Below are 49,416 nucleotides of genomic sequence, written 5' to 3' on the forward strand. Positions count from 1 at the left end.
ACCCCGATCTCGAGTGAGGAGTCGATCGGCTTGAAGCTCTGCGTGAGCCCCTATCAAAAAATCGGCGACGATATGTTGGCGTACTCGTAGAGATGCTCCGCATTGAGTGCAGGATACTTGTTGACCTCGGCCGCAGTTTGGACACATCATGGTAGTCTTCCGACGTCTCGTGTATGCCCCCCATGCTTGCCCCGCGCGCATCCAAACCTCGGAACCACCTGTTAAAAGTTCAAGCCCAGTATCTAAGAGAAAAGTTTGTAAGGTGGTCGTATCCGGAAAATGAGCAGCAAGTTCAGCTAGAACAACTTCGCTGATGATAACTTGGCCTTGTCTGGATACTTCGTCTAATTGACTCTGAGCTTTTTCACCATTCGCTGAATCCGGTAACAGGAGATCAAACAACACGTTGGTATCGACAGCGGTAATCATTGACCACGCATGTTGTCGATAAGTTCCTTGGAAGTTTGGCCTTTGAGGTGCTTTAAGTACCCTCGGTATTTGGCAAAGCGGGCAGGCGATACTTTTTTCTTCACACGAATACCATCTTTCATTTCCTTGAATTCAACCTGATCTCCTGGATGGAGACCGAGTCGGTTCCTCAAAAGCTTGGGAATCGTAATCTGGCCCTTTTCTGTCATTCGGCTTGTACTCATGACCTAGATCCCAGCCTGCCTTAAAAGTAATACCAATTCAGTATACCAAATAAATAATATATTACAATTCTCATTTCGTCAATTTGTCCCATCAGGGCATATGTGCCCCCAGTCCAGACAATGGGATAACAATCCGGCCGTGCGAAAGCCATGGCACACCGCATGACCGTGCCCAAGGGCACCGGTAATCCATAAGCCCTGCCTGCAATACCGTTGACGATAAAGAGTTTTGGTATCGGAGAGAAAGCGAGAGTTGCGAATTATTGGTGCCGAAGGCGGGACTTGAACCCGCACGGCTTTCGCCACACGCCCCTTAAACGTGCGTGTCTGCCATTCCACCACTTCGGCACCTACGCGCATTATGTATTCCTTTTTTTCCCTTGTCAACGAATGAGGCCGCAAGTAGAATTTGGAAAATTCCGTTATTTCAAGCTGATTCTTCCTGGACTATTTTCATGCCCCAACCCCCGGCACGACTCGACTCCCCGAACTACCAAGAAAACTGGATCGGCGCTTTTTTCGATGTGGACAACACCCTCATCCCGGGTCTTTCGATTGAGGTCCTCTTCTTCCGGCATTTATGGAAATTGGGGGTCGTCGGATTTTCACAGATGCGGGAAAGCGTCTGGTTTCTGACGCAACGCATCCCCCCGGTCTCGCTCGCGCCGCTCCGCCGTCATAAACTGTACCTGGTGGGGCAACAACCGGGGTTCATCGAACCGCTTGCCGATGAGTTTGTCCGTCAAGAAATCTGTGCCAAATTATCGATTCGCGGCGAAGGCATCCTGACCCGCCACCAGCAAGCCGGCCACCACGTCGCTTTGATCAGCGGTTCCCCTGATTTTTTGGTAAAGCCGATCGCCGAGGTCCTGGGAGTGACAATCGTGCAGGCGGCACGGCTGCAAACGACCGACGGCGGCTATACCGGTCGCGTGTATGCGCCGCTCCCTTATGGCGACGGCAAACGGCGGATCATCGAAAACCTCGCCGAACGCTATCACTTGGACCTCAAACGGAGTTACGCTTACGGTGATAGTCCCGGAGACTTTCAGGCCTTGAAAATCGTCGGCAACCCGCTTGTCGTGAATCCGATTCGGGGGATGACCCGTATGGCTCGCGAACAAGGCTGGCCGGTGACGGAATGGGTCTAGCTCACGAGTGGTCGTTCGTGTGCCGTATCCCGCATGACGGTACGCCCTCACACGCCGACCGTACCCCATTTCTCGAAAGACGAATGACGAGTGCCTGATGGATGTAACGGCTTCACACCTTCAAATCACTGAAATCTTCCATAGCATTCAGGGGGAATCTTCGTTTGCCGGGCAGCCATGCGTGTTTGTCCGGTTAACCGGCTGTCCCCTGCGCTGCACCTGGTGCGATACCGACTATGCCTTCTATGGCGGGCAACGCCTGAGCTTCGAGACCATTCTCGAACGCGTACGCTCCTATCGCTGCCGCGTCGTCGAAGTGACCGGAGGCGAACCCTTGTCCCAACCGGCTTGCGTCAAATTCCTATCAATGTTATGTGATCAAGAGTTTGATGTCTTGCTCGAAACGAGCGGCGCGATCGACACGATCGGCGTGGACCCCCGGGTCCACATTATTTTGGACGTGAAATGTCCCGGCAGCGGCATGGAGCAACAGATGCACTGGGCCAACCTGGAACGTTTGACCCCGAACGATGAAGCCAAGTTCGTCATCAAAGACCGGCAGGATTATGAGTGGGCAAAAGACGTGATTGCCCGCTATGGATTGACGGATAAGTGCACGGTCTTATTGAGCCCGGTCTTCGGGGAACTTGACCTGCAGCCTCTGGCGGGATGGATTCTCGATGATCGTCTGCCTGTTCGCTTCCAAGTGCAACTTCATAAATATATCTGGGCTCCGGATATGCGAGGCGTCTAGCGCCTCCCGGCCTTTTCACCTTTTACTTTTCACATTAACTTTCTCAAGAGGACGGCATGAAAATTACGGTAAAGCAAGGAACGCTCACGGGTCTTCCCACTGACGTGTTGGTCATCCCCGGCTATGAAGGCGAAACGGGACTAGGGAAGGCGCTACATCCGCTCGACCGGAATCTTGGCGGACAATTAACCGAATTGCGCAAAAGCGGTGAATTCCAAGGCAAAGTCAATCAAACCGCCTTGATCCATACCCGGGGGGCGATTCCTGCCAAACGGGTGCTCCTCGTGGGGTTGGGAAAACGCGAAGACCTGACCCTGGATCGTGTTCGCCAAGCCTTGGGCACTGTGGCGAAATACATTCGTCAAATCGAGGTCCTGTCCTTTGCCACCTCAATATTCGGCATCGATCGTTCGGGACTATGGCCGGATGATCTGGCTCAAGCCATGACTGAAGGCGTCATCTTGGGCGACTACCGTTTTCTTCACTATCGCACCGATTCCGCGGGAAAGCTGAAACCGCTGAACAGCATGACGTTGTTGGTGGATAAAACTTCATTGATCGAGACCGTGAAACGGGGGATCCAACGCGGGGAAGCCACGGGGGAAGCCACGTGTTTCGCTCGCGACCTTTGCAACCACCCGGCGAATGTCATGACGCCTCTCCGGATCGTCGAAGAAGCCAAGAAAATCTCGAAGGAGAAGAAAGTGCGGTTGACGGTCTTGAACCCGGCCAAGATGAAACAGCTTGGCATGGGAGGGGTCCTGGGGGTGGGGCAGGCGAGTCAACACCCTCCGCAGTTTGTCGTGCTGGAATATCATGGAGGGAAAAAAGGCGAAAAGCCGGTCGTCTTCGTGGGCAAAACGGTGACGTTCGATACCGGCGGTATTTCGCTCAAACCATCTGAAAATATGGAACACATGAAAGCCGATATGACCGGCGGGGCGGAAGTCCTGGCCACCGTCCGCGCCGCAGCCCGCCTGAAACTTCCCCTCAATGTCGTCGGTCTTTTGCCCGTGGCCGAGAACATGCCTGGCGGAAAGGCCACGAAACCAGGTGATATTTTAACCATGCTGTCGGGAAAGACGGTGGAAGTGCAAAACACCGACGCCGAAGGCCGGTTGATCCTGGCCGATGGCTTGGCCTACGCGGAACGGCTCAAACCCGCCTGCGTGATCGATATTGCCACGCTTACCGGCGCTTGTATCATCGCGCTCGGTCAATTTGCGATCGGCATGTTGGGGAACGACGAGACACTCAAGGAACAGCTCAAACAAGCCGGCGATCGCGCGGGAGAACGCGTGTGGGAAATGCCTCTATGGGATGAGTACTTCGAACAATTAAAGAGTGATGTCGCCGACATGCGGAATATCGGCGGACGGGGAGGCGGGATGATTACTGCCGCCATGTTCTTGAAGCAATTCGTCGGAAAATTCCCATGGGCGCATCTCGACATCGCGAGTACCGACTGGAGTGCAACCGATCGCCCCTGTATCGGCAAAGGACCAACCGCCACCGGTACACGCTTGCTGATTCAGTTTTTGTTGAATATGGTCAACAAACCTCACAAATAGCGATGCCACCTATGTCACTGCGTCAACAAGTCGGTCAGCTCTTCATGATCGGCTTTGACGGAACCGAGCTGTCTCCAGGTTTGATCTCTTGGATACAGGAGTATCAACCTGGAGGCATCATCTTATTCGCTCGCAACTTGGTCGATGCTCCACAAATCGCCCGGCTCACCAACGCCTTGCAAGCCCTTTCTGCCTCTTCCCCCTTGCTCATGGCCATCGATCAGGAAGGAGGAAAAGTCTCTCGCCTGCCTGAAGGATTTACGATTTTCCCGCCGGCGGCCACGGTGGCAGCCTGTGGCTCATCCGACTACGCGTACCACACAGCGGCCGTGACTGCGGAAGAATTACGTGCGGTCGGGTTCAATATGAATATGGCCCCCGTGTTGGATGTCAATACGAATCCGGCCAACCCCATCATCGGAGACCGGGCCTTTAGTTCCACGCCGGAACACGTGTGCACTTTTGGAAACGCAACCATATCCGGCCTTCATGATCATGGGGTGATCGCCTGCGGGAAGCATTTTCCCGGCCATGGCGAGACGACCAAAGACTCCCACAAGGAATTGCCTGTGGTCGCCCTCTCGAAAGAACGACTGGAACAGGTCGAACTCCAACCGTTCCGCTCGGCCATCGCCCATGGGCTCATGACGATGATGAGCGCCCATGTGCACTATCCAGCCCTGGACGATACCGTTCCGGCCACACTCTCATACGACATCATGACGAGACTGCTTCGTGAGGAATTGGGATTTTCAGGGGTGATCCTCAGCGATGATCTAGAGATGAACGCCATCGCGGAACATACGTCCATGGGGGACGCTGCCGTACGGTCCGTTCAAGCAGGCGTGGACGTGATTCTCATTTGCCATCAACAGAGCCGCCAAGCCGAGGCTATTGAAGCCATCGAACAGGCCGTCAGTCAAGGCGATATTTCAAAGGACAGACTGGACCAGAGCCTAGCGCGGATCTCAAGCCTGAAACAACGTTTTCTTCACCCCTACACTCCCGTGGACGAAACCAAGATTGCAGACATTGTCGGTCGGCTCAAACACCAAAACCTGCTCGCAGAAATCCAGTCTCTCTCATCATCTCAAAAGGGCCAAAAGGCCTGATCCTCCTTGGCTTGGCCTGTGGCCTTCTGTGTAGTGCCACGTCAATCTCCTGCTTACAGGTGGAACGGCTAGTCTGCAAGGTGCGATTCACTCTATTCTGGACTTTTGCGTCTCAGTTCTGATTAGGTAGAGACTTCATATCGATGATCATGTATGAAAGACTACGTCATAGGCCTACGCATCTCTATCTAAGGACAGCAACGAAAGGAACGTATTATGGCTCTGAAAAAAGGGGACATTATTGACGAACGGAAGCGCTACCCGGATTCGTGCGGCCTGTTAGTCAAAGTCATGGCCGGCGGCGAAGGGTTTGAAAAACTGATGTGTTGCGGACATGAGCTCACGGAAGAAGACGTGGTTGCCTCCCCTGTCGCCAGCAAAGGCCGAAAAAAAGGCCGCCTCGTCGTAGGCATGACGCTTGAGGAAAAAAAATTGTTTCCTGATTCTTGTGGACTGCGTTTGATGGTAATGGATGGTGGGGCAGGATTTCAGGAAATCTTGTGTTGCAATCACTCGGTGAACGACAAGGCCATGCAGGACCTGAATTTTGGGGGCGGTGTCCGCACGCCACCGGCAGAACCCTCCCCCAATACGTCACATACCGGAAACGCGTAGTTCAATGAGCGGTGAGGCGTAGCGTGATCGCCAGACGATCAGGAATTAATCTTCCTCGTGCGCTTCACGTTTTACACTTCACCAAAACTCTATCCAAAGACACGACCGTCAAACCGTTTTTCGCATGTTGAACCACCACTAGAACTCAGGACATAATGCACGGCTGGACACCGGAATCGATCAAACAATGGGTCAAGTGGATGCAGTGGCTTGACCGGTGGGGCTATATCACGGCCTGCTTAAGTTTTCTGGTCTTGGGCATGTTGATTTTTGTGTATAGCTGGGTGGAGTTTCTTCAGCATGCAGCCGGCGGGTTCCTGGAAGCCTCGATCACCCTGATCAACGACCTACTCCTCGTCATCATCCTGCTTGAACTGTTCAGAACAGTCTTGGGATTCTTACAGTCCGAACGCGTACGCCTTGAACCGTTCCTCCATGTCGGCGTCATTGCCTCGGTTCGAAAAATCCTCACCACGGGCGCCGAGCTCTCACACATCAAAGACATTCCCGAAGAAACCTTCTATCACTACCTCATGGACCTTGGCCTTCACGTCGTCATTATCCTGGTCCTCATGCTCGCCGTCTATTTAATCAAAAAAAGTGACAATGCCCCTCCCTCGACCGTGACGCTGTAATGTCTTACCCTTTTTGATCACAGAGCGACCTGCTGTTTGACCCTATAAATCCAGTACTAACTCCAATCACAAGCGCAATCGATCAGAGACAGTGGCAAAAATGCTGGCAGGCATAATTGGAGCATGATATCCTACTTAGTAGGAAATTTTTGCAAGAGGAGGGCCTACTCTATGGCGATGGTAAAAAAAAGTATTTCAGTCACAGACAAACAGGATGAATGGATCAAAGCCCAAATTGCGACCGGGCATTTTGGCAATGAAAGCGAAGTCGTGCGCGAGCTCATTCGTGAACGGCAACTTCGTGAAGAAGAAACCCCAGAACAGATCGAGGCTATCCGCGCTGCACTCATCGAAGCCGAAAAAAGCGGAATGAGTGGCCGCACACCCGATGAAATTATGGCGGCGGTCATGAAGCGGAAGCGGAAACATGGGAAAATATAGACTCTCCAAATCTGCTGACAAAGAGTTTGAAATGATCTTTGACTACGGGATTGACACCTTTGGGCAAGATCAGGCCTTGACATATCAAACAAAACTCAAAGAGCGGTTTTCTCTTATCGCCGAACAACCGTACTTATATCCTGCTGTGGAGCATATCCGGGCTGGGTATCGCCGGAGTGTTTGCGGGGTTCATTCCATTTACTACCGCATTGCTGAACAAGGAGTGGTAATCATGCACATACTCGGCAGGCAAAACCCTAAGAAACAGGAGTGGGAACAGTAGGCCAAGAAGGGGAAAAGAGCATATTACAAAATTCTCGTTGGACGAGGTCAAGAAAATGAAGGACCGGACGCTCTAAAGATGCGCCTGAGCACCTATCCTTGACGAGCTGAAACTAGAACGCCATCCGCCACTTGATTGGCTCTGACATGAACGAACCTTTCATGGGCCGTCACGTTGGTCTCCAGTATCGCATTCCTTCTTGTCTCTTCCCACCTTGTGGCACTATAATCCCTCTGCTTTAGGTAAGACGATGGAATCACTACCGGAATTCGTTGGAACTGTTCATATTTTTCTCGGCCCATATCGGGGAAATCCGATCGCGCTCTATATGCGAAAGGATGAGGCGCAATGTCATATCTCACCGAGAGTCTATCCATGGAATAAGACTGTGGGGAGTGGCGAAACGCCTAACAAAGCCGCGGCAGCGTTTGAAGCCAAATGGAAAGAAAATGAACTCGCGGATGAAATGTATTCAGGACCTCATTGGGAAGGCGGCATCAAACCGGAAAAACCCAAACCTCCCCCCAAGCCTGCCGCCACTTCCGAAGATCCCAAGGTTGCCGCGCCTGCGAAACCAGCAACTACAGCTCCTGTAAGCAACAAGACTACTGAACCTGTATCTCCGCCTGCGGGCGAAGTCAAAAAAGCTGAGGCAGCCCAAACGGCAAAAGCTCCTGCCGCCCACGCGAAAACTGCTGCTGCACCACCCGCAAGCCCAACCTCATCCACTCAGTCTTCTCCGAAACCCTCAACGCCTTCTGAGGGAGAATCACCTGCTCCACCCGGAGCTTCCTAACATCCATGTTCTAACGGTATTCGCTTTAGGCAGATTGAAGGACGCGCGTGCGCGCAAAAGCTTTTGCGGCTTTAATCAGCGCGAAAAACAGGCTTTTTTGGATGGGGTCGTTTTTGTAGAGGAATTCCGGGTGCCACTGGACCCCAAGCAAAAAGGCATGATGAGGAGACTCAATGGCCTCGATCACTCCATCGGGAGCCAGAGCGCTGGTGAGTAATCTAGACGGGACTTTTTTCACTGATTGGTGATGTGAACTGTTCACTCGAATCTTGAGTTTACCCACGATTCGGTGCAGCAGGGTTCGTGGAGTAATCGTAATACCATGAGCCTTCTTCGTGGCTGATCCAGGTGGCAAGTGAGCAATCTCTTTGGAATGTTGGACGGCAATGTCTTGGATGAGCGTCCCGCCCAACGCCACATTGATAGACTGCATGCCTCCGCAAATGCCTAGTGTCGGAACCTGCCCACGGTAAGCCAACCGACTGATCCCGATCTCCAGATCGCTTCGTTGCTTGCTCATCTGCCGAAACGGCACACATTGCCGTTCCCCGTATATTTCGGGGTCCAGATCCGATCCGCTCCCTGTGATGAGCAATCCGTCTACCTGCGACAAGAGCTGCTTTTGACGAGCTTGATCCCCGACGAGTGGAAGAAGAATGGGAAGCCCACCGGCATCTTCGATCGCTTGCGTATACCGGGCTCGAAGAAAATAGGTGGGCTCCTTTCCGCCCATATCTTCACGGTCACCCGGATTGTAGTCTGGTGTGATCCCGATAACCGGTTTCATCGCGGCATTCCTTTCATGCGCGGCAGTTCCGACAGGCCGTTCAAGTCGTCGTTGCCTGACTTATTGCTCATCTTCATACGGAGAAACGCCATAAAATCTGACAGCTTCGTCCCCTCTTAAGTGTGCCGGAGTAATGATGTATGTCCCGTAAAAACTCGGCTCCCATACCGTTTGGGCTGTTTCAAGATCGCCGCCCGTCAAGACATAGGTAAAGCCGCCGACAATCCCCCCTAATGTGGCGTAGACTAATTTTAATGGGAAATACACCAAACTCAGCAGACCACTCCCGATGCCTAAACCCGCTTCTTCTGCGGGACTAGACTCTTCTTCGGCTAGGGTCACTGCCGGCTGAACAATCATCAGAACAGACACTAAGAGAACGATCAACATCGGAACCCTACGTCGGCCATTCATTTGCCGGAGTGAAAGACAGTGCATGTTCATGGGGTATGCCCCTCCTTGCTAGGCATGAAAGATAAAATCAGTGAACGTGGATGATAAGGATATTCGTCAATCATAATACTCGGATACGGTACTAACAGTTGCTGAGGGTATTGGGAAGGCCATTCGCCTCGACCGCCGCATCTTGCGAGAAAATTGCCTGAATGTCGAGTTCTTCTAACACGTGTTGTTTAATAGATTCCGCTGTATGGCGTGATAATTCATCAAGCTCCTGAACGAGACGATCACGACCAACCGTGGTGTTTTCCTGGTGAATGCCCTGTTGAATGGCCAGTTGCAACTTCGTCAAACACACCTGCTGAGCGAACAAATCTTTTGCCCGCGTCTCACTTTCATGTCGGCTCTCTTCTGGCAGTTGAGCCAGCATATTCTCCAGCCATGTGGAAAACTGAAGAGATTGCTGAATTCGCTGGAACTGCGACTCCTCCACATCGACGACAACTTGAACTCCGCCCTTCCAGCTACGTTTTTTGACATTAAACACACATTGTATAACTTGGAGTGAGCCGTCCACATACTCAGGTCCATAAAAGAGCGTAATACGGTATGCTGGCACCCGTGAAGAAGGTTTAGACATCGATTTCGAATTTTATCATGAACACGAGGAAATACAATTGATAACTCTCCCTATTTCCATATAGGGTTGTCGACTTTGGTGCCTCCCTGAAATTCTTTCACTCATCACCGTAATCCCAATGTCGCTGATATATGCTTGTTCCTTCTTACATCCAGGATCTGTGACTGTAAGTCGGGTTGACACCCTGCGGGCACGAAAGATAGAGTTCTAAAGAAATCAAGAAGATGCGTACGAAGCCTTCATAAAAAGGATTACTTACCAAATGTTTGGAACTATGGGATTTTCAGAACTGATCATCATTCTGGTGATCGTTCTGATCATATTCGGGGCCGGTCGGCTCCCCCAGATTGGGGAAGGTGTCGGAAAGGCTTTAAAAGGATTTAAAAAAGAAGTGAACGACATTCCACCCCCAGTCGATCCATCTACAGAAAGTCCAGAAGCTGCTGCTCCTGCCGTTGATCCAAACATACAAGCGCAAACCCCGCCGGCGGGTCCTCCTTCTCCAACGCCACAGGCTCCGCAATCCAATCAGCCCTATCAACCCGGGCCTGAACTCACTCCAGGGACAACCGCGGCTCTGTTGTACAAAGGCGCTGGGCCGGAAGCCGTGCAACCCAAAGGTGCGCCGCAAGCTCAAAGTGCAGCCTCTCATGTGCCTCCCCCGGTCACGATGGAACAGAGAGCCACGGCACCTCCGACAATGTCAGCGCCTCAATATCCTCCACTACCGGCATCGGCTCAAGCAAAACCCATGGCCAAACGACCATCCGCGATCGTCAATAAGAAAGCGGTGGCTCGGGTCCAGGCTCAGCAAGCCGCCCTGAAAGCCAAGGCCAAACCCGCGGTCGCTCCGGCCCCGCAAGACATGCAAACACTCGGGGAGGGGTTGGGTAGTGCTATACGAACGTTTAGAGACGCGGCATCGGATATTAAGAACTCCATCGACCCTGAAATGCGAACGATTCAAGCTGAACTGGAAGCTGCTGAGAAGGAAATGCAAGAGACGATCGAGACAGCCAAGCAGCCCGTTCTCCCCAAAGAACCTCCCTCAACGACTTAATTTCTACGAGATCAGGGTGCCCCCTTTTCCACTCTTCTCCTTATGGCTTTCTACGGTTCTATTGACAGCGATAACCATGAGCTGCTCTAGCGAGCCTACCTCGCATGATAGCGACTCCGTGGTTCCGATCCTAATGGAGTTGTTGGAACATGATCCTGATACCGACATGAGACGGACCGCGGCTTTATCACTTGGGAAAGTAGCCGACTCCGATGGCATTCCTGCATTACGTTCAGGGCTAAAAGATTCAGACTCCCTGGTTCGAGAATACAGCGCCTGGGCGCTGGGACAGTTGGAAGAGGAACTTCCTCAAGATGCCGCCCTCGACCTCATCATGGCTCTTGGCGATCCGGCAGTAAACGTGAAACAGACGGCAGCAGCCTCTCTGAGAAATGCCGTACCCCAAAAATCACTTTCGAACCTTCTCAAACAAGTTCTTGCTGTATCGGAAGTTTCAACCAGGCGAGCCGCCGTGCAGGCCATGGGGGAGCTTGAACTTCACTCGGCCTATGGCGCCTTTCTTCTAGCCGTGGAAGACCCGGACCCTCAAGTCCGTCAATACGCCATCGCGGGGCTCGGAGAACTCTCCGATGATCGCGCACTCGTCATCTTTAGAAAGGTCTTACTGAATGATCCTGATGAGGGTGTCCGCTCGGAAGCCGCCTATCGCTTAGGCATTCTCGGAAACAAGAATGACGTTCCCGTACTGAAACAAGCCATGACGAACGACCCCACTCCAAACGTCCATCTATGGGCAACCTGGGCACTTAAAGAACTTACCGCAAGCCCAGATACTTGAAACACGTTCCAGCTCTCCATAATTCATTTTCTCTCAATTCCTCTGAGGCTGAGCCAGGAATATCGCAATGGTTCAAGCCGACAACGATCAAAAAACGTGTTGGATTATGATGAGATCGGATGGGATAACGGTATGGTTTTTTTGATGGCTTGTAATTGAGGGACGATTTCTTTTTCAAAGCAATGGGGACAAACGCCATGACTAAATTGCACTTCGGCACGGTCTGAAAAATATTCTTCCAACTGTTGCCAGTAATTTTGATCATCCCTGATCTTTTTGCAATAACTACAGATTGGCAGAAGGCCTTGAAGTTGCTTGACTTCGGACAGAGCTTCCTCAAGGCGATGAACTCGATCGTCCAGCTTTTCCTGAAGGGACAGAACCCGGAGGCCAACGCCAACCCGAGCTCGTAATTCTTGCAAGTCGAACGGTTTGGTCATGTAGTCATCGGCTCCCGCTTCAAGCCCCTGGACAATATCATCTCGATTTCCCTTCGTGGTCACTAATACTAGGTATAGAGGACGAGCATCTCTGTTGACATCCTTGAGGGCGCGACAGATCTCAGGACCATTCAATCCCGGCATGACCCAATCGAGGATTCCGATCGTGGGTTGTGTGGCGTTTTCAAGAAATGCCATAGCCTCACAGCCATTGTCATATTGAACGACATTTTGGCCAAACCCAGTCAGCGAGCGGACTAACAGGGCTTGTGTCACCGGATCATCATCGGCCACGAGTATGGTCATTTGGTAAATTTCCAGCCTGAAATTTGATATACTGACTTGATGATTCGCTCCCCGAATTAAGTAAACATCGTAAAACGATTTTCCTTATTTATCGGCGATTTTTGGCATCACTAAAACTCATGAACCGCGTACAGCTACTGAGATACGGGTTAGAAATAGCGCTTTGAATGTTGAACCACAATGATCACTGGCGTAGAATTGGGCACTTCAAAGCTCCCAAACAACAGACGGAAGCCCTTAAACTCGTGACTCTAAAAGATTTCATATATTGGATAGTGACCTTGGGCGTGATCACGTTTCTGACGAGCTGTGCGTCAAGCCCAAGCCAGTGGTATCGAATTGGAGCGACAGCCCAGGACTTCGAACATGATCAGCAGGCCTGCAATGAAGCTGTACTCAGTACCGGAACGACCAGTTTAAATGCTAGCGTCTACTCATTTGAAGAATGTATGGAGAGAAAGGGTTGGACTATTCTTAAACCCTGAAATGCCCTGTTCGTTCAGATCCCCCAAAAGGGGGATAGATAATACCGCTCACGGTTGTTCATGATAGTGCTGAGAATTATGAAGAAGCATGATTGATTGTGATGGGGATGATGAAACGAGTCCTATTAGTAGATGACAATAATGATTCCCGTCGAGCCCTTCGACTGGTACTAGAATCTCAAGGACTTGAATGCATAGAATCTGTGAATGGTGCAGCCGCGTTAGAATGGCTAGATGCGGATAATGCAGATTTGATCGTTACAGACAACCAAATGCCTGTATTAACAGGGCTGGAGTTCATTGAACGCCTTTCCGCCAAACCTTCATCAACCCTTCCTCCCATCATTTTCCTGAGCGGAAATTTAGATGAATCCGACAAGGCTAGAGCACGTCACGCTGGAGCCTATGCTATTTTGAATAAGCCCTGCAATTTCAGCGAATTTCTTTCTGTCGTTTCTCTCGCTCTCGACCAGTCTTCCTCCTCATAACATCTAAGTTTTACTACCGCGCCTTCAACACTGGGTACCTCGTCTGAGGTATTTCTACATTCAAGTCCTCCAATGTAGTCTACCTAAAGACGGGATGACGGTTTTTCACCGCATACACTCCGTTCTAATCATCAACCATCTGTTCTCATTCGAAAGAGGGTACCACCATGATTAAAATATTTTGCGGCATGATTCTCGGATCACTTTCCACGATGATGTTATTAGGCGGTGCACCGGTCGCTGAAAAAGTACTCCAGAATGCACAGGCGACATTCGGGACACCAACCTCACAAATGAGTCCCGCCCTGACAATATATCTTCTTGCGTTTCTCGCCATCTACATCATTTATTTTGCAAACTCCATGTTGAGACAACATCAACAAACCGACTTAATCATAAAAAAGTTGCGTCGGATCAGTTCGAACACTGCCTCCACTTGAGCTCTTTTCATCAAGCTTGAAATGGGAGACAGGCAGAGGGTTCTTCGACCCGGCATGAGGTTATCGAACTCTGGCAAGTTTCTCTTTATCAAGAATCTGGATAGAGCGGCGCGCTTGCTTGAGCAATCCGCGTTGGGCAAATTGCGTCATGAGTATACTGACTGTTTCTCGGGAAGTCCCGATCAAATTCGCTAAGTTTTGATGAGTCAAGCGAACCTGCAACCAGACAGCACCGTTCTCCATTACCCCCATAGTCTCGCTTAACTCCAAGAGAAGCGAGGCAAGACGAGCAGGCGCGCTTTTAAAAACCAAATCGCCGACGCGCGTTTCCAGCTGCCGCAAACGACCACTCATAAACTTGATCACTTTCCCTCCCACTTCCGGATACGTCTTGAGGTATCGATCGAAATCACTTCGCTGGATTTCACAGACCATGACTGGCTCGAGCGCTTCCACTATCGACTCCCTTGGGGTCGCATTCAGCACTTCGACCTCTCCAAATATTTCACCCGGTACCAGTATAGCGATCGTAACCTGACGCCCCTCATGACTCATCTTGGAGAGTTTCACTCGACCTTTTTTTAACATGTAAACCTGTTCGCTCGGTTCTCCGGGAAGGTAAATAGGCTCGTTTTTCCGATAGTCAACCATCCGAGTAACACGCTTCAGCTCTCGGAGTTCCTGCCAAGATAACCCAGAAAATACGTTGATATTTTTCAGGTACCAGAGCTTTTTAGATTGGGAGGTATTAGTCGCGATTTGCATAAGGATTACAAGACGAGAGTATATCAACGCACCACAAATGCCCGCCAGCTCTAACCATCGCAAAATAGCCGTATCAATAGACTGAACAAGCCGTCAAGGAATGTGACGGAACAGAACGAAAATCTCCACCATTTCTGATGCACCCCGCCAGAAGCATTGAGTTTTTCAGACAAAAATCCGATGAGATACGCAGTAAGGGATTCTTACGCCATGGATATTTCGCCCATTGCCCTAACCATTGATTCAATTCCTCAGCTTGCTGAGACTCGCTTCAGCCGAACCACGGCTGACCATAGATCGACCTCTTCTTCCTCATCTGAGGAGGAAACGGCCGAGCTCGACAAACTTCGAGCCCGAGACAGGGAAGTTCGCACCCATGAACAGGCCCATGCTGCAGCCGCGGGAGGACATGCTAAAGGTGGTCCTAACTTCACCTTTCAACGAGGATCCGATGGAAGGTTATACGCGGTAGGAGGTGAAGTGAATATCGATACCTCGCCAATCGAGGGGAATCCGCAAGCGACGATTCGGAAAGCTCAGCAAATCCGATCCGCCGCATTAGCGCCTGCCGACCCATCGCCACAAGACCGTTCAGTGGCAGCCTCGGCTTCTGCACTTGAGGCACAAGCACGACGAGAGTTGCGTGAAGAAAAGGAAGAAAAAGAGCAAGATCAACAAACACACGACCCTGCTAATTTGACAAGACTCCGGATCGATCTGTTCGTCTAAATACTTTCCATTAGCCTTCTTTCAATAGACAGTCTCAATTTATTCCACGTTCCCTGCCTGAGTGAATTTTCGCACTGATCTTTCTGTCAGTCGACTGACTCTTTTCAGCTCGCTCAACTTAACCACTGACGTCGCCATTTCCCTTACCATTCTACTGTTAATTCATTGTCATGATTTACCTAGTTACAATTCTCGATGTTCTCGGTCCATACCAAAATTGTCATCTGAACGGACTAGGAATAGCTTGCCCACCATAGGGCATCACTTGACGAAAAACGTACCGATTCTTTTTGTAGAAAATGTCATCGTCAGAACCCCCATTCGTTCCGGAGCTTGGGAGACAAGCCGATTCTTTGGGAATATTTCTACAGCCTTCTGGCAAACGTTTTGCTTATCAAAATAAAACTATAGCCGTTAAAAAAGCTCCCTGACGTTTGAGCTGTAGGATCGCGAAGAGTGAATTGATTTCCACCTACTGGAACGTATTTAGATTCGTGATAGTTTTTCCAATTTCAACTTCGCCCCCCCAAAAGCTATCTGTTTTGTCTCGCCTCATTCACGTAAATTGTTTTTTCACCACTTTGAACCATTCCAGGAATGATCTATGAACATCGTCGCAAAGATGAAACAGGATTGGGATCGCCGCGCCAAACATCATACTCGCTTTTGGATCGCCACCGAGGACTTTCAGAACGAAGAGGTCTTCGCGCAGTCGGGACTCAGGACTGCTGAAGCAATCTTGGCAACGCTCGGTTCATACACGAGCACAACGTGGAGGGTGTTGGACATTGGATGCGGGATCGGAAGGGTATTAAAACCCTTATCGCCTCACTTTCGACATCTCACTGGAGTAGATGTTTCAGCGGAAATGATCGCGAAAAGCAAGACATGGCTTACAGACATCAAGAATGTTTCAACGTTTGAGACGTCCGGCGTTGATCTGAGCCTTTTTCCATCAAGAAATTTTCATCTCGTCTATTCATACGTCGCATTCCAACACATGCCCCGACCTGTGTTTGATCGGTATGTAGAAGAAATTAATCGCGTGCTTACGCCAAGAGGCTTTCTGGTCTTTCAACTACCGATCGGCCGACATCAAGACGCGCCGCTTGAAGATACGATCGCGGTCCGCTCTTATGAATATGAGGAACTCGAGCAAAAACTCAAAAAAAATGGATTTGAGTTGATTGAAGCGACTGAGCGGGATCGATCGTCTTTACCTAGCATGGCACGACAGAATAACTTTCATGGATTCTTCCTGGCTCAAAAAACCTCAACCATTCGTCCCGACATCAACGTGAGTTGGATTCAATCGGAATGTCGAGAACATGCGTCCTTTCTTGACACGCATATGTACCTGTCTTTCGCGGAAAGATGCCTCGATACGGGTGATACCGAGGAAGCCATCCAAACGTATGAACAGTTACTCAACCACAACCCTTCCAGTTTGGAAGGCTGGCTGCAGCTCACACGAGTCTTTATCCATCTTGGGAAACTCGACCGGGCCGTTTCCACTTTAACCGCCTTGACCCAAATCCATCCCACCTATGACGCCGGACATCGCACCTTGCAAGAGCTCCAAAGAAAATGCCGTCAGATCGAAGGTGCCGTGCGCCCCATTAGTTAAACCGGTTCAGGAAACATCGACCGATTCAATGACACAGCACCATTTGCTCTTTCTCGTTTTTTGTCTTTTCATAGGGAAAACTTCTGCTATAATCAGGATCATCCCAGGCCCATGAAGGGCTGAATTCATGATAACCATTAACGGAGGAGGGCGCGTATGAGTAAAAAGTTATCGATGATGTGCTTGACATGTGTGCTATCGCTTGGAATCACGGGGCTCGCGTTCGGGAACCCACCTAACAGTGGTCCCGGATGTGGGTTAGGACACTTAGCTTGGTCAGGTAGCAGCGCCAACCAGAATGCCATAGGCATTCAAGTACTCATGGCTACCACGAATGGTACCTTTGGAAGTCAAACTTTCGGAATAAGTACGGGGACCTCGGGCTGTACGAACGACGGCACCATCGTCATGAAAGAAAAAGTTAACGTCTTCGCGGCTGTCAACTTCGAGAATCTGTCACAAGAAATGGCGCAGGGCAAGGGCGAGCACTTAGCGTCGATGGCCACACTAATGGGAATCCCTGAAGAACATCATGCCGAGTTCTTTTCCCTGACTCAGGAGAAATATTCGACATTGATCAAAGGTGGTGAAACAAGCCCGAAAGCCGTGGTAAAAGCCTTACATGATTCGATGGTTGCCCATCCGGTTCTGGCAAAGGTCTCAACTCCATAATCCTTTCAGGGCCCGGGTTTCTATGCTTGGGCCCTTTTTTCTCCTCTCTGTCATCTTCCTGACTTTCTTGGTGTTCCATCCGAGCGACTCCCTGGCAACAAGCAAGTCCTCATACCTTCAAGAACTCCAACAACGCGCCATCGACACTCGCTTGTATGACCAACGCTACTGGCATCTCCTCTTACACTATCGACCGAACGTATTTGGCGGTTTTACCAGTGAAGTCGATGACCCTGACTTTTTCATGTCCCAAGAGGGCAAAACCGACCCCAAGGCGGAGTTATTGGCGACGCTCCATCAGTTCTTTTCGCCTGAGGCGGTAGGGAGATCGCAACAACCCGCACAATGTGCGTTTATTGCCCGCTATTCTTGGTTGAAGAAAATATTAGAGTTTAACGACGAAAGGCTTCCGCCTCTCGAATGCCCACGTTTTACATCTTGGCTCACTGAACTGAACCCGGAAAAAATATCGCTTATTTTTCCGTCAGCATTCATGAACAATCCAGCTTCGATGTTTGGGCACACATTTTTGAGAATTGATCAAAAAGGCCAGACCGAACATACGCGCATTCTGGCCTACACGATAAACTATTCGGCTGAGGTCCCACCAGATGCAGGGGTCGAATATGCCTGGAAAGGGATTTTTGGAGGTTATAAAGGGTTTTTTTCGACCTTCCCGTATTACATGAAAGTGAAAGAATACGGAGACATTGAAAATCGGGATATCTGGGAATATACGTTGTCGTTCACTGATGACCAAATCCACGCTTTACTGATGCATGCCTGGGAACTCGGCAACGCGTATTTCGACTATTATTTTTTCAAGGAAAATTGCGCTTATCACATCCTGTCTTTACTCGAAATAGCCGATCCCTCTTTGCACCTCCTGGACCAATATGTTTTCTGGACCGTTCCAGCGGATACCATCAGAGCCCTCACCAAATACGAAGGCTTGATCGAAGACATCACCTATCGTCCCGCGAAAAGCACGCAAATACAGCGTAAACGAGAAACGTTAACCGACGGCGAACGAACCTGGCTCGAACGAATCACTGAAGACCCAACGCGAGTTCACGAACCGGAATTTCACGCGCTGCCGCAGAAACAACAAGTTTTTCTCATGGATCTTGCGTCAGACTACTTGCAATTCAAAAGTCTGGGGCGCAATGAAGACCAGCAACATTACAGGCTCCTCAATCAGTCCATATTGTCAGAGAGAAGTACCGTGAGGATCCCTTCACCACCCTTCATCGTACAACCATTCACGACTGCTCCCGAAACAGGACACGGTACCTCAAGAGCAGGCATTGGAATGGGGTGGAGAGAAGACGAATTTTTTGAAGAATTTACTCTACGGGCAGGATATCATGACCTGCTTGATCCAGACGCAGGATACACCCGGGATGCGCAAATCGAACTACTGGCGGCTTCATTTCGTCACTACGAAAAACGCAACCAATTTCGACTGGAACAATTTACCTTTGCCAATGTTGTTTCACTCTCCCCCATCGATGCATTCTTTCATTCCCCTTCCTGGAAATTGAATATCGGGATGGAAACGATCCGCTTTAAAGAATGCAAGCTTTGTAGCAATGGGAATTTGAGCGGGGGAATCGGGGCTGCGGCCGAGACCCAACTGCTCAATCGAGAGGTCTATTTTATATTCGCCGATATTGACGCGAACGTCAGCAAGGCATTCGACGATGATTATCGCATCGGCCCCGGCACAACCGCTGGCGTTGTGGTTCATTTAACTGACGATTGGAAAACATTGCTTTCTACCGGATATTTTTATTATCCGCTGGGGGACCAATCTGATGATTTCAGAGTGTCAGTTGGGCAGCGTTATACGCTTCGTCAGAATTGGGCAGTACGCGCCGAATATAACCACCGAGATCACGACAATGAAGTCATGTTATCACTCCAGGCATTCTTCTAATATGGATACCCCCGCCCCATCGGTTCTCACAGGACAAACCCGTTCTCTTTGGAGTAAACCTTGATAGGGATCGGAAGCACGAATGGGGAACGCTTAAAACTGAATCCCAATTCCTCCGATTACATATTGAGAACGAAAATCGACTGAAAGTTGCTTCCAATGATAGTCAGCATGCACGAATTTATATTCTCCAAAGAAAAATATTTTCTCGCTGACATCGACGTGAAGCCCTGCCAAAAATTGATACCCCATTGTGATGGCGCCTTCAAAGCTTTTATCGTTTCTATCCTGGATTTTGGCGTTCACCAGTATGCCGCTCGACGACCCTCCTCCTATCCCAACATAGGGCCGTACCTTCTCGCCGGGATAGCGGAGAACAAGGTTTACCATAGAATGAAGGACGATCAGATCGGCCTTCGACCGGCTCATGTTTCCTGGCGATTGGAAACGGATATCGCCATTGTTTCCACTATACTCCAGTTCGATTCCGAGCATTCTTCTCGTAAAATCAGGGAACACTCCGATTTTCAATCCTCCTCCAAGTCCATTGCCGAGAGATGAGTTCAGTCCTCGCGTTCCATCTATCCGTATATCATGCCCTGATTCTTTAGGAATACTGACCAAAGCATAGACCCCCAAATACATATCAACCTCATCGAGCGCCATCAGTTCTGCTGGAGAACAAACGACCAAGATTCCAAGCACAAACAAAAGTATTTTTTTTACAAACATGTAAGAAGGAAGAGACTGTAAAACATCTTAGCCTTCCAGGGGAACACCCTGGTAGGTTTCCCCCCAAAACATCCTCGACTAACTTAACAAAAAAGGCCCCACCGATATTGGATCGGTGAGGCCCTTTCTAGCCTTCCAAAGAAAGGCTCTTATGAGATACATAAAAACTCGAAACTTAATTCCCTCTGGCGACGGTACACAGTTGAGTATAAACTCCCCAGACAACGTGCTTGAGTTCATAGTTGATATACACAAGCTTGCTGATGCCTCCGTCAGCCATAGCTGATTCTACCGTATTATCGCCATGCGCAATAATTCCGAGGATCTGGTGGCTACACGATTTTCCTGTTTTTGATGGGGCAACTCCATTGTCTAAAACCTGAGTTCCACCTTTTACATCTGAATAGATACCAGCCATGGCAAATGAAGCACTTGGCTGATTAAGCGAACCAATACCACATCCGGTCAATGTGAGCGCATACAAAGCAACAGCTAAAAGAGCGAGTCCTCTTTTCATAAAACCTCCTCATTGCTAACGGTTGTACATGATGAAATCTTCCTGGCTTAGCCCCATACACCTACCGTACTTCCTCTAACATGTCAAGAAAATAAGGATGGCTCAGTTTTTTGAATAGCTCAATAGAGCGCTCATCATTCCGGAATGCAAACGGCAATCAGGACACGACACTCTTTGACATCATATGCGTACCCTCTTAGACGCTTTCATTTCGGTATTGCGCCCTGACCATGCTAACATACGACTCTTATTTTGCTTGAATGACGTAATAGCTCACTCGCTATTCCGATCTGTTCCATGAATCTGCATATTGAGATCATTCAAGGCAGCATTCTCGACGTCACGGCTCAAGTCATCGTGAATGCGGCTAATAGTCATGGCTTGATGGGTGGGGGAGTCGCTGGCGTGATTCGTCGAGCCGCCGGACAGATTGTCGAAGAAGAAGCCAGAGAGCAATCCCCAATCCCGGTCGGGACGGCAGTGCTCACTTCCGGAGGCCAGACGGCTTTTCAGGGAATCATTCACGCTCCGACCATGGCGGAGCCCGCCATGCGAATCCCGAAAGAAAACGTAGGATATGCAACTCGAGCCGCCCTCAGCCTCGCGGATCAGTGGGGATTTGCTTCGCTGGCATTCCCGGGGATGGGCACTGGAGTTGGTCATGTTTTATTCTCTGATGCCGCCAGTCAGATGCTGAACGAGATTCAGTCATTCTCCCCAGAAACGTTAGTTAGGATTATCCTAGTCGATGTCGATCCTGCTATGGTTGAAGCATGGCGCAATCGATTAGCATAAATGGGAGCCGTCATCTTCAGCAGGAAAGCGCAGCCTGTGTCATGACTCTAGAGGATGATTTTTGCGATATCATAAAAAAATCCCGACATGGCCAACATCTGTCCCCTTCTTTCGTCGCCTCTCAATGTCACATATCCCGAAGTGACCTAGACCACCTGGAAAAAGCAACTCGCCTTCCGACTCAAGAAGAAGTAGCGCTTCTTTCCCAAACCTTGAACCTTCGAAGCGAGCCGTTGCAACGTATTGCGCAGAAAGGATGGTTACCGAACGACATGCCTGACTGGGTCATGCAGGGCGGACTGCTCACGACTATCCTTGGAAACATTGGAGGTTACGAGGTGAAAGGATATATCCTGACCGATCCTATCACCAACGACTCAATCATGATTGACACGGGATACAATGCCACGCAGATGTTGGAGACATTGGCAATGCGCGCACTCAACCTACGGGGGATCTGTCTGACCCACGGACATGCCGATCATGCTGGAGGTCTCGATGCACTGTTGTCCAAGTGGAAAGTACCGGTATACATCGGAAAGGAAGACCTCGCGCTACTGGACTGGAGGCCGCCCAAGCATGTTCTTCAATTCCTTGACGACAAGCACACTATTTCGTTTGGCTCTTTAACCCTGGAATGCCTTTCGACGCCGGGACATACTCCGGGAGGATATTGCTATCGACTCTGGAAAAACGGGCATTCCCTGTGTTTCGTCGGAGATACGCTTTTTGCCGGGTCGGTCGGTCGATCCAACCCCTTTTCCCTCTACCAGACCCATTTGCATTCAGTTCGGCAAATAGTATTAACCCTTTCGGGAGAGACGGTGTTATTGCCAGGCCATGGGCCGCCAACAACGGTGCAAGAGGAACGGGATTCCAATCCGTTCGCCTAAAGCGAGGCTGATCAGGACTTCAGAGCATTTGAGTATCAAGGAGAAAATGAAACACAGTGGAGCGGAGCCCACAAGATTCTGACCCTTTTGAAGATAAGACTTCCCATTCGTTGCTATCGTCTCCAGACACAAACACCGATCAACGAGAAACAGAAGTACACACACCTCAGACCAATCCGTCAGCCCACACACCTATCCCGGCAGAACAGGAAGAAGTCATGGCTTATCAGCCAACGGCCATGGCTCCGACAAATTCCTTTTCGCATTGGGGTCTTCCTCTCATGCTATTTGTCTTTACTGTTTTTACCACATTGTGGGCTGGAGCACTTCATCTGAATACGAAACCGGTGAGTGGTGCCTGGGACTTTCTTATGAAATACCCGGACACGTTACTACGTGGGATTCCATTCGCCGGAACACTACTCGGTATCCTTGTGACTCACGAATTGGGCCACTATGTGCTCTCTCGTATTCATCGCGTGCCCGCTTCATTCCCGTTGTTTATTCCCGGTCCCCCGCACTTCATCGGAACCTTTGGAGCGGTCATACGTATGCGATCGCCGATCATGAAGAAACGCGCGTTGTTTGATATCGGAGTCGCCGGACCCATTACTGGATTTATCGCCGCAGTCTTTGCCCTGATTGTCGGCCTGTCGCTTTCAGAAATCGTCCCGCGTTACCAAACGTTCGGCCTCCAACTCGGAGAACCTCTGTTGCTGCAGTTTATTGCCTGGATGATCTTTGGACCCATTCCGGAAACCCATGACATTGTCCTGCACCCGATCGCGTTTGCGGCGTGGTTCGGGTTTTTTGTGACAGCGTTGAACCTGATCCCCATCGGTCAATTGGACGGAGGGCACGTGGCCTTTGCCGTATTCGGGAGACGACAACGAACACTTGCACTTATCGCAATTCCGACATTACTCGTTCTCGGGGTGATTGGCTGGCGGGGATGGATCTTGTGGGCCTGCCTGGCCGGCTTCGTCGGCCTTTCTCATCCTCCTGTCATCGATCCTAACGTCAGCTTAGGGCAGACGCGTATAAAAATCGCCTGGCTCGCTCTCGCTATTTTTCTGCTCTCGTTTTCACCAATCCCGTTCTACTTTTGATCACACCTGTTCTCCCTTTCTCGGCCACGCAAAGCTTTTTTCTTCATAGAGAAACGCCACATTCGTAATTATGACAGGGCATGTTATAATTCTGGCCACCCCACTGACCGGAGGCCCGCCAGATGCAAAAGCACGATCCCCATCTTGAATCGTACATCAAGCATTCCCGCCCATCCTATGAAGACCTTCTCGCTCAAATGGTCGAAATTCCTTCCGTCAGCTCGGATCCTGCACACCAATCCGACATGCGACATATGGGAACGACTGCTTCAAACATACTGAAAAGCTTCGGGGCCGAAGCCCGCCTCGTGAAAACCTCTGGGTATCCTGCAGTTTCCGGTGGATGGTTTGTCGGCAATCACTATCCGACGGTCACGATATACAATCATCTCGATGTTCAACCGGCCGACGAGCCAGAGTGGCGACATCCCCCATTCGCTTTCCACAAGGAATCGGATCGATATCACGGCCGGGGAACGACCGACGACAAAGGCCCCGCATTGACGGCCCTCTTTGCCGCCCGGTATGCCATTGAAGAGAAACTTCACCTCAACATTCGTTTTCTCTGGGAATTGGAAGAAGAAATTGGCAGTCCCCATTTCGGCGAAGTGCTTCGTCAACAGGAGCTCGTTCCCCGTTCTGACTCCGTTCTTGTCTCCGATACCATCTGGGTTTCCAAGCAACGTCCAGCCATTCCCTATGGGCTGCGGGGACTTCTTTCAGCACGACTCGTGTTGCAAACCGGCAGTACTGATGTCCATTCGGGGCTAACGGGAGGCGGAGCGCGAAATCCACTAGCTGAACTATGTGACATCGCGCACGCTTGCGTTGACGCAAAATCAGGCCATGTCAAAATCCCAGGGTTTTACGATAAGGTCGTCGAACCGACACCGGAAGAAAGCAAGGAATTCGTGGCTTCGGGATTTCAAGTGACCCGATTCAAACAAGCCTATCGATTGCGATCTCTACGCACCGACGATCGAACCGAATTGCTCAATCGCATCTGGGCCGCTCCAACGTTTGAAATTCATGGGTTATCAGGAGGCTATATCGGCCCTGGCGTCAAAACCGTGGTCCCGGCTTCCGGAGAGCTTAAGGTCAGCATGCGGTTGGTTCCGAATCAACGGCCCGATAAAGTCCTGACTCTGCTCAGACGCTATGTGAAGGGTCTCAACCCCAATGTTCGAGTCTACAGTGACGGAAAGCTGGAGCCGTTTCGCGGCCCTTCGACTGGGCCTTACGCCGATGCGCTTCGTCGTTCCGTTCAGGTGGGGTTCGGAAAAACTCCTGTCATGGTAAGGGAAGGCGGGTCGATCGGAGCGATTGACCACCTGGACCGTGCGTGGAATGTTCCGATTCTGTTCATGGGATTGAGCCTGCCGGAACATGGATACCATGCCCCCAATGAGTATTTTGATTGGGGGCAGGCTTCTGGTGGCATTCGAACATTCGTTCAGTACTTTCGCGAACTGGCCCGCATGGGCCGCCAAGCGGCGATGAAGAAAAAGCCCAAGCGATCGGCCCGGTAGCATGAAGACCGCGAGCCATCAATGACAATCTCGATGCTTTTCCGTTGAGATCGTTTTCCCTTTCACTTCCTGCTCTTCTTGCTCTTCGCCGTTTTCGATACCTTGCGCAGACTTTTTCTCCCTGTAGTTGGACTCTTATTACGGACGAGAACTTTGATCGGCGTTCCGATAAAACCAAAGCTTTCCCGTAAGGCATTCTCCAGGTACCGTTGATATGAATTATTCACATCTCCGGAATGTCGAACAAAGAGCGCAAACGTCGGGGGCTTCGTCGCGACCTGGGTGATATAGACAGATTTGACAGGATTCCCCGCTCGAAGCGGTAAAGGATTTTTCTCGAGGGCTTGCTGCAGGAATTGATTGAGCTTTCCCGTTGGTATTCGTTTGACGAACTCCGACATCACCCGGCCCACTTCAGGGAAGACCCGGGAAACCGTCTTCGGGTTTAACGCCGAAGCAAAAACCACTGGCACAAACCCAAAAAACGGGAAACGCCGGCGTAGTTCCTGTTCGTAGTTCGCCCGCGCTTCATGATCATGTTCACGCAAGTCCCACTTATTCACCATTAACACGCATCCACGGCCTTGCCGTTGAATCAATCCCGCAATCTTCGTGTCTTGTTCGGTCACGCCTTCAGACCCGTCAAGTAACAGGATCGCGACATCCGACCGACCAAGAGCGCGAATGGCCCGAATGACACTATACCCTTCGACGCCACGCTCTATCCGCCCGCGTCGTCTGATACCGGCGGTATCCGTAAGGACGTAGGATGATCCCTGATAGGTCACTTCGCTATCAACGGGATCTCTCGTCGTGCCAGGCTGATGGCTGACGACCACTCGATCTTCTCCTAGGATGAGATTGACGAATGTTGACTTCCCGACGTTTGGCCGGCCTACAACAGCCACTCTCGGGACCAAAGAGGGATCATCGTCTTCCCGGGCACGAGGGCAATAAGGCAAAAGCGCTTCGAGTAACTCATCCACTCCCAACCCGTGCTCGGCCGATAGCGGAAAGATTTCCGTCAGACCCAGTCGGTAAAAGTCAGCGAGTAACGGCTCGGACTTCGGGGTATCGACCTTATTCACCACCCAAAACACGGGTTTCTGTATACCTCGAACAAGCGAGACAATTTCTTGGTCGAGAGGAGTTAGCCCACTTCTCCCGTCCATCGCCACGATCAGAAGATCCGCTTCGGCTATGGCGAGCTCCGATTGCCGTTTGATGTGAACGATCATTCCTTCAGTGGCGGATGGGTCCAGACCACCTGTATCGATAAGCTGGAACACCCGTCCCTGGTAGGTGCCTCGAGCCTCATGCCGGTCCCGTGTAACCCCAGGATGATCATCAACGATAGCTTTTCGCAGTCCCACGATGCGATTGAATAGCGTTGATTTGCCCACATTGGGTCTGCCGATAATCACGATTCTTGGAATGGCCTCGCCAACGTTCGCCTCTGGGTTCGTCTCTGGTTCAGGCGTAAAAAGAGGCGTATCGAGTCTCTTTTCTGAACGTTTTCTCGCCATTGCTAAAATTATCCTTTGTTGGGCTTTTCCCATGCGGTGCTTACGCACACAATATGGGATGAGATTTATGGGACCCTATCACAGGAGCTTTCAAGGGAACAATCAAACGCGCATAAACCGAACGGGTCGGTGTAGATCCTAATACGTGACCTGGAAGCAAAAATTTAGCGAAGAGGAGTGAGGAGTAAGGAAGAGCATGGGCAGAGAAACGGTCTAGCCGTGCAAATTTTTCATCGCAGCCGCACAAAGAATGATAAAGAGTCCCATCCACAGGGTTCCGCGTTGAAATGGAACAACCTCATAATCTTGTTCGTCCGTCGCTTCTTCGGTTTGATCATTCTTAAAGATAACCGTATACAGAAAGATCGTGAGAACCCCGAGCACTAAGCTGAGCTTGATAAAGAAAACCGTCAGATATTTTGCGTTATGTGAGATGCCCTCACCGGTCAATAGCTCCATGGCTTTGCTGACATAGTGAAGATTGATCCCGCCCGTGAATAAGGCAACGACGAGAATAACCCCCACTACTCGCTTGTATTGGTGATAGAACGTATCCGTGATGGGGCGTATATATTCCTTGGGAACAGCCGTTCGTAACCCAGGCGTCACAGCCATGACCAAAAACGCCAACCCCCCAATCCAGATAACGGCTGAAACCAGGTGCAGCCAATGAATCATGATAGGGACAACTTGATTAAGATCAGTCAATACGATTTGCAGATCTTCCATGAGAAGGAGAATCCTGTGAAATTATCGAAAATTACGTGTTTTCAGGAAATCCACCATAGCCATAGTGTACGCGATGAGACAACACAAGGCATCAGTCGCATGTTTGTTGAGGAGCGTCGAATGTAGGAGTCTTGGCGATTTACATCAAAACTTAAACACGGGAGTTTCGTTCCCAAACCGTTTCTTGCGAAGCTCTTCCATTAACTCTGTCGTGACGACGGAAAGACCGCGTTCGATGGCATGTCGTTCAACACCTTTTTTTACCATGGCCCGAAGAAAATAGGGGATACGATCCAATCGAGTTTGAGCGGCTTCATCCCAGACAACCGAGGTCGTCTCGGGAACATTGAAGGCGACTTCTACTTTGTCTCCACCCTTTGGCGTATACAAGCACCATTGGTCCTCATCCAGCCAATCGCCATGGTCTACATAAGGCCGGGCTCGGCATCCTCCGCAAATTTCGCTGTATTCACAGTCTCCACACTTTCCCTTGAGGTGCGGATAGCGAAAAGAGTCAAAAATATCGGAACGTTCCCAGAGATCGACAAAACTCTTGTCGCGGACATTCCCTGCTGAGAGCGGCATGTACGGACAGGGAGTCAAATCACCGTTTGGCGTGACTCGCGCGTAATTGGTACCGGCCAGACATCCACCACCCATGTACCCTTGAGCTTTGGTGATGGGGGAATTAGGGTCCTTTTCAAAAGCCAACCGTTTAAAATGCGGGGCGCAGCGGGCACGGACCAGCATATCCTTGTATTTATCTTGACAGTCAACTAGATACCCAAGAACTTCCTCATACTGAGTAGGAGTGATATCGGACAATTCTTCTCCCCGTCCGGTGCAAACCATAAAGAATACGTTTAGCACCTTCGCACCGAGATTGTGCGCCCAATCGATGACCTCTGGTAACTCCTGGTAATTGATGGGTTGCGCACTAAAGTGAATCTGAAATTGCAGGCCATTTCTCTTACAGGCTTCAATCCCAGCGACTGCCCCCTCCCAGGCCTTTGGTAATCCACGAAACCGGTTGTGCTTTTCGGGGTCGAGTGAATCGATACTAATGCCGACTCCCATGACTCCGATTTCGACCAACGTCTTGGCCATGTCATCGTCGATTAGCATGCCATTCGTTCCGAATACCACCATAAATCCACAAGAAACGGCATGTCGGGCAATATCCAGGATATCCGGGCGAACCAACGGCTCTCCCCCGGTAATGACAAGAAGACAGCCACGATTTACTTCCGCGATTTGGTCTATCAGTTGATAACATTCCTGGGTCGTCAGTTCATCATGGCCGCCCCCCAGTTTTGTCGTCGCATCCAAATAACAGTGGTCACATTTCAAGTTGCAGCGCTTCGTAAGGTTCAGCGCGATCAGATAGGGCTTGAAATCGTCAACCGTACGGCCATCATAGGGATTGTCCTGGCCGGAGGGTAGAGAATCGAAACGGGTCACATTCGCCGGGAACGCCGATTCTGCAGAGGAGGGACCGGGAAATTGAACGATGGGAAGGGACTTACCCATGTTGCCCAGCTCCCGATGGAGCCTGAGACTGTTCTCCTGAACCAGTCAAATTCGCGATGATGTCTTTCACGTTGCCGGTTTTCATCGCTTCTTCCATCGTCTGTTTGGCCTGCTCGATTCCCTCATTGGCCACATCAATAGTAATGACCGTCGTGCCGAGCTTTTCGGCGTGTTTGATAATGAGGGCGCGAGTACAGTCTCGCATAAAGCCGGCAGGCGCACGCTCCAAACGTTCAGTGGCAGCCGGCTCCCACGTATACGGGGAGGAATCCGATGGTTGATCGTTCGTCCCACTTTCTTGTGTCATGGTCGATTCCCCACTGTTTGGTGTTTTATTAGCAAAAATTGGCGTATAGTCTTCTGCCGCAGCTTCTTGAATCGTGGGAGCCGCATATTCCAAGGTAATCGTGGTCATACCCAGCTTTCTCGCAGATTTTTCAATCCTCGCTTTAGCCCGTCGTCGCTGAAATCCCGCGGGAACAGCGCGAATGGCTTCTTTCGCGTCCTTTGTCCACTGCATCGGGACATCATCATAGGCCAGATGAGTTTCAAGCTCCCCTTCAGCCTTGGCCGCTGCGTCAAAAATCGCTTTGTCAACCTCTTTAAATTGGGCCCCATCCGCAGCACAGACAGGACATTTGACCGGAGCCGGATCACCCTTTCCGATGTATCCACACCCATTGCACACATAGTAGGTTCGAGACATCCGATCGAGGTAATTCTGGTTAGGATTGCTGGCCGCTTTGCTTGAACCGTTATCAACGGGTTTTTCCTCGACGATTTGAGTCATCATCCCGCTGAGAGTTGATCCCATCAGGTCGTTGGCAACGGAATCATCCGCTTGCATTTTGTCTCGATCAATTCCCGCAGCGTCAAGATTCCCACCGAGAGCTCTCATCGCATCCATCGCGCCCTTAGGAAGAATATCACCGACCGCAGCATCAATAACCGAATCGCTGATGATGGTATGGCCTTTCTCGATGGCATACCGGTGAATAGCGGTTTTCGCTACGCCCCTGGCAAAAACAGGAATTTTCTCCATCCGTTTGAGAGCCTCTTCTGTCCACGCAATCGTATATTCTGCCTGGGTGTCGATCGGAGGCACGAATTTTTTATTGGAAATCAAAATATTGCACGGAGCCGATCGAAGCAGGTTTTCGGCATTGCTCCCGATGTCCATATCATCGTCACTGTGGACACCGATGCGCCCCACGATGAGCAACCACGGCTGTTCTTTCCGAACATACTGAATGACCTTTTCAAAGGCTTTTCCATCGAGTAACGTCGTCTTAATATCCGCCCCTTCTTCTTGCGCCACATCGCGTGAAACATCAAGATGAGACTGATAAATCTTTGCCAAGCCACTATCAATGACTTCTTCATGGAGTTTTTCTTGCTCCTTGAACCTGAAGACTTTTCCCGCTTCTTCGTTCAACACACCCGATATGCTGTGGAAAGCAGCATAATGAAAGTACGGATCAAAGGCCGAGATAGCTTCGACCGGCTTGTTTAAGGCCTTGCCCAATGCTAAAGCGGTCTTGAGTCCTCCGAAAGAATAGTGACTACCATCAACGGCCACGACAATTTTTCCGTTCTCTGATTCTTTCAGGTCTTTAATAATCAACATGTCGGAGTTACGGACACGACGAACAACACGTTCGGTATTGCTGCCAACGACAGAATCTTTAACAGCGCCAACTCCCAAAGCTCCCATAATGGTCAAATCATAACCATTCGTCCCTATGTCTTCAGCCAAAACCTTCCAGTTGCGACCTTCCAGAGAGCGGCGTTCTAGAGGTATATTGGCCTCACCACATTGTTGATCAACATAGTCCAAGTAGGAATCCGTGATAATCTGGAGACCACGAGTGATCAACGAATCATGGATTTGTCGCTGACGGTCAAGTTCTTTTTCATCATGATATTCTTCAGGAAGGCCAGCCTCCATCTGCTTAAAACGTTTATCATGCATTTTCGCCGCATACACATGACTCCCGACAATTTTAGAGCCAAACGTTTTAGCCAGCTTGACGCCTAAATCGACTGCCTTATTCGAATGGTCAGAATTATCAACAGGAATATATATGGTTTTATACATCTAGAAACTTACCTCCTTGGGCACCGCCACTAGGAATCAACTGATTTACACACACTACTATTCTTACTCTCGATAAGACATGAGAGTGATCCTGAATACATGATTCAGGAGATTTTTATAGGACTGGCGGCTGATCTTACCACTCGATATTTCGCTAATGCAAGCCGAACACACACGACATAAGCTCTTTAGGATCACGCTCTTAGGTTGGTTTTCCCAGAAAATTTAGTGAATTTCGAATTAAGATTTTTCACCTAATAATTCGTGCAGCATTCTTGCTCATGAGCCTTATTCCGGCATTCTGCTATGTAGGCTGAATCGATATTCTGAGATATGACCTCTCGTTATTTGTTTTTCTATCTTGCTCTCCATCGAACTTCTTAAAGTTGCTCCTATCAATCAACGGACGGTTTAAATCCTTCTTCAGTTTGAATGGCCTACAGAATTTGACTGTTCCGTCTAAAAGACTCATTTTTTTCTTTAAAATTCCGATAGTTGTAAGACGAGCCATTCCTTATTTTGTTGACATATCAAGGTATGGTTTTATTATAGTAGTGACTTTGCCCACCGCTTATCCATTTCAAAGGGACCCTTAATGAGGATATTCGTACAATCTAATATCGCCACGTCCCTGAAACCCAGAGGAAACCTAAGCACATGAGACGATCTAACTATCTATTTACTTCTGAGTCTGTCACAGAAGGACATCCCGATAAGATTGCCGATCAAATTTCTGATGGCATCTTGGACGCGATTATTAAAAAGGATAAAAATTGTCGAGTCGCCTGTGAAACGATTCTGACCACCGGATTGGCTTTCGTCGCTGGAGAAATTTCAACCAAGGCCTATGTGGAGATTCCAGATATCATACGAGAAACCATTAAAGGTGTCGGGTACTCTGATGCCACCTGGGGGTTTGATCATCGAACATGCTCTGTCCTGACAGCCATCGACGCCCAATCCGGGGATATCGCGATGGGAGTGGATACGGGAGGAGCCGGAGACCAAGGGTTGATGTTCGGGTACGCCACCAATGAGACGTCTGAACTCATGCCCATGCCTATCGTATTGGCCCATCGCCTTACGCGTCGACTGGCTGAAGTCCGGAAGAAAAATATTCTTCCTTGGGTGAGGCCTGACGGGAAAGCCCAGGTCACTGTTGAATACAAAAACGGGAAGCCCGTTAGAATCGATACAATCGTGGTATCGACCCAGCACAGCGACTCTGTCACATCCAAAAAGATTGAGAAGGATATTCGGGAGAAAGTGATTGCCCCGGTCATGCCAAAAAAGCTCTTTAACCCCAGGGCCGTAACCTTTCACATCAACCCGACTGGACGTTTTGTGACCGGCGGTCCGATGGGTGATACGGGACTGACGGGCCGCAAGATCATCGTCGACACTTACGGAGGTGTCGGCAGCCATGGGGGAGGAGCTTTTTCTGGAAAAGATCCGAGTAAAGTCGATCGATCAGCCTCCTATATGGCGCGGTATATCGCCAAGAACATCATCGCCGCCAAACTGGCCGATAAGTGTGAAGTGCAACTCGCCTATGCTATCGGCGTCCCTGACCCAGTTTCCGTGTTGGTCGATACAAAGGGAACCGAAAAGACTGGGGTTGAGCGCATCGAAAAACTCGTCCGCAAACATTTCCCGCTTAATCCCCGTGGGATCATTGATCATTTGAAATTACGTCGTCCGATTTACAAGCCCACAGCCGCCTATGGGCATTTCGGTCGCAACGAGCCAGGGTTTACCTGGGAGAAAACCGACAAAGCTACCTTGCTGCGGCGAGAGGCTGGAATATAGACCGGCAAAATCATCTCTAAAGATCATGATAGGGGTTGTGATCTTCTCTCTTGATTAGTGAGCCCCAAAGATTTTGAATCACAGAAAGGAATTGGAAGTATATGAGTACTGCAGCCACACTGGACCAAAAAGTTACGGATTATAAAGTTGCCGATATCACCCTCGCAGACTGGGGGCGTAAAGAGCTCGAAATTGCCGAAACTGAAATGCCTGCATTGATGGCATTACGAGAAAAGTATCGAGGGTCCCAACCCTTAAAGGGCGCCAAAATCCTTGGCTGTATCCATATGACGATCCAAACTGGCGTATTGATTGAAACACTGATCGAACTTGGTGCAGAAGTTCGGTGGTCCTCGTGTAATATCTTTTCAACCCAAGATCATGCCGCTGCCGCTATCGCCGCACGCGGTATTCCCGTCTACGCATGGAAGGGTGAGACGGCAGAAGAGTATGACTGGTGCATCGAGCAAACCATCTTAAAAGATGGGCAGCCCTGGGATGCCAATATGGTACTGGACGATGGCGGAGACTTAACGCTCATGCTCCATGAAAAATATCCGGCCATGCTCGATCGCATTCATGGCATCACGGAAGAAACCACCACCGGAGTCCATCGCCTTCAAGACATGTTGAAGAAAGGCACCTTGAAAGTCCCAGCCATTAACGTGAACGACTCTGTAACCAAGTCAAAAAATGACAATAAATACGGTTGTCGTCACAGTTTAAACGATGCCATCAAACGGGGAACCGATCACTTGCTGGCTGGCAAGAAAGCACTCGTCATCGGCTATGGAGACGTGGGAAAGGGTTCCGCTCTCTCTCTTCGACAGGAAGGCATGATCGTCAAAATTTCAGAAATTGACCCCATCTGTGCGATGCAGGCCTGTATGGATGGGTTCGAGGTCGTCTCTCCTTACGTGGACGGAATCAATACCGGCAAAGTCGAGAATATCAATACCATTCTACTCAGCAATACGGACCTGGTCGTCACCACGACAGGAAACTTTAATGTCTGTGATTCGGCCATGCTTCAGATGCTTAAGGGTGGAGCCGTTGTCTGTAATATTGGCCACTTTGATAATGAAATCGATACCGCCTACATGCGAAAACATTGGGAATGGGAAGAAGTGAAACCTCAAGTGCACAAAGTCTACCGCAATCGAGCGACCAACGATTATGTCATTCTCCTCTCGGAAGGTCGGCTCGTCAATCTGGGGAACGCGACGGGTCATCCGTCACGCATCATGGACGGCTCGTTTTCCAATCAGGTCCTCGCCCAAATTTACCTGTACGAAAGAAAATACGCCGACCACGTTGAGCCTGAAACTCCGACCGTTCAAGTACTCCCCAAGATTTTAGACGAAGAGGTGGCAGCGCATATGGTGCGTGGGTTTGGAGGCGTCATCACCAAACTGACCCAAACTCAGGCGGACTACATCAATGTACCAGTAGAAGGACCCTATAAAGAAGATACCTACAAATACTAAACGGCAAAACCAATACTCGCGTACGGATATTTCAATAAACCCCGGAACTGTACTTCCTCTTGGCGACCACGTGACCAGGAGGAAGTTCCGAAAATCCGTGAGTTGAGTTAGGTGGTCCTATTGGCCTGAGTCCAACTCGCCTTCTCCAAACTCCCTATTTACGAGTTCGAGCGGCTAAAATACGGAATCCCTTCCCCTGGAGAACAAAAGCTAGTTAAAACCAAGAGCTTTGACAACATTGGAACCAAACGGTATTCTAAGTACAATTGTCGGGCATCTAACATTAAACGCGAACTCTTCATTGCCCTTCTACCGGCACCTTCGATAACACATCAATAACCAAATAGTTCATGTAACGCCATGAGAACGATGCTTGTTCCCTTGTCTTTATTAAAGAAAGGGCATCTTCCCATCTAAGGCCTGTAGCATATGAATACAGAAACGAGAGAATTCGACTACCTCACGACTATACTGTTCTCATCTATTGTCCTCATGACGATCATCGGACTACCAGTCTTTATCTATTACTACGATTTTTCCTGGGTGGACTGGACGATGTTTGTGATCTTGTACATATTTACGGGACTCGGCATTACGGTGGGTTACCATCGGCTCTTCTCTCACCGAAGCTTTAAATGTACGAAATTCGTGGAGATGATGATGTTGATTGCGGGCGGAATGGCCTTGCAAAATTCCGCATTAAAGTGGGCATCCGACCACATCCGTCACCATGCCCGATGCGATGAAGATGACGATCCCTACAATGCCAAACTTGGATTCTGGTGGAGTCATTGCGGATGGCTGTTCTGGAAGGATAAGGATCCGTCGCGGTTTGAAAAATATAAGACAAGACTGAGAAACAACCCTCTCGTCATGTGGCAACACAACAATTACATCGCGATTGTCCTTGCCGGACTGGTCTTACCGTTTATCGTTGGATTTCTCTACAACGGATGGATTGGCGGGCTGAGCTGTTTTCTCCTTGCCGGAGTGGCACGCACGTTTTTCGTGTTGAACTCGACGTTTTTCATCAACTCGATCTGTCACCTTTGGGGGAGTCAAACGCATGGGACTTCAGACTCGAGCCGCGATAGCTGGATCGTCTCGCTCCTCACATTCGGAGAAGGCTACCATAATTATCATCACATGTATCAGAGTGACTATCGAAACGGCCCGCAATGGTACAATTTTGACCCTTCCAAGTGGCTCATCTGGCTCTTGAGCAAACTCGGCCTGGCCTACGACCTCAGACGGCAGTCAGCTTCGTCCTGAGCCTTTTCATCGGATTCGTCGTCCGACCGGACTATCCTTCTGCAAGCAGCCCCACGGTCTTCCAGGAAGGTCAGAGTACTTGCTCGTGCTTCAGGCTGATGGTTTTCACTCCTACCCCCTAGATCATATTGCACACGTGAGAATCCATGTGCTAGATTCGCCTGTATTCACGCGGGTTTTCTCACGACATAGCGAATCTAGACAAGTCCTATTCGGACTAGCATGACAAACCCTGAGTACTGATTCACTTGGAACAAGTGAAAGGGTATACCCGCTTGGATGCACTGACAACCGTTGGCGCGTATACCAGCAGTGGATATTACGATTCAGCAACTTGGCATTTTATCGATTCGGTATGACTGAAACGGCTAGACATGCTTACTGAAGAAATTCAACAGATCACCAACCAGTACGTGATGAACACGTATGACCGGCTTCCGTTATCGATCGTTCGAGGACAGGGAAGTCAGGTGTACGATGCAGAGGGACGCGCGTATTTGGATTGCGTAGGAGGCATCGCCGTCAATTCCTTAGGATATGGCCACCCTGACTTGATTAACAGCTTAGAACGACAAATTCGTCGCCTGCTTCACACCTCCAATCTTTTTTACACAGAACCACAGGCCCAACTCGCACGCAGACTGGTCAACCATTCATTCGCCGAAAAAGTATTCTTCGCGAACAGCGGCGCAGAAGCGAATGAAGCTGCGATAAAATTGGCCAGAAAATACTCGCACGATCATTTTGGACCTGAACGCTCAGAAATAGTGACCATGGTCAACTCCTTTCATGGTCGTACGTTAGCCACATTGAGCGCAACGGGACAGACCAAAGTCCAACAAGGATTTTGGCCACTTCTTGAGGGTTTCACATCGATCCCATTCAATGACCTTTCAGCCCTTGAGGCCGCCATTTCGGAACGGACCGCCGCCGTCATGCTGGAGCCTGTGTTGGGGGAAGGTGGAGTCGTCGTGGCCGAGGCGGAGTATCTCAAGGCTGTGCGAGAACTCTGTACGTCGCGAAATATTCTCTTGATTTTCGACGAGATTCAAACCGGAATTGGACGTACGGGCTCGCTTTTCGCCTATGAACACTTTGACATACAGCCCGATATCATGACATTGGCCAAAGGATTAGGCGGCGGACTCCCGATCGGAGCCTGTTTGGCCACCCAGGATGTTTCACAGGCTTTCAGTCACGGAACTCACGGCTCGACTTTCGGCGGAAACCCCCTGGCCTGTTCAGCCGCGCTGCAAGTACTCAACATTCTCCTTGAAGGCGGAGAGCTGAACCGCTGTCGAGAACGCGGGGAATATCTTCATAACGGATTACGAGCCTTAATGGACCAGTTTCCTGTCATCAATGAAGTTCGAGGGCTTGGACTGTTACAGGGGATTGAACTCTCGATCGAGGGCAAGCCCATTGTCATGGATTGTCTGGCACGCCGTGTCATCATCAATTGCACGATGGGCCGCGTGCTTCGATTCGTTCCACCGCTGGTCATTACGCAATCGGAGATCGACTCCTTGCTGTCCACACTGTCGGATGTGCTCGCAAAATATTCGTAAGGTCTCAGAGTTAAGACTCAATCGCGTTCATAACATATGAGCCCAACAACCAAAACACGGCCGTCTCAACGATCAGTGAAAGATCTTCTCACCATCGCAAGTCTTTCCGCACAGCATATCTCCACTCTGATCAAACATGCCCGGACATTGCAAAAAAAACGCCGCGCCGGACGTATGCCGCGCCCGCTGCTTGGCAAGACCCTTGGGTTAATCTTTGAAAAGCCCTCGACCCGAACACGTGTGTCGTTTGAAGCGGGAATGAATCAGTTGGGCGGCCAGTCTTTGTTCTTAGAGTCGGAAAAAATTCAACTCAGCCGGGGAGAAAGCTTGGCGGACACCGCCCAAGTCCTGTCGCGATATGTTCATGGCCTGGTAGTCCGGACATTCGATCAAGCCACGCTTGAAGAGTGGGCCACACATGCCACCATCCCGGTGATTAACGGGCTAACCGACCAGTGCCATCCCTGTCAGATCCTGGCTGATTTATTCACGATCATCGAGAAAAAGAAACGCTTAAAGGGGTTAAAGCTCGCGTATGTTGGCGATGGGAATAATGTCACCCATTCGCTGCTAGAGGCTGGCGCCCTTGTAGGCATGCACGTAAGCGTTGGATGTCCGTCGGGCTATGAACCCGATCAAAAAATCGTGGAATGGTCCATGCGAGAAGCGGCAAAACATCATGCCACGATCGACGTTACTCCAGACCCGATCGAAGCGGTCAAAAATGCGGATGTTCTCTACACCGATGTCTGGATCAGCATGGGGCAGGAACGCGAACAGAAACGACGGCTCAAAGCTCTTTCCCCCTACCAGTTAAATGAGCGGCTCTTGAACCAAGCCAAGCCCGATGCCATCGTCATGCACTGCCTTCCTGCACACCGTGGAGAGGAAATTTCCACCGAGGTACTCGACGGTCCGCAATCTGTGGTCTTAGAACAAGCCGAAAACCGGCTCGATATGCAGAATGCCATCCTGATCGATTGGCTTGCGAGGTGACCGTTGATGCGACTCGCCTACCATGCCCCATTCTCAAGAATGCCTTTAGCATAACTTGGTCAGTCATACACATATCATGTAGGACAAACATACGCTCTTAATTACTTATGAAGAAATCTACAAAACAATCAAAACCGCGTTCTTCTGTGCCACAGAACACACAAAAAGTTGTCCTGGCCTACTCGGGCGGACTGGACACATCCGCTATTCTCCACTGGCTAAAAAATTCCCATAGGTTCGAGGTTATCGCGTTCTGTGCTGATCTTGGCCAAGGAGAAGACTTACAAGCCATTAAACAAAAGGCCTTGGCTGTCGGGGCATCCAAAGTCTACGTAGAAGATCTCCGTCATGAATTCGTCAAATATTATGTCTTTCCCATGCTACGAGCGAATGCGGTATACGAAGGTAGCTATTTGCTCGGAACCTCGATTGCCCGGCCTCTCATCGGCAAACGACAAATCGAAATCGCTAAAAAAGAGGGGGCCACGTCCGTCAGTCATGGATCCACGGGAAAAGGGAACGATCAGGTACGATTTGAGTTAGCCTATGCGGCCCATGACCCCTCTATCAGGGTGATTGCTCCATGGCGTGAATGGACCTACACATCCAGAGAAGACTTGATCGCCTACGCCAAAAAACATCGTATCCCCATTACCGTGACAAAGGCGAAACCTTACAGCATGGACCTGAATCTTCTCCACATCAGCTATGAAGGGGGAATACTCGAGGATCCTTGGGTCGAGCCACCAGAGGATATGTTTAAAATGACGGTCTCACCTGAACGCGCTCCCAACAAGTCGCAATCTCTTGAAATTCAATTCCATCGAGGAGATCCGGTCGCCATCGACGGACAACGCTTGAAACCCGCTGACCTCTTGGCACACGTCAACCAACTTGGAGGGAAGCACGGCATAGGTCGAGTCGATCTTGTCGAAAACCGCTATGTCGGCATGAAGGCTCGCGGGGTGTACGAAACTCCGGGCGGGACGATTTTACATGTGGCGCATCGAGGTCTTGAGTCCATTACGATGGACCGAGAGGTCCTGCACCTCCGTGATAGCCTGATTTCTCGTTATGCGGAGCTGATCTACAATGGCTATTGGTTTTCCCCGGAACGCGTGATGCTTCAAACTGCCATCGACCAAGCTCAGCAAGAAGTCACGGGAACCGTGCGAGTTAAGCTCTACAAGGGAAACTGTATCCTGACAGGTCGAAAATCTTCACATTCTTTATACCGAAAAAATCTGGCGACGTTTGAAGAAGGCCGAGGCTACGACCAACGTGACGCCACCGGGTTTATCCGGATTAATGCGTTACGGCTCGCGATGCAAAATAGCCGGAACAAGAAGCATGATGCCAACTAAGAAGTCCACGACTCATACCCCTGATAAACGTCCGGCCTCTCGTACACGAGCAAACCCAGTCGCTCGGAATGCTGCCAGACTGAAACGATCGTCTACCTCAACCACGAAAAAGGCCTGGGGAGGGCGATTCAAGGGACAGACACATCACCTGGTTGAACAGTTCACATCATCCCTACCATTTGATCGACGACTCTATCAATACGATATCCAAGGCAGTATCGCGCACTGCAAGACACTGTATCGAGCCAAAGTCCTCACCAAAAGGGAATGCCAAACCATTACCCGTGGCCTGGAAAAGGTTTTGGACGAATTACAACGTGGACGCTTTGAGTTTCGAAATGAAGACGAAGACATCCACATGAGCATCGAACGCCGACTCACTCAACTCATCGGACCGCTTGGCGGCAAACTCCATACGGGACGAAGCCGGAATGATCAAGTTGCCCTTGATCTTCGTATGTTCGTGAAGGACGCCATAAGCTCGTTGACCTCGGCTATCGCCCGGCTACAAAAAGCCTTAACGGTCAAAGCCCGACAGCATATTCATGTGATGATGCCTGGTTATACCCATCTCCAGCGCGCCCAGCCCGTGTTGCTCGCGCACCATTTTTTAGCATACGTAGAGATGTTCGATCGAGATGCGGGCCGACTGCATGATGCTTTTCATCGGCTCAATGTACTTCCGCTTGGGGTGGGAGCGTTGGCCGGGACGAATTATCCCGTTGACCGGACATACACGGCTAAACTGCTGGGATTTCCTGCTGTCACGACGAACAGTCTCGATACCGTTTCCGACCGTGACTTTGTCGTCGAGGTCCTGAATGCCTGTGCTATTCTCATGATGCATCTCTCGCGATTAAGTGAGGAATTGATTCTTTGGTCTTCCCAAGAGTTTCAATTCATTGAAATGTCGGACGCGTTTTGTACGGGCAGCAGCATGATGCCGCAGAAAAAAAACCCGGATGTCGCAGAATTGGTTCGAGGGAAAACGGGGCGGGTGTATGGGCATCTTATGTCGTTGTTAACCACCTTGAAGGGCCTGCCATTGAGCTACAATCGGGACTTACAGGAGGATAAAGAACCTCTGTTTGACGCTCTAGACACCGTGAATCAGAGTGTTACCCTGTACGCTGAGCTCATCGACCATCTCACCGTTCGAGAAGAGGTAATGAACCAAGCCGTCCAATCCGGCCTGCTGTACGCCACAGAACTCGCGGATTATCTCGTACGAAAAGGCGTTCCGTTTCGTGAGGCCCACGCGATCATAGGGAATCTCGTAAGACACTGTGAAGAACGCAATCTTGATCTCGCCGCTCTTTCACTCGGAGAACTGAAAGCCCACTCGTCTCATTTCTCAAGAGAGGCCCTTCAATTACTTACCCCAGTTGGAGCCACGCGACGAAAAAGCCAAATTGGGGGGACGGCCAGACGACAAGTGGAGGGCAGGTTGCGCAGGCTGGAGAAACGCCTGTTATAATGCCCCAACTTTCCTCAAGAGAAATTTAGTTTTTATGGACTTGTTGCGACTGTCACGATAGCTTATGCCAACCCTTCTTAGATATGTGTTGTGCCTTCTTGTAATGATGAGCTCGGGATGTGGGGCCTCCGGTCCACCTATCGCTCCGGAAGAAGTGGGGTTAGAAGCCAAAATCCGGGCGCAACAGAAACAAGCGAGGGATGGTTCACTGGACAACGAGGACGGTGTGGTTCCATTGGAAGAGGAGGCGGTGCAACTCCCAGCCATGTATCCTGTCGGCACACGATGAGAGCGTTAAGGTGAATCCAGGCGGTCAAGCTGGACTGAATGTTTATCACGATCCCATGATTTACTGATCCATTCGTAGAGATTCAGCGATGCATGATTTTCATTACCAGAACAACCAACTCTATTGCGAGAACGTGTCGATTGCGGAGATTGCGCACAAAGTCGGGACCCCCTGTTACATCTATAGCCATCGGACGCTCATTCGCCATATCCGGGCCTTCGCTCAAGCCTTTCAATCGATTCCCCATACCATTGCCTACGCGATGAAGGCCAATTCGAACCTGGCCATTCTTCGTCTCATGGCGAAAGAAGGGAGCGGGGTCGATATTGTGTCCGGCGGAGAACTCTTTCGCGCCCTGCGTGCGGGAGTTCCATCAACAAAGATTGTCTTTGCTGGTGTGGGAAAATCAGGTGATGAGATTGAACAGGCTCTCAAAGCCGATATTCTGATGTTTAACGTGGAATCAGCCGCAGAGCTGCAGCTGATCAATAGCGTGGCGGGCAAACTCGGGGTTCATGCCAGAGTCGCGTTGCGTATCAACCCAGACATTGACCCGAAAACCCATCCGTACATCTCCACTGGCCTCAAGAAAAGCAAATTTGGCATCGGAGCAGATCGAGCCCTTGAAGAATTCAAAACTGCCGAGGCTTTGCCCCATATCCAAGTTGTGGGCGTACATTGCCACATCGGATCCCAATTAACCGAACTCACGCCGTTTATCGACGCGCTGAAAAAAATCTTAGCGTTGATTGAAGCCCTTAAGGTGCAAGGAACTGATATTCGTTACCTCAATATTGGTGGAGGGCTTGGGATCACGTATTCGGATGAGATGCCTCCTCACCCCAAAGACCTCGCTGAGGCAATCTCACCATTACTAGCCAACCTTAAATGTCAGTTGATCATGGAGCCTGGTCGCTCGATCGTCGGAAATGCTGGTATTATGATCACTCGGGTTCTCTACAATAAAGCGACTGAAGCCAAACAATTTGTCGTGGTGGATGCTGCGATGAACGATTTGCTTCGCCCAAGCCTGTATGAAGCCTACCATGAAATTCAGCATGTTCAAAAACCTGCTGAAGAGCGCGTCAAAACTGTGGACATTGTCGGTCCGATTTGCGAATCAGGAGATTTTCTGGCTAAAGAACGAGCCATCTCAGAGACCAAGGCAGGCGACCTCCTTGCTGTCATGAGCGCGGGAGCCTATGGGTTCACGATGGCATCCAACTATAATTCAAGACCGCGTACCCCCGAAGTCTTGGTCAAGGATGATGAAATCCATATTATTCGTGAACGCGAGCGCTATGACGATCTCATCCGCGGCGAAATCATTCCCGACTTCTTAGACAGTCCGGCATGATTCATCAAAAAACTCCTCTCATGGATGTACCATCTCATACTATTTGCGAACGCTATTGAGGTCTTATCATGTTTTCTGGTTCTCTTGTTGCCATTGTAACCCCGTTAAAGAACGGAAAAATAGACGAAACGGCTTTTGCCGATCTTATTGAGTTTCAGGTCGCAAATGGAACTCATGGCATCGTTCCCTGTGGCACGACGGGGGAATCCGCCACCCTCACCCACCAGGAACACGAACGAGTCGTGGCCTTGACAGTCGAAATTGTCAATAGACGCGTGACCGTCATTGCTGGAACCGGTTCCAATTCTACCGATGAAGCCATTACGTTTACCAAACACGCCCAAAGAGTGGGAGCGGATGGCGCGCTTCTTATCACACCTTACTACAATAAACCGGTCCAGGAAGGACTCATTCAGCACTACTCCACCATCGCCAAGTCTGTCGATATCCCATTAGTGTTGTACAACATCCCTGGTCGCACCGGTGTTAACATGACGCCAGACACCGTGGCAACACTATCTGAAATCACGAATATTGTCGCGATCAAGGAGGGGAGCGGATCACTACAACAGGTTTCTTCGATCATCGAACGATGCGGAGACAAGATGGTCGTCTTGGCAGGAGATGATCCGTTAACGTTGCCAATGATGGCGATTGGAGCGAAGGGGGTTATTACTGTCACGGCCAACGTCCTTCCCGCCGACATGGCCAACATGGTCAATCTCGCGTCACAAGGAAACTTTAAAGAAGCGAGCACCCTGCATTATAAACTCTCTCCTCTCTTTTCTGCGCTGTTTTACGAGACAAACCCGATTCCAGTTAAAGCGGCCTTGGCCAAGATGGGAAAAATTCAACACGAACTTCGATTGCCATTGACCCAACTTTCGGCGCAATATCAAGACAAATTATTTACCGTCATGAAATCCTATGGGATATAGAATTCGAACAATCCTTTATCGACGATGATCAACACGATTATTATGGGAGCGGCCGGACGGATGGGCCAACGTCTTGTGGCCTTGGTTCAAGAATCCGCAACCTTGCAATTATCCGGAGCGATCGAGAATCCCAGCCATCCAACGTTAGGAAAGGATGCAGGTGAAGTTGCGGGAAACGGACTGGCAGGAGTGCTCATACAAAATACGCTTGGCGATGTACTGGAACATGCGAACGTGATCATTGACTTCACCGCTCCACAAGCCACCCTGCTCAATTTGCAACTCGCAGCTACGCAACAGAAGGCGATGGTGATCGGCACAACAGGATTTGAAGCCGATGAGCTTGAACGATTAAAGGAATTGGCCCAAACCATACCATGCGTCTTCGCGCCCAACATGAGCGTCGGCATCAATGTTCTGCTCAACATGGTGGGAAAGGTCGCACGCGCACTTGGTGAAACGTATAATATTGAAGTGATCGAAGCCCATCACAATCAAAAAAGAGACGCCCCGAGTGGCACAGCTTTAAAAATTGCAGAAGTGCTCGCGACCGGGATGGATTGGAATCTTGAGGATGTCGGTGTATATGAACGACATGGCATGATCGACCAACGCAAGATACGTGAGATTGGCATCCAAACGGTTCGTGCAGGAGACATTATCGGGGATCATACAGTTCTTTTTGCTGGCCCAGGAGAACGTATCGAAATTACCCACCGTGCTCACACTCGTGACACATTCGCCCGTGGCGCGATACGTGCCGCAGAATGGGTTGTGAAGCAGCCACCTGGCCTTTATTCGATGGGAGATGTTCTCGATCTAGGATAATCAGGCACCACTATTCCTAGATCTCACATCTCAGGGAGTTCACTTATCCTATTTTTCATTGACAAAGTTAAAGAACCCATGTTTTATTTTGGCTTGCCTTTTGACAGAGTGAACTTATTTCAGGTCAATATTCGACCTGCTTGGTAAGGAGATAAATCTTATGGATATGTTTGGTAAGGTCCCACTTGTTGAGATCCCACTTCATATTACCCCAGACCAAAAACAATGGCTGGACAGAATGGTAGAAGAAGGACGTATCGCGGTTCCACCTGGTGGGAGCTTAGAAAAAGGCTCTGTCATCTCAATGTTCCTTCGCATGCTCATCCATAATGCCATGGAAGAACAAATGCGTCAGGCCGCTCTCGAAGCCGAGGATGACGATGATGATGACGACGACGATTAACGGTCCCGCAGACCGTTATTTTAATGACTGCATAACTTTTCCCACCGCTTTGATGGTTTTTCGAATGTCTGACCTAGAATGGGTAGTTGAAAGAAAGGCCGCCTCAAATTGAGAAGGCGCAAAATAGACTTCCTGTTCCAGCAAGCCATGAAAGAACTTTGCATAGCGTCGGGTATCTGACTTTTTAGCACTTGTGTAGTCTATCACCGGTCCTTTCGTAAAAAATCCCCCAACCATTGATCCAACACGAGTCTGATAGTAGGGAATCTTCGCTCGCTCAGCCGCCAATCCAATCCCGTCTGCCAATTTCTGAGCGTTCTTTTCAAGAATATCATAAATCCCAGGCTTACGAAGGATTTTAAGCGTTTCGATGCCAGCCGTAACGGCCACGGGATTGCCGGAAAGCGTGCCGGCCTGATAGACCGGCCCGGCAGGAGCCACCATCTGCATGATATCTTTCTTTCCCCCATATGCGCCGATTGGCAAGCCACCCCCGATAATTTTTCCTAAACAGGTAAGATCCGGCTTAACCTTGTACAGGGCCTGTGCGCCACCAGGATGAACACGAAATCCTGTCATCACTTCGTCAAAGATAAGCACAATACCAAACTTGTTTGTTATTGCTCGAAGAAACGGCAAAAACTCTGGGTTGGGCGGCACTACACCCATGTTTCCCGCAATCGGCTCAACGATAATGCACCCAATTTTATTGGCATGTTTTTGAACAAGTCTCTCTAGCCCATTTATATCGTTATAGCGAGCCGTCAACGTATGCTCTGCAAAAGCCTTCGGAACGCCTGGGCTATCTGGAATACCGAGCGTTGCGACCCCCGAACCCGCTTTAACCAATAAGTGATCGGCATGGCCATGATAACAACCTTCAAATTTGATGATGGTCTCCCGTTTGGTGTATGCCCGAGCCAGACGAATAGCGCTCATCGTCGCTTCTGTGCCAGAGTTCACCAGGCGAACTTGCTCCACACTAGGCATCATCTTCATAACGAGGTTGGCCAAGATATATTCTTGTTCAGATGGTGCTCCAAAGCTTGTACCGTGCTTGACTGTTTTGACGACTGCCCTCACGACCTTGGGGTGTGCATGCCCGACGATCATTGGCCCCCAAGAAAGGACATAATCCACGTATCGATTACCATCGATATCGAACAGGTGAGAACCCTTTCCTTTTTTCATCGCGAGAGGAATTCCTCCAACTGACTGAAATGCCCGAACCGGGCTATTTACGCCACCTGGAATGACTCGTTTTGTTTTGTTGAATAGTTTCTTCGACTGTTCTGTTTTCAATGGTGCTGACCTCCTTACAAAAAATGTATCGAATGTTTTCCATTAGGTGTCTAAACACGATAGAGCTGTCTTCCACTACCGCCCACGTTCTGACTATTCTCATCTGCGACGTGCTTCTGATATTTGGATTAGAGGTGTTCAAGTTAAGGTTTTGGTCGTTATCACCGATTTAATAGGCATACGGTGACATTGTCACTCGTTTCAGAAAGGAGATAATTATGTACGTTGACCAACGACACCTAGGTGATGTGGTAATTCTAGACTGTTGTGGCCGGTTTGATGAGACAGACCATTCAAACTTCATGAATCAAATCGAAAATCTTCAAGGTCAAGGCCTTACAACTGTTGTCCTGAATCTCACTTCATTGTACTTTCTCGACCCCAAAGTAATTAGTCTATTGCATTTTGCCCATGAATTTCTTCAATCCAGTGGCGGGTCTCTTTCCTTAGTTAGTCCATTAAGCGCAGTCCAGAATGAATTGAACCTTGCCAATATCCCGGATAGTATACCGACATACCCGACTCTTTATGATGCTCTTCACCGTCCCTATACCTTCGACAAGAAAAACACCCCGGTAGCTGAAACTGCTTTAGCATGAGTCCAACAGGATACTCTCCTACTTAGCCAATGCGCCTTATCAGTCAAGAATTGACAAAAAAGAAAGCCTACCACCCAAAGGATGATAGGCTTTCAAAATAATCTCGGCAACGACCTACTTTCCCACAGCTTCGCGGCTGCAGTATCATGGGCCCAGGAGGGCTTAACTTCCGTGTTCGGGATGGGAACGGGTGGGACCCCTCCGGTATGGTCACCGAGAATTCTTTACCGTGATAGCGTCAAAGGATAAGCAAAGGTTAAACCGTTTACAAGTTACCCTTTCACGTTTTCGGTTACACGTTTTATGGTTTTTTTGACCATGTCTATCAAGAGCAAAATGCTGTTAAGCCTCACGGCCGATTAGTACTGGTTAGCTTCGAGCCTTTCAACTCTTCCACACCCAGCCTATCAAACTCATAGTCTTTGAGTGGCCTTTAGGGAGGTTACCCTCCAGGGTGATCTTATCTTGAGGCTAGCTTCCCGCTTAGATGCTTTCAGCGGTTATCTAAACCGGACATAGCTACCCGGCACTGCCGCTGGCGCGACAACCGGCACACTAGCGGTCCGTCCATCTCAGTCCTCTCGTACTAGAGACAGGCCCTCTCAAATCACCTCCGCCCACAACAGATAGGGACCGAACTGTCTCACGACGTTCTGAACCCAACTCTCGTACCGCTTTAACGGGCGAACAGCCCGACCCTTGGGACCGGCTTCAGCCCCAGGATGCGATGAGTCGACATCGAGGTGCCAAACTTCCCCGTCGATGTGAACTCTTGGGGGAAATCAGCCTGTTATCCCCGGCGTACCTTTTATCCGTTGAGCGATGGCCCTTCCACACAGAACCACCGGATCACTAAGCCCGACTTTCGTCCCTGCTCGACGTGTCCGTCTTACAGTCAAGCTCCCTTTTGCCTTTACACTCGACGGCTGATTGCCGACCAGCCTGAGGGAACCTTTGGGCGCCTCCGTTACCTTTTGGGAGGCGACCGCCCCAGTCAAACTACCCACCAGACAATGTCCCTGCCCTGGATGACAGAGCCAGGTTAGAATGTCAGAAAACTAAGGGTGGTATTTCAAGGTTGGCTCCACGAAAGCTAGCGCTCCCGCTTCAAAGCCTCCCACCTATCCTACACATACTCGCCCAACACACAATGTCAAGTTGTAGTAAAGGTGCACAGGGTCTTTCCGTCTAGTTGCGGGCACCCGGCTTCTTCACCGGAACAACAAGTTCGCTGAGTCTCTCCCCGAGACAGCGCTCCAGTCGTTATGCCATTCATGCAGGTCGGAACTTACCCGACAAGGAATTTCGCTACCTTAGGACCGTTATAGTTACGGCCGCCGTTTACTGGGGCTTCCCTTCGGAGCTTCGCCTTACGGCTAACACCTCCAGTTAACCTTCCAGCACCGGGCAGGCATCAGACCCTATACTTCCACTTACGTGTTAGCAGAGTCCTGTGTTTTTGGTAAACAGTCGCTAGAGCCTTGTTACTGCGACCTTGTTCAGCTTGAGGAGTAAATCCTCTCACCTAATCAAGGCACCCCTTCTTCCGAAGTTACGGGGCTAATTTGCAGAGTTCCTTAGGGAGAGTTCTCTCACGCCCCTGGGTGTACTCCACCCACCTACCTGTGTCGGTTTGCGGTACGGTCACTATGATTACTCACTACGAGGCTTTTCTCGGCAGTATGGGATTAGCCCGTTTGTGGCCTTACGGCCTCCCCATCACGTCTCAGCATTAACAAGCCCGTGGATTTGCCTGCGGACTCTGCCTACACGCTTAGACCGGGTATTCCAGGAACCCGGCGGTGCCTACCCTTCTGCGTCCCCCCTTCGTTGATAACGCAATCACAGCGGTACAGGAATGTTGACCTGTTTTCCATCGGCTACGCCTTTCGGCCTCACCTTAGGATCCGACTAACCCTGACCTGACGAACATTGGCCAGGAAACCTTAGGCTTACGGGGACGATGATTCTCACATCGTTTATCGCTACTTATGCCGGCATAATCTCTTCTCTAGAATCCAGCTGTCCTTGTCGGTCAACCTTCAACTCCTAGAGAATGCTCCCCTACCACTTATTTCCGAAGAAACAAATCCGCAGCTTCGGTTGTAAGCTTGAGCCCCGTTAAATTTTCGGCGCAGGCGCACTCGACCAGTGAGCTGTTACGCACTCTTTAAAGGATGGCTGCTTCTAAGCCAACCTCCTGGCTGTCTGAGTATTCCCACAACCTTTCCCACTTAGCTTACTATTCGGGACCTTAGCTGGCGGTCTGGGCTGTTTCCCTCTCGACCACGGACCTTAGCACCCATAGTCTGACTCCCGTGCATCCAGTAACGGCATTCGGAGTTTGGTTGGGTTCAGTAGTGTGGTAACACCCCTAGCCCATCCAGTACTCTACCTCCGCCACGGTTCACACGAGGCTAGCCCGAGAGCTATTTCGGGGAGAACCAGCTATTACGAGGTTTGATTAGCCTTTCACTCCTACCCACAGCTCATCCGAGCATTTTGCAACATACAACGGTTCGGGCCTTCTCCGCCTGTTACGGCGGATTCACCCTGGCCATGGGTAGATCACCTCGCTTCGGGTCTATTCTACGTAACTCAATCGCCCTATTCAGACTCGCTTTCGCTACGGCTCCGTCTTTGCAACTTAACCTAGCTACGCAGAATAACTCGCCGGCTCAT

At 50.0% G+C, this 49,416-nt stretch carries 47 protein-coding genes, 1 tRNA gene, 2 rRNA genes and 1 pseudogene (2 of these 51 cut by a window edge); 34 read left to right on the top strand and 17 right to left on the bottom strand.

Features of this window, described 5'->3' with window-relative positions:
- From MRJ96_04780 to MRJ96_04790, 3 genes are all read right to left on the bottom strand, one after another.
- Positions 1-429, bottom strand: the 5' portion of a protein-coding gene (locus tag MRJ96_04780; GenBank protein MDR4500756.1) for a PIN domain-containing protein. Its footprint begins 42 nt before the window's first position; only the first 429 of its 471 coding nucleotides appear in the window; the start codon lies at positions 427-429; its stop codon lies off the left edge, out of view.
- Complete coding sequence (locus MRJ96_04785) at positions 426-653, bottom strand: AbrB/MazE/SpoVT family DNA-binding domain-containing protein (GenBank protein ID MDR4500757.1); 228 nt, start codon at positions 651-653, stop codon at positions 426-428. The genes MRJ96_04780 and MRJ96_04785 overlap by 4 nt, the downstream gene beginning before the upstream one ends.
- Positions 654-917: 264 nt before the next feature.
- Positions 918-1,001: transfer RNA gene (locus tag MRJ96_04790), tRNA-Leu, on the bottom strand.
- Between the two features lie 107 nt (positions 1,002-1,108).
- Here MRJ96_04790 and MRJ96_04795 point away from each other — a divergent pair.
- The 9 genes from MRJ96_04795 to MRJ96_04835 all read left to right on the top strand — a co-directional run bounded on the left by MRJ96_04795 (position 1,109) and on the right by MRJ96_04835 (position 8,011).
- Positions 1,109-1,804: an HAD-IB family hydrolase gene (locus MRJ96_04795; protein MDR4500758.1), complete on the top strand. Its 696-nt coding sequence runs from the start codon at positions 1,109-1,111 to the stop codon at positions 1,802-1,804.
- 97 nt (positions 1,805-1,901) lie between these two features.
- Positions 1,902-2,558, top strand: coding sequence for a 7-carboxy-7-deazaguanine synthase QueE (queE, locus tag MRJ96_04800; GenBank protein MDR4500759.1), 657 nt, complete (start codon positions 1,902-1,904; stop codon positions 2,556-2,558).
- 56 nt (positions 2,559-2,614) lie between these two features.
- The gene (locus MRJ96_04805) at positions 2,615-4,129 is read left to right on the top strand and encodes a leucyl aminopeptidase (GenBank protein MDR4500760.1); all 1,515 of its coding nucleotides are present in this window, start codon (positions 2,615-2,617) and stop codon (positions 4,127-4,129) included.
- Positions 4,130-4,140: 11 nt separating this feature from the next.
- Positions 4,141-5,241 (top strand): beta-N-acetylhexosaminidase, encoded by a 1,101-nt coding sequence (gene nagZ / locus MRJ96_04810; protein MDR4500761.1) that lies wholly within the window; start codon positions 4,141-4,143, stop codon positions 5,239-5,241.
- 216 nt (positions 5,242-5,457) lie between these two features.
- Positions 5,458-5,856, top strand: a complete 399-nt coding sequence (locus MRJ96_04815) for a hypothetical protein (protein ID MDR4500762.1) — start codon at positions 5,458-5,460, stop codon at positions 5,854-5,856.
- A gap of 155 nt (positions 5,857-6,011) precedes the next feature.
- Positions 6,012-6,491 (top strand): phosphate-starvation-inducible PsiE family protein, encoded by a 480-nt coding sequence (locus MRJ96_04820; protein MDR4500763.1) that lies wholly within the window; start codon positions 6,012-6,014, stop codon positions 6,489-6,491.
- 171 nt (positions 6,492-6,662) lie between these two features.
- Entirely contained in the window at positions 6,663-6,932 is a 270-nt protein-coding gene (locus MRJ96_04825; GenBank protein MDR4500764.1) for a type II toxin-antitoxin system ParD family antitoxin, read from the top strand.
- Positions 6,919-7,215 (top strand): type II toxin-antitoxin system RelE/ParE family toxin, encoded by a 297-nt coding sequence (locus MRJ96_04830; protein MDR4500765.1) that lies wholly within the window; start codon positions 6,919-6,921, stop codon positions 7,213-7,215. The genes MRJ96_04825 and MRJ96_04830 overlap by 14 nt, the downstream gene beginning before the upstream one ends.
- 250 nt (positions 7,216-7,465) lie before the next feature.
- Positions 7,466-8,011: a hypothetical protein gene (locus tag MRJ96_04835; GenBank protein ID MDR4500766.1), complete on the top strand. Its 546-nt coding sequence runs from the start codon at positions 7,466-7,468 to the stop codon at positions 8,009-8,011.
- Between the two features lie 25 nt (positions 8,012-8,036).
- Here the strand turns inward: MRJ96_04835 and MRJ96_04840 are convergent, their stop codons facing one another.
- From MRJ96_04840 to MRJ96_04850, 3 genes are all read right to left on the bottom strand, one after another.
- Positions 8,037-8,798 carry a gamma-glutamyl-gamma-aminobutyrate hydrolase family protein gene (locus MRJ96_04840; protein ID MDR4500767.1) on the bottom strand — a complete coding sequence of 254 codons (762 nt, stop codon included), beginning with the start codon at positions 8,796-8,798 and terminating at the stop codon, positions 8,037-8,039.
- A 60-nt stretch (positions 8,799-8,858) separates the two neighbouring features.
- On the bottom strand, positions 8,859-9,242 hold the full coding sequence (locus tag MRJ96_04845; protein ID MDR4500768.1) for a hypothetical protein: 384 nt from the start codon (positions 9,240-9,242) through the stop codon (positions 8,859-8,861).
- 91 nt (positions 9,243-9,333) lie between these two features.
- Positions 9,334-9,837: a hypothetical protein gene (locus MRJ96_04850; GenBank protein ID MDR4500769.1), complete on the bottom strand. Its 504-nt coding sequence runs from the start codon at positions 9,835-9,837 to the stop codon at positions 9,334-9,336.
- Between the two features lie 262 nt (positions 9,838-10,099).
- Between MRJ96_04850 and tatA the strand changes: the two are divergent.
- Positions 10,100-10,225, top strand: a pseudogene (gene tatA / locus MRJ96_04855) (twin-arginine translocase TatA/TatE family subunit).
- 748 nt (positions 10,226-10,973) lie between these two features.
- Positions 10,974-11,696, top strand: a complete 723-nt coding sequence (locus tag MRJ96_04860; GenBank protein ID MDR4500770.1) for a HEAT repeat domain-containing protein — start codon at positions 10,974-10,976, stop codon at positions 11,694-11,696.
- Between the two features lie 104 nt (positions 11,697-11,800).
- Here the strand turns inward: MRJ96_04860 and MRJ96_04865 are convergent, their stop codons facing one another.
- Positions 11,801-12,442, bottom strand: coding sequence for a response regulator transcription factor (locus MRJ96_04865; protein ID MDR4500771.1), 642 nt, complete (start codon positions 12,440-12,442; stop codon positions 11,801-11,803).
- Positions 12,443-13,034: 592 nt separating this feature from the next.
- Between MRJ96_04865 and MRJ96_04870 the strand changes: the two genes are divergently transcribed.
- Positions 13,035-13,415, top strand: coding sequence for a response regulator (locus tag MRJ96_04870; protein ID MDR4500772.1), 381 nt, complete (start codon positions 13,035-13,037; stop codon positions 13,413-13,415).
- 167 nt (positions 13,416-13,582) lie between these two features.
- Entirely contained in the window at positions 13,583-13,855 is a 273-nt protein-coding gene (locus MRJ96_04875) for a hypothetical protein (GenBank protein MDR4500773.1), read from the top strand.
- A gap of 60 nt (positions 13,856-13,915) precedes the next feature.
- Here the strand turns inward: MRJ96_04875 and MRJ96_04880 are convergent, their stop codons facing one another.
- Positions 13,916-14,620 carry a Crp/Fnr family transcriptional regulator gene (locus MRJ96_04880; GenBank protein MDR4500774.1) on the bottom strand — a complete coding sequence of 235 codons (705 nt, stop codon included), beginning with the start codon at positions 14,618-14,620 and terminating at the stop codon, positions 13,916-13,918.
- Between the two features lie 210 nt (positions 14,621-14,830).
- Here MRJ96_04880 and MRJ96_04885 point away from each other — a divergent pair, with 210 nt between their 5' ends.
- The 4 genes from MRJ96_04885 (at position 14,831) to MRJ96_04900 (ending at position 19,587) form a co-directional block, all read left to right on the top strand.
- On the top strand, positions 14,831-15,349 hold the full coding sequence (locus MRJ96_04885; GenBank protein MDR4500775.1) for a hypothetical protein: 519 nt from the start codon (positions 14,831-14,833) through the stop codon (positions 15,347-15,349).
- A gap of 604 nt (positions 15,350-15,953) precedes the next feature.
- Complete coding sequence (locus MRJ96_04890) at positions 15,954-16,976, top strand: methyltransferase domain-containing protein (protein MDR4500776.1); 1,023 nt, start codon at positions 15,954-15,956, stop codon at positions 16,974-16,976.
- A gap of 156 nt (positions 16,977-17,132) precedes the next feature.
- Positions 17,133-17,648, top strand: coding sequence for a DUF3015 domain-containing protein (locus tag MRJ96_04895; protein MDR4500777.1), 516 nt, complete (start codon positions 17,133-17,135; stop codon positions 17,646-17,648).
- A gap of 22 nt (positions 17,649-17,670) precedes the next feature.
- On the top strand, positions 17,671-19,587 hold the full coding sequence (locus MRJ96_04900; GenBank protein MDR4500778.1) for a DUF4105 domain-containing protein: 1,917 nt from the start codon (positions 17,671-17,673) through the stop codon (positions 19,585-19,587).
- A 93-nt stretch (positions 19,588-19,680) separates the two neighbouring features.
- On the opposite strand, the gene MRJ96_04905 is transcribed toward MRJ96_04900, so the two are convergent.
- Together MRJ96_04905 and MRJ96_04910 are read right to left on the bottom strand one after the other, a co-directional pair.
- Complete coding sequence (locus MRJ96_04905; GenBank protein MDR4500779.1) at positions 19,681-20,253, bottom strand: outer membrane beta-barrel protein; 573 nt, start codon at positions 20,251-20,253, stop codon at positions 19,681-19,683.
- A 241-nt stretch (positions 20,254-20,494) separates the two neighbouring features.
- Positions 20,495-20,836, bottom strand: a complete 342-nt coding sequence (locus MRJ96_04910) for a TRL-like family protein (GenBank protein ID MDR4500780.1) — start codon at positions 20,834-20,836, stop codon at positions 20,495-20,497.
- A gap of 297 nt (positions 20,837-21,133) precedes the next feature.
- On the opposite strand from MRJ96_04910, the gene MRJ96_04915 reads away from it, so the two are divergent.
- From MRJ96_04915 to MRJ96_04930, 4 genes are all read left to right on the top strand, one after another.
- A complete protein-coding gene (locus MRJ96_04915; protein ID MDR4500781.1) occupies positions 21,134-21,631 on the top strand; it encodes a macro domain-containing protein in 498 nt (165 codons plus the stop codon).
- Entirely contained in the window at positions 21,610-22,524 is a 915-nt protein-coding gene (locus MRJ96_04920; GenBank protein ID MDR4500782.1) for an MBL fold metallo-hydrolase, read from the top strand. The genes MRJ96_04915 and MRJ96_04920 overlap by 22 nt, the downstream gene beginning before the upstream one ends.
- A gap of 56 nt (positions 22,525-22,580) precedes the next feature.
- Positions 22,581-23,633 (top strand): site-2 protease family protein, encoded by a 1,053-nt coding sequence (locus MRJ96_04925; protein ID MDR4500783.1) that lies wholly within the window; start codon positions 22,581-22,583, stop codon positions 23,631-23,633.
- 122 nt (positions 23,634-23,755) lie between these two features.
- Positions 23,756-25,162 (top strand): M20/M25/M40 family metallo-hydrolase, encoded by a 1,407-nt coding sequence (locus tag MRJ96_04930; GenBank protein ID MDR4500784.1) that lies wholly within the window; start codon positions 23,756-23,758, stop codon positions 25,160-25,162.
- 62 nt (positions 25,163-25,224) lie between these two features.
- Here MRJ96_04930 and der read toward each other — a convergent pair whose 3' ends face one another.
- From der to MRJ96_04950, 4 genes are all read right to left on the bottom strand, one after another.
- On the bottom strand, positions 25,225-26,688 hold the full coding sequence (der, locus tag MRJ96_04935; protein MDR4500785.1) for a ribosome biogenesis GTPase Der: 1,464 nt from the start codon (positions 26,686-26,688) through the stop codon (positions 25,225-25,227).
- 213 nt (positions 26,689-26,901) lie between these two features.
- On the bottom strand, positions 26,902-27,417 hold the full coding sequence (locus MRJ96_04940) for a hypothetical protein (protein MDR4500786.1): 516 nt from the start codon (positions 27,415-27,417) through the stop codon (positions 26,902-26,904).
- A 144-nt stretch (positions 27,418-27,561) separates the two neighbouring features.
- Positions 27,562-28,947: a radical SAM protein gene (locus MRJ96_04945; GenBank protein MDR4500787.1), complete on the bottom strand. Its 1,386-nt coding sequence runs from the start codon at positions 28,945-28,947 to the stop codon at positions 27,562-27,564.
- The gene (locus tag MRJ96_04950) at positions 28,940-31,045 is read right to left on the bottom strand and encodes a universal stress protein (protein ID MDR4500788.1); all 2,106 of its coding nucleotides are present in this window, start codon (positions 31,043-31,045) and stop codon (positions 28,940-28,942) included. Before MRJ96_04950 ends, MRJ96_04945 begins: the two co-directional genes overlap by 8 nt.
- 657 nt (positions 31,046-31,702) lie before the next feature.
- Here MRJ96_04950 and metK point away from each other — a divergent pair.
- The 12 genes from metK (at position 31,703) to MRJ96_05010 (ending at position 44,833) form a co-directional block, all read left to right on the top strand.
- The gene (metK, locus tag MRJ96_04955; GenBank protein ID MDR4500789.1) at positions 31,703-32,854 is read left to right on the top strand and encodes a methionine adenosyltransferase; all 1,152 of its coding nucleotides are present in this window, start codon (positions 31,703-31,705) and stop codon (positions 32,852-32,854) included.
- A 101-nt stretch (positions 32,855-32,955) separates the two neighbouring features.
- Positions 32,956-34,341 carry an adenosylhomocysteinase gene (ahcY, locus tag MRJ96_04960; GenBank protein ID MDR4500790.1) on the top strand — a complete coding sequence of 462 codons (1,386 nt, stop codon included), beginning with the start codon at positions 32,956-32,958 and terminating at the stop codon, positions 34,339-34,341.
- 429 nt (positions 34,342-34,770) lie between these two features.
- A complete protein-coding gene (locus MRJ96_04965) occupies positions 34,771-35,613 on the top strand; it encodes an acyl-CoA desaturase (GenBank protein MDR4500791.1) in 843 nt (280 codons plus the stop codon).
- 374 nt (positions 35,614-35,987) lie between these two features.
- The gene (locus MRJ96_04970) at positions 35,988-37,181 is read left to right on the top strand and encodes an acetylornithine transaminase (GenBank protein MDR4500792.1); all 1,194 of its coding nucleotides are present in this window, start codon (positions 35,988-35,990) and stop codon (positions 37,179-37,181) included.
- 36 nt (positions 37,182-37,217) lie between these two features.
- A complete protein-coding gene (gene argF / locus MRJ96_04975; protein ID MDR4500793.1) occupies positions 37,218-38,177 on the top strand; it encodes an ornithine carbamoyltransferase in 960 nt (319 codons plus the stop codon).
- Between the two features lie 146 nt (positions 38,178-38,323).
- Positions 38,324-39,541, top strand: coding sequence for an argininosuccinate synthase (locus MRJ96_04980; GenBank protein MDR4500794.1), 1,218 nt, complete (start codon positions 38,324-38,326; stop codon positions 39,539-39,541).
- A complete protein-coding gene (gene argH, locus MRJ96_04985) occupies positions 39,528-41,018 on the top strand; it encodes an argininosuccinate lyase (GenBank protein MDR4500795.1) in 1,491 nt (496 codons plus the stop codon). Before MRJ96_04980 ends, argH begins: the two co-directional genes overlap by 14 nt.
- A 103-nt stretch (positions 41,019-41,121) precedes the next feature.
- On the top strand, positions 41,122-41,307 hold the full coding sequence (locus tag MRJ96_04990; protein MDR4500796.1) for a hypothetical protein: 186 nt from the start codon (positions 41,122-41,124) through the stop codon (positions 41,305-41,307).
- 88 nt (positions 41,308-41,395) lie between these two features.
- A complete protein-coding gene (gene lysA / locus MRJ96_04995; GenBank protein ID MDR4500797.1) occupies positions 41,396-42,664 on the top strand; it encodes a diaminopimelate decarboxylase in 1,269 nt (422 codons plus the stop codon).
- Between the two features lie 68 nt (positions 42,665-42,732).
- On the top strand, positions 42,733-43,602 hold the full coding sequence (gene dapA / locus MRJ96_05000; protein ID MDR4500798.1) for a 4-hydroxy-tetrahydrodipicolinate synthase: 870 nt from the start codon (positions 42,733-42,735) through the stop codon (positions 43,600-43,602).
- Positions 43,603-43,626: 24 nt separating this feature from the next.
- Entirely contained in the window at positions 43,627-44,430 is an 804-nt protein-coding gene (gene dapB, locus MRJ96_05005; GenBank protein ID MDR4500799.1) for a 4-hydroxy-tetrahydrodipicolinate reductase, read from the top strand.
- A gap of 160 nt (positions 44,431-44,590) precedes the next feature.
- Entirely contained in the window at positions 44,591-44,833 is a 243-nt protein-coding gene (locus MRJ96_05010) for a hypothetical protein (protein MDR4500800.1), read from the top strand.
- Between the two features lie 15 nt (positions 44,834-44,848).
- On the opposite strand, the gene hemL is transcribed toward MRJ96_05010, so the two are convergent.
- The gene (hemL, locus tag MRJ96_05015) at positions 44,849-46,135 is read right to left on the bottom strand and encodes a glutamate-1-semialdehyde 2,1-aminomutase (GenBank protein MDR4500801.1); all 1,287 of its coding nucleotides are present in this window, start codon (positions 46,133-46,135) and stop codon (positions 44,849-44,851) included.
- Positions 46,136-46,353: 218 nt separating this feature from the next.
- On the opposite strand from hemL, the gene MRJ96_05020 reads away from it, so the two are divergent.
- Positions 46,354-46,734, top strand: coding sequence for an STAS domain-containing protein (locus tag MRJ96_05020; GenBank protein MDR4500802.1), 381 nt, complete (start codon positions 46,354-46,356; stop codon positions 46,732-46,734).
- Positions 46,735-46,835: 101 nt separating this feature from the next.
- Here the strand turns inward: MRJ96_05020 and rrf are convergent.
- A 5S ribosomal RNA gene (gene rrf, locus MRJ96_05025) occupies positions 46,836-46,952 on the bottom strand.
- A gap of 120 nt (positions 46,953-47,072) precedes the next feature.
- Positions 47,073-49,416 (bottom strand): 23S ribosomal RNA (locus MRJ96_05030); it runs 669 nt beyond the window's last position.

The sequence above is a fragment of the Nitrospirales bacterium genome (assembly GCA_031315865.1).
Classification (GTDB): Bacteria; Nitrospirota; Nitrospiria; order Nitrospirales; family UBA8639; genus JAGQKC01.

Excerpts from the sequence above, each read along its gene's own strand:
- MRJ96_04840 (MDR4500767.1), bottom strand. The coding sequence starts at position 8,798 with ATGAAACCGGTTATCGGGATCACACCAGACTACAATCCGGGTGACCGT.
- MRJ96_04895 (MDR4500777.1), top strand. The coding sequence starts at position 17,133 with ATGAGTAAAAAGTTATCGATGATGTGCTTGACATGTGTGCTATCGCTT.
- MRJ96_04860 (MDR4500770.1), top strand. The coding sequence starts at position 10,974 with ATGAGCTGCTCTAGCGAGCCTACCTCGCATGATAGCGACTCCGTGGTT.
- MRJ96_04795 (MDR4500758.1), top strand. The coding sequence starts at position 1,109 with ATGCCCCAACCCCCGGCACGACTCGACTCCCCGAACTACCAAGAAAAC.
- MRJ96_05020 (MDR4500802.1), top strand. The coding sequence starts at position 46,354 with ATGTACGTTGACCAACGACACCTAGGTGATGTGGTAATTCTAGACTGT.
- dapB (MDR4500799.1), top strand. The coding sequence starts at position 43,627 with ATGATCAACACGATTATTATGGGAGCGGCCGGACGGATGGGCCAACGT.
- MRJ96_04880 (MDR4500774.1), bottom strand. The coding sequence starts at position 14,620 with ATGCAAATCGCGACTAATACCTCCCAATCTAAAAAGCTCTGGTACCTG.
- argF (MDR4500793.1), top strand. The coding sequence starts at position 37,218 with ATGAGCCCAACAACCAAAACACGGCCGTCTCAACGATCAGTGAAAGAT.
- MRJ96_04805 (MDR4500760.1), top strand. The coding sequence starts at position 2,615 with ATGAAAATTACGGTAAAGCAAGGAACGCTCACGGGTCTTCCCACTGAC.
- MRJ96_04910 (MDR4500780.1), bottom strand. The coding sequence starts at position 20,836 with ATGAAAAGAGGACTCGCTCTTTTAGCTGTTGCTTTGTATGCGCTCACA.
- MRJ96_04875 (MDR4500773.1), top strand. The coding sequence starts at position 13,583 with ATGATTAAAATATTTTGCGGCATGATTCTCGGATCACTTTCCACGATG.
- MRJ96_04785 (MDR4500757.1), bottom strand. The coding sequence starts at position 653 with ATGAGTACAAGCCGAATGACAGAAAAGGGCCAGATTACGATTCCCAAG.
- MRJ96_04845 (MDR4500768.1), bottom strand. The coding sequence starts at position 9,242 with ATGAACATGCACTGTCTTTCACTCCGGCAAATGAATGGCCGACGTAGG.
- MRJ96_04890 (MDR4500776.1), top strand. The coding sequence starts at position 15,954 with ATGAACATCGTCGCAAAGATGAAACAGGATTGGGATCGCCGCGCCAAA.
- MRJ96_04835 (MDR4500766.1), top strand. The coding sequence starts at position 7,466 with ATGGAATCACTACCGGAATTCGTTGGAACTGTTCATATTTTTCTCGGC.
- MRJ96_04865 (MDR4500771.1), bottom strand. The coding sequence starts at position 12,442 with ATGACCATACTCGTGGCCGATGATGATCCGGTGACACAAGCCCTGTTA.
- dapA (MDR4500798.1), top strand. The coding sequence starts at position 42,733 with ATGTTTTCTGGTTCTCTTGTTGCCATTGTAACCCCGTTAAAGAACGGA.
- MRJ96_04915 (MDR4500781.1), top strand. The coding sequence starts at position 21,134 with ATGAATCTGCATATTGAGATCATTCAAGGCAGCATTCTCGACGTCACG.
- MRJ96_04950 (MDR4500788.1), bottom strand. The coding sequence starts at position 31,045 with ATGTATAAAACCATATATATTCCTGTTGATAATTCTGACCATTCGAAT.
- MRJ96_04920 (MDR4500782.1), top strand. The coding sequence starts at position 21,610 with ATGGCGCAATCGATTAGCATAAATGGGAGCCGTCATCTTCAGCAGGAA.
- MRJ96_04820 (MDR4500763.1), top strand. The coding sequence starts at position 6,012 with ATGCACGGCTGGACACCGGAATCGATCAAACAATGGGTCAAGTGGATG.
- nagZ (MDR4500761.1), top strand. The coding sequence starts at position 4,141 with ATGTCACTGCGTCAACAAGTCGGTCAGCTCTTCATGATCGGCTTTGAC.
- MRJ96_04825 (MDR4500764.1), top strand. The coding sequence starts at position 6,663 with ATGGCGATGGTAAAAAAAAGTATTTCAGTCACAGACAAACAGGATGAA.
- MRJ96_04870 (MDR4500772.1), top strand. The coding sequence starts at position 13,035 with ATGATGAAACGAGTCCTATTAGTAGATGACAATAATGATTCCCGTCGA.
- MRJ96_04905 (MDR4500779.1), bottom strand. The coding sequence starts at position 20,253 with ATGGCGCTCGATGAGGTTGATATGTATTTGGGGGTCTATGCTTTGGTC.
- ahcY (MDR4500790.1), top strand. The coding sequence starts at position 32,956 with ATGAGTACTGCAGCCACACTGGACCAAAAAGTTACGGATTATAAAGTT.
- MRJ96_04945 (MDR4500787.1), bottom strand. The coding sequence starts at position 28,947 with ATGGGTAAGTCCCTTCCCATCGTTCAATTTCCCGGTCCCTCCTCTGCA.
- MRJ96_05010 (MDR4500800.1), top strand. The coding sequence starts at position 44,591 with ATGGATATGTTTGGTAAGGTCCCACTTGTTGAGATCCCACTTCATATT.
- argH (MDR4500795.1), top strand. The coding sequence starts at position 39,528 with ATGATGCCAACTAAGAAGTCCACGACTCATACCCCTGATAAACGTCCG.
- MRJ96_04990 (MDR4500796.1), top strand. The coding sequence starts at position 41,122 with ATGATGAGCTCGGGATGTGGGGCCTCCGGTCCACCTATCGCTCCGGAA.
- queE (MDR4500759.1), top strand. The coding sequence starts at position 1,902 with ATGGATGTAACGGCTTCACACCTTCAAATCACTGAAATCTTCCATAGC.
- MRJ96_04900 (MDR4500778.1), top strand. The coding sequence starts at position 17,671 with ATGCTTGGGCCCTTTTTTCTCCTCTCTGTCATCTTCCTGACTTTCTTG.
- der (MDR4500785.1), bottom strand. The coding sequence starts at position 26,688 with ATGGCGAGAAAACGTTCAGAAAAGAGACTCGATACGCCTCTTTTTACG.
- MRJ96_04930 (MDR4500784.1), top strand. The coding sequence starts at position 23,756 with ATGCAAAAGCACGATCCCCATCTTGAATCGTACATCAAGCATTCCCGC.
- MRJ96_04850 (MDR4500769.1), bottom strand. The coding sequence starts at position 9,837 with ATGTCTAAACCTTCTTCACGGGTGCCAGCATACCGTATTACGCTCTTT.
- MRJ96_04830 (MDR4500765.1), top strand. The coding sequence starts at position 6,919 with ATGGGAAAATATAGACTCTCCAAATCTGCTGACAAAGAGTTTGAAATG.
- MRJ96_04965 (MDR4500791.1), top strand. The coding sequence starts at position 34,771 with ATGAATACAGAAACGAGAGAATTCGACTACCTCACGACTATACTGTTC.
- MRJ96_04885 (MDR4500775.1), top strand. The coding sequence starts at position 14,831 with ATGGATATTTCGCCCATTGCCCTAACCATTGATTCAATTCCTCAGCTT.
- lysA (MDR4500797.1), top strand. The coding sequence starts at position 41,396 with ATGCATGATTTTCATTACCAGAACAACCAACTCTATTGCGAGAACGTG.
- MRJ96_04815 (MDR4500762.1), top strand. The coding sequence starts at position 5,458 with ATGGCTCTGAAAAAAGGGGACATTATTGACGAACGGAAGCGCTACCCG.
- MRJ96_04940 (MDR4500786.1), bottom strand. The coding sequence starts at position 27,417 with ATGGAAGATCTGCAAATCGTATTGACTGATCTTAATCAAGTTGTCCCT.
- metK (MDR4500789.1), top strand. The coding sequence starts at position 31,703 with ATGAGACGATCTAACTATCTATTTACTTCTGAGTCTGTCACAGAAGGA.
- MRJ96_04970 (MDR4500792.1), top strand. The coding sequence starts at position 35,988 with ATGCTTACTGAAGAAATTCAACAGATCACCAACCAGTACGTGATGAAC.